Source organism: Janthinobacterium sp. P210005, from assembly GCF_036231865.1.
GTDB classification, from domain to species: Bacteria; Pseudomonadota; Gammaproteobacteria; order Burkholderiales; family Burkholderiaceae_D; genus Janthinobacterium; species Janthinobacterium kumbetense.
Window position 1 is genome coordinate 55,233 of record NZ_JAZARC010000008.1, and the last position, 57,671, is coordinate 112,903.

Annotated in this window: 51 protein-coding genes (2 of these 51 cut by a window edge); 33 read left to right on the forward strand and 18 right to left on the reverse strand. The window is 61.9% G+C overall.

Annotated elements, in window-relative coordinates:
• The 4 genes in view from VPH40_RS25705 to argS are tightly spaced (at most 37 nt apart) and all read right to left on the reverse strand, a layout consistent with a single transcriptional unit that may run on beyond the window.
• Positions 1–503 carry the 5' portion of an SDR family oxidoreductase gene (locus VPH40_RS25705; protein ID WP_328574865.1) on the reverse strand. Its footprint begins 259 nt before the window's first position, so only the first 503 of its 762 coding nucleotides appear in the window; the start codon lies at positions 501–503; its stop codon lies beyond the left edge, outside the window.
• A gap of 37 nt (positions 504–540) precedes the next feature.
• Complete coding sequence (locus VPH40_RS25710; RefSeq protein ID WP_099665537.1) at positions 541–1,212, reverse strand: thiol:disulfide interchange protein DsbA/DsbL; 672 nt, start codon at positions 1,210–1,212, stop codon at positions 541–543.
• Between the two features lie 9 nt (positions 1,213–1,221).
• Entirely contained in the window at positions 1,222–1,938 is a 717-nt protein-coding gene (locus VPH40_RS25715; protein WP_328574866.1) for an SPOR domain-containing protein, read from the reverse strand.
• Between the two features lie 20 nt (positions 1,939–1,958).
• Positions 1,959–3,668, reverse strand: coding sequence for an arginine--tRNA ligase (gene argS, locus VPH40_RS25720; protein ID WP_328574867.1), 1,710 nt, complete (start codon positions 3,666–3,668; stop codon positions 1,959–1,961).
• 376 nt (positions 3,669–4,044) lie between these two features.
• On the opposite strand from argS, the gene rsmB reads away from it, so the two are divergent.
• The 8 genes from rsmB (at position 4,045) to VPH40_RS25760 (ending at position 12,269) form a co-directional block, all read left to right on the forward strand.
• The gene (gene rsmB / locus VPH40_RS25725; protein ID WP_099665534.1) at positions 4,045–5,466 is read left to right on the forward strand and encodes a 16S rRNA (cytosine(967)-C(5))-methyltransferase RsmB; all 1,422 of its coding nucleotides are present in this window, start codon (positions 4,045–4,047) and stop codon (positions 5,464–5,466) included.
• Between the two features lie 97 nt (positions 5,467–5,563).
• Positions 5,564–6,070 carry a DUF4390 domain-containing protein gene (locus VPH40_RS25730; protein ID WP_226938932.1) on the forward strand — a complete coding sequence of 169 codons (507 nt, stop codon included), beginning with the start codon at positions 5,564–5,566 and terminating at the stop codon, positions 6,068–6,070.
• Positions 6,070–8,367 carry a sensor histidine kinase gene (locus tag VPH40_RS25735; RefSeq protein WP_099665532.1) on the forward strand — a complete coding sequence of 766 codons (2,298 nt, stop codon included), beginning with the start codon at positions 6,070–6,072 and terminating at the stop codon, positions 8,365–8,367. Before VPH40_RS25730 ends, VPH40_RS25735 begins: the two co-directional genes overlap by 1 nt.
• Positions 8,368–8,465: 98 nt before the next feature.
• Positions 8,466–9,185 (forward strand): response regulator, encoded by a 720-nt coding sequence (locus VPH40_RS25740; RefSeq protein ID WP_034784724.1) that lies wholly within the window; start codon positions 8,466–8,468, stop codon positions 9,183–9,185.
• On the forward strand, positions 9,182–9,583 hold the full coding sequence (locus tag VPH40_RS25745; RefSeq protein ID WP_328574868.1) for a GTPase: 402 nt from the start codon (positions 9,182–9,184) through the stop codon (positions 9,581–9,583). Before VPH40_RS25740 ends, VPH40_RS25745 begins: the two co-directional genes overlap by 4 nt.
• A 153-nt stretch (positions 9,584–9,736) precedes the next feature.
• A complete protein-coding gene (locus tag VPH40_RS25750; RefSeq protein ID WP_077399469.1) occupies positions 9,737–9,994 on the forward strand; it encodes a BTH_I0359 family protein in 258 nt (85 codons plus the stop codon).
• Between the two features lie 77 nt (positions 9,995–10,071).
• Complete coding sequence (locus VPH40_RS25755; protein ID WP_328574869.1) at positions 10,072–10,851, forward strand: class II glutamine amidotransferase; 780 nt, start codon at positions 10,072–10,074, stop codon at positions 10,849–10,851.
• Between the two features lie 137 nt (positions 10,852–10,988).
• A complete protein-coding gene (locus VPH40_RS25760) occupies positions 10,989–12,269 on the forward strand; it encodes an EAL and HDOD domain-containing protein (protein WP_077399474.1) in 1,281 nt (426 codons plus the stop codon).
• Positions 12,270–12,341: 72 nt separating this feature from the next.
• On the opposite strand, the gene VPH40_RS25765 is transcribed toward VPH40_RS25760, so the two are convergent.
• Both VPH40_RS25765 and metH read right to left on the reverse strand, forming a co-directional pair.
• Entirely contained in the window at positions 12,342–12,713 is a 372-nt protein-coding gene (locus tag VPH40_RS25765) for an SPW repeat protein (protein ID WP_077399477.1), read from the reverse strand.
• Between the two features lie 120 nt (positions 12,714–12,833).
• Positions 12,834–16,628 (reverse strand): methionine synthase, encoded by a 3,795-nt coding sequence (gene metH / locus VPH40_RS25770; RefSeq protein ID WP_328574870.1) that lies wholly within the window; start codon positions 16,626–16,628, stop codon positions 12,834–12,836.
• 641 nt (positions 16,629–17,269) lie between these two features.
• Here metH and VPH40_RS25775 point away from each other — a divergent pair.
• On the forward strand, positions 17,270–19,747 hold the full coding sequence (locus tag VPH40_RS25775) for an IPT/TIG domain-containing protein (protein WP_328574871.1): 2,478 nt from the start codon (positions 17,270–17,272) through the stop codon (positions 19,745–19,747).
• Between the two features lie 87 nt (positions 19,748–19,834).
• On the opposite strand, the gene fmt is transcribed toward VPH40_RS25775, so the two are convergent.
• Together fmt and def are read right to left on the reverse strand one after the other, a co-directional pair.
• Positions 19,835–20,791: a methionyl-tRNA formyltransferase gene (fmt, locus tag VPH40_RS25780; protein WP_328574872.1), complete on the reverse strand. Its 957-nt coding sequence runs from the start codon at positions 20,789–20,791 to the stop codon at positions 19,835–19,837.
• Positions 20,792–20,898: 107 nt separating this feature from the next.
• Entirely contained in the window at positions 20,899–21,441 is a 543-nt protein-coding gene (gene def / locus VPH40_RS25785) for a peptide deformylase (RefSeq protein ID WP_099665527.1), read from the reverse strand.
• Between the two features lie 305 nt (positions 21,442–21,746).
• Here def and dprA point away from each other — a divergent pair, with 305 nt between their 5' ends.
• The 3 genes from dprA (at position 21,747) to VPH40_RS25800 (ending at position 26,369) form a co-directional block, all read left to right on the forward strand.
• The gene (gene dprA, locus VPH40_RS25790) at positions 21,747–22,850 is read left to right on the forward strand and encodes a DNA-processing protein DprA (RefSeq protein ID WP_328574873.1); all 1,104 of its coding nucleotides are present in this window, start codon (positions 21,747–21,749) and stop codon (positions 22,848–22,850) included.
• A gap of 94 nt (positions 22,851–22,944) precedes the next feature.
• Complete coding sequence (locus VPH40_RS25795; RefSeq protein WP_034749287.1) at positions 22,945–23,409, forward strand: DUF494 family protein; 465 nt, start codon at positions 22,945–22,947, stop codon at positions 23,407–23,409.
• Between the two features lie 293 nt (positions 23,410–23,702).
• Positions 23,703–26,369 (forward strand): DNA topoisomerase III, encoded by a 2,667-nt coding sequence (locus VPH40_RS25800; RefSeq protein WP_077399489.1) that lies wholly within the window; start codon positions 23,703–23,705, stop codon positions 26,367–26,369.
• 232 nt (positions 26,370–26,601) lie between these two features.
• On the opposite strand, the gene VPH40_RS25805 is transcribed toward VPH40_RS25800, so the two are convergent.
• The 3 genes from VPH40_RS25805 to VPH40_RS25815 form a co-directional block, all read right to left on the reverse strand.
• Positions 26,602–27,330 (reverse strand): hypothetical protein, encoded by a 729-nt coding sequence (locus VPH40_RS25805; protein WP_251350988.1) that lies wholly within the window; start codon positions 27,328–27,330, stop codon positions 26,602–26,604.
• Positions 27,331–27,404: 74 nt separating this feature from the next.
• A complete protein-coding gene (locus tag VPH40_RS25810; protein WP_251350989.1) occupies positions 27,405–28,829 on the reverse strand; it encodes an alkaline phosphatase in 1,425 nt (474 codons plus the stop codon).
• A gap of 29 nt (positions 28,830–28,858) precedes the next feature.
• Complete coding sequence (locus VPH40_RS25815) at positions 28,859–30,310, reverse strand: alkaline phosphatase (protein WP_369812240.1); 1,452 nt, start codon at positions 30,308–30,310, stop codon at positions 28,859–28,861.
• A gap of 269 nt (positions 30,311–30,579) precedes the next feature.
• Between VPH40_RS25815 and VPH40_RS25820 the strand changes: the two genes are divergently transcribed.
• From VPH40_RS25820 to VPH40_RS25835, 4 genes are all read left to right on the forward strand, one after another.
• A complete protein-coding gene (locus VPH40_RS25820) occupies positions 30,580–31,449 on the forward strand; it encodes an MBL fold metallo-hydrolase (protein WP_328574874.1) in 870 nt (289 codons plus the stop codon).
• Between the two features lie 148 nt (positions 31,450–31,597).
• Positions 31,598–32,254 carry a DsbA family protein gene (locus tag VPH40_RS25825; RefSeq protein WP_328574875.1) on the forward strand — a complete coding sequence of 219 codons (657 nt, stop codon included), beginning with the start codon at positions 31,598–31,600 and terminating at the stop codon, positions 32,252–32,254.
• Positions 32,255–32,347: 93 nt separating this feature from the next.
• A complete protein-coding gene (locus VPH40_RS25830; protein WP_251350991.1) occupies positions 32,348–33,811 on the forward strand; it encodes a catalase in 1,464 nt (487 codons plus the stop codon).
• Positions 33,812–33,981: 170 nt separating this feature from the next.
• On the forward strand, positions 33,982–34,365 hold the full coding sequence (locus VPH40_RS25835; protein WP_251350992.1) for a hypothetical protein: 384 nt from the start codon (positions 33,982–33,984) through the stop codon (positions 34,363–34,365).
• 53 nt (positions 34,366–34,418) lie between these two features.
• Here VPH40_RS25835 and VPH40_RS25840 read toward each other — a convergent pair whose 3' ends face one another.
• From VPH40_RS25840 to VPH40_RS25855, 4 genes are all read right to left on the reverse strand, one after another.
• Entirely contained in the window at positions 34,419–37,997 is a 3,579-nt protein-coding gene (locus VPH40_RS25840) for an ABC transporter permease/M1 family aminopeptidase (RefSeq protein ID WP_328574876.1), read from the reverse strand.
• 10 nt (positions 37,998–38,007) lie between these two features.
• Positions 38,008–38,901, reverse strand: a complete 894-nt coding sequence (locus tag VPH40_RS25845) for an ABC transporter ATP-binding protein (protein ID WP_077399515.1) — start codon at positions 38,899–38,901, stop codon at positions 38,008–38,010.
• Between the two features lie 203 nt (positions 38,902–39,104).
• Positions 39,105–40,301 (reverse strand): ABC transporter permease, encoded by a 1,197-nt coding sequence (locus VPH40_RS25850; RefSeq protein ID WP_328574877.1) that lies wholly within the window; start codon positions 40,299–40,301, stop codon positions 39,105–39,107.
• A gap of 3 nt (positions 40,302–40,304) precedes the next feature.
• On the reverse strand, positions 40,305–41,084 hold the full coding sequence (locus tag VPH40_RS25855) for an ABC transporter ATP-binding protein (RefSeq protein ID WP_251350994.1): 780 nt from the start codon (positions 41,082–41,084) through the stop codon (positions 40,305–40,307).
• A gap of 148 nt (positions 41,085–41,232) precedes the next feature.
• Between VPH40_RS25855 and VPH40_RS25860 the strand changes: the two genes are divergently transcribed.
• Both VPH40_RS25860 and coq7 read left to right on the forward strand, forming a co-directional pair.
• Entirely contained in the window at positions 41,233–41,664 is a 432-nt protein-coding gene (locus VPH40_RS25860) for a hypothetical protein (RefSeq protein ID WP_328574878.1), read from the forward strand.
• A gap of 85 nt (positions 41,665–41,749) precedes the next feature.
• Positions 41,750–42,394, forward strand: a complete 645-nt coding sequence (coq7, locus tag VPH40_RS25865; protein WP_035824568.1) for a 2-polyprenyl-3-methyl-6-methoxy-1,4-benzoquinone monooxygenase — start codon at positions 41,750–41,752, stop codon at positions 42,392–42,394.
• A gap of 160 nt (positions 42,395–42,554) precedes the next feature.
• Here the strand turns inward: coq7 and VPH40_RS25870 are convergent, their stop codons facing one another.
• The gene (locus VPH40_RS25870; protein WP_070278278.1) at positions 42,555–42,983 is read right to left on the reverse strand and encodes an OsmC family protein; all 429 of its coding nucleotides are present in this window, start codon (positions 42,981–42,983) and stop codon (positions 42,555–42,557) included.
• A 225-nt stretch (positions 42,984–43,208) separates the two neighbouring features.
• Between VPH40_RS25870 and rplM the strand changes: the two genes are divergently transcribed.
• From rplM to erpA, 5 genes are all read left to right on the forward strand, one after another.
• Complete coding sequence (gene rplM, locus VPH40_RS25875; RefSeq protein WP_010393282.1) at positions 43,209–43,637, forward strand: 50S ribosomal protein L13; 429 nt, start codon at positions 43,209–43,211, stop codon at positions 43,635–43,637.
• A 9-nt stretch (positions 43,638–43,646) separates the two neighbouring features.
• Positions 43,647–44,039 carry a 30S ribosomal protein S9 gene (rpsI, locus tag VPH40_RS25880; RefSeq protein WP_010393285.1) on the forward strand — a complete coding sequence of 131 codons (393 nt, stop codon included), beginning with the start codon at positions 43,647–43,649 and terminating at the stop codon, positions 44,037–44,039.
• Positions 44,040–44,208: 169 nt separating this feature from the next.
• On the forward strand, positions 44,209–45,246 hold the full coding sequence (gene argC / locus VPH40_RS25885; protein ID WP_328574879.1) for an N-acetyl-gamma-glutamyl-phosphate reductase: 1,038 nt from the start codon (positions 44,209–44,211) through the stop codon (positions 45,244–45,246).
• 90 nt (positions 45,247–45,336) lie between these two features.
• Complete coding sequence (locus VPH40_RS25890; RefSeq protein ID WP_077408960.1) at positions 45,337–45,726, forward strand: bactofilin family protein; 390 nt, start codon at positions 45,337–45,339, stop codon at positions 45,724–45,726.
• Between the two features lie 94 nt (positions 45,727–45,820).
• Positions 45,821–46,183 (forward strand): iron-sulfur cluster insertion protein ErpA, encoded by a 363-nt coding sequence (gene erpA / locus VPH40_RS25895; protein ID WP_029496047.1) that lies wholly within the window; start codon positions 45,821–45,823, stop codon positions 46,181–46,183.
• A gap of 174 nt (positions 46,184–46,357) precedes the next feature.
• Here the strand turns inward: erpA and VPH40_RS25900 are convergent, their stop codons facing one another.
• On the reverse strand, positions 46,358–47,485 hold the full coding sequence (locus VPH40_RS25900) for an anhydro-N-acetylmuramic acid kinase (RefSeq protein ID WP_328574880.1): 1,128 nt from the start codon (positions 47,483–47,485) through the stop codon (positions 46,358–46,360).
• A 121-nt stretch (positions 47,486–47,606) separates the two neighbouring features.
• The gene (locus tag VPH40_RS25905) at positions 47,607–48,974 is read right to left on the reverse strand and encodes a M23 family metallopeptidase (protein ID WP_099403330.1); all 1,368 of its coding nucleotides are present in this window, start codon (positions 48,972–48,974) and stop codon (positions 47,607–47,609) included.
• Positions 48,975–49,128: 154 nt separating this feature from the next.
• Between VPH40_RS25905 and tyrS the strand changes: the two genes are divergently transcribed.
• The 10 genes from tyrS to ruvB all read left to right on the forward strand — a co-directional run.
• On the forward strand, positions 49,129–50,394 hold the full coding sequence (tyrS, locus tag VPH40_RS25910; RefSeq protein ID WP_289919690.1) for a tyrosine--tRNA ligase: 1,266 nt from the start codon (positions 49,129–49,131) through the stop codon (positions 50,392–50,394).
• Positions 50,391–50,840 (forward strand): D-aminoacyl-tRNA deacylase, encoded by a 450-nt coding sequence (gene dtd / locus VPH40_RS25915; RefSeq protein WP_034784767.1) that lies wholly within the window; start codon positions 50,391–50,393, stop codon positions 50,838–50,840. The genes tyrS and dtd overlap by 4 nt, the downstream gene beginning before the upstream one ends.
• A gap of 18 nt (positions 50,841–50,858) precedes the next feature.
• Entirely contained in the window at positions 50,859–51,491 is a 633-nt protein-coding gene (locus VPH40_RS25920) for a YbhB/YbcL family Raf kinase inhibitor-like protein (protein ID WP_328574881.1), read from the forward strand.
• Between the two features lie 3 nt (positions 51,492–51,494).
• Positions 51,495–52,139: a histidine phosphatase family protein gene (locus VPH40_RS25925; protein WP_328574882.1), complete on the forward strand. Its 645-nt coding sequence runs from the start codon at positions 51,495–51,497 to the stop codon at positions 52,137–52,139.
• Positions 52,140–52,244: 105 nt separating this feature from the next.
• Entirely contained in the window at positions 52,245–53,297 is a 1,053-nt protein-coding gene (gene dusB / locus VPH40_RS25930) for a tRNA dihydrouridine synthase DusB (RefSeq protein ID WP_251351002.1), read from the forward strand.
• A gap of 170 nt (positions 53,298–53,467) precedes the next feature.
• The gene (locus tag VPH40_RS25935) at positions 53,468–53,701 is read left to right on the forward strand and encodes a helix-turn-helix domain-containing protein (protein ID WP_008445162.1); all 234 of its coding nucleotides are present in this window, start codon (positions 53,468–53,470) and stop codon (positions 53,699–53,701) included.
• Positions 53,702–53,803: 102 nt separating this feature from the next.
• Positions 53,804–55,390 carry a bifunctional phosphoribosylaminoimidazolecarboxamide formyltransferase/IMP cyclohydrolase gene (purH, locus tag VPH40_RS25940; protein WP_077399554.1) on the forward strand — a complete coding sequence of 529 codons (1,587 nt, stop codon included), beginning with the start codon at positions 53,804–53,806 and terminating at the stop codon, positions 55,388–55,390.
• Positions 55,391–55,489: 99 nt separating this feature from the next.
• Positions 55,490–56,029, forward strand: coding sequence for a crossover junction endodeoxyribonuclease RuvC (gene ruvC, locus VPH40_RS25945; protein ID WP_289919679.1), 540 nt, complete (start codon positions 55,490–55,492; stop codon positions 56,027–56,029).
• Between the two features lie 42 nt (positions 56,030–56,071).
• Positions 56,072–56,650 (forward strand): Holliday junction branch migration protein RuvA, encoded by a 579-nt coding sequence (ruvA, locus tag VPH40_RS25950; protein ID WP_034784779.1) that lies wholly within the window; start codon positions 56,072–56,074, stop codon positions 56,648–56,650.
• 6 nt (positions 56,651–56,656) lie between these two features.
• A protein-coding gene (gene ruvB / locus VPH40_RS25955; protein WP_328574883.1) for a Holliday junction branch migration DNA helicase RuvB crosses the window boundary here: on the forward strand, positions 56,657–57,671 show its 5' portion. Its footprint extends 41 nt past the window's final position; 1,015 of the gene's 1,056 nt are visible here — the first part of the coding sequence; the start codon lies at positions 56,657–56,659; its stop codon lies beyond the right edge, outside the window.

Below are 57,671 nucleotides of genomic sequence, written 5' to 3' on the forward strand. Positions count from 1 at the left end.
AGTTCGAGGCGCAGCGATTCGCAGTAGCTGATCACGGCCGCCTTCGAAGCGCTGTAGGCTTCCGCGCCGGGCAGGCCGCGGATGCCGGCCACGCTGCCGATGCCCACCAGGCGTCCGCTACCCTGGCTTTTCATGGTGGCGATGAAGGGGGCGAAGGTGGCGACGGTGGCCGTGACGTTGATGGCCATCAAACGGGCGAAGGCGTCGAGGTCTTCCGCATGTTCGGTCAAGGTGCCGTACGACACGCCAGCGCTGGCGATGACGACGTCGATGCCGCCGGCATGGGCGATGAAGTCGCCGGCCGCGCTTTTCAGGGCGGCGTGGTCGCACACATCGACGGCGTAGGCGCGGTGGCATTCAGGGTGGGGCAGGGAGGCGATCAGTTGCTGCAGGGTGTCGCCGCGGCGGGCCAGCAAGCCCAGATGGGCACCCTGGCGCGCGTACTGCAGCGCCAGGGCGGCACCCAGTCCGCTCGACGCGCCCGTGATGAAAACGCGATGCATCAGGCGATGCCCGGGCGCGCCAGGGAAGTGGCCATGCTTATTTCTTTTCCGCTTTGGCTTTCGCGACCAGCACGTCCATCACGCTGAGCGCCTGGGCGTTCAGCTGCTCTTCGTTCTTGGCCGACTTGCTGCCCTGGTCGGCCTGCGAAGGGGAGGTGATGTAGCGGCCATCGATGGCGATCATGGGCCAGAACGTCACGTTATAACCCTGCATCATGGCGTCCGCGCGGCGCACGCGGGCCGAGACACCCATCGAACGGTAGGTGTCGATAAACTTCTGGCGGTCCACGCCCTGCTTGGCGACGAAGTCGAAGACGGCGTCGTCGGTGTTCAGGCGGTTGCGTTCCACGTGCATGGCGTGGAAGACGCCGGTGTGCAGCTTGTCGACCAGGCCCATGGCTTGCAGGGTGAAGAACAAGCGCTGCTGCGGCGCCACGCTGTCATCGCGCGACACGTGCACGCGCTTGAAGACGATGTTGTCGCCCTGTTTCTTGACCCAGGCTGCCAGCTGCGGTTCGAGCACATTGCAATGCGGGCAGTAATAGGCGAAGAATTCCGTCACTTCGATTTTCTTGCCCGATTCCGTCGCCTGCGGCGTGGGCAGGGTTTCGTACTCGACGCCGTTCTTCGGCTCGGCCGGCGAGGCCGACGCCCCCATGGCGGCGGTGAACAGGGCGGCGGCGATCAGGATTTTCTTCAGAAAACGCATGCTGGTTCCTTATTTTTGGTTGCGGACGACGGCGACATCGATGCCGTTTTCAGACAGTTTGGTGCGTGCGCGGTTCATCGCCTCGAGCTGGTTGAACGGCCCGACCCGTACGCGGTGCAGCACGCCCGCATCGGTGCTGCGGTCGCTGATGGCCGCTTCGAAGCCGAGCAGCGCCAGTTTTCCGCGCGTGCTTTCGGCGTCCGACATGTCATGGAAGGCGCCGGCCTGCAGATAATAAATCCATTTGTCGCTGGCTGCATCGGCCTTGGCCTCTTTCGCGTCTGCCTTGGCTTGCGGCGCGGGCGCTGCTGGTGCCGCCGTTGGCGTTTTCGGCGCCGGCTTGTCCTTCAATGTACCGATCAATTCCTGCAGCGCGTCCGGCGGCGGCGCCTTCGGCTGCTGCGCGGTGGCGGGCGCGGGCGCCGGTGCGGCAGGCTGCGTCGGCGTGGTGATCTCGCGTGGCTCCTTGGAGAAGTCGCGCGCCGCTTCCTTGGCCGCTTCCTTGTTGCCGTACATCGGCTTGTTCGGGTCGGCGATCTGACCGGCCGTCGGCTCGGCCGATTTGCCGGCCTTGCCCGACTTGTCGGTGAAGGGCGAGGCGCCCTTGGTGATCACCAGGGCGACCACCACGGCGATGCCCAGGCCGATGACCAGGCCGATGATGATGCCGACCAGGGTATTGCCCTGCTGGCGCCGGGACGAAGAGAAGCGGGAAGCGTGATTCATTGACGGTTTGACCTTCGCGATTACATTTTGTTTGGCGCGGACACGCCGATCAGTGCCAGGCCGTTGCGCAGTACCTGGCGCGCGGCGATGACGAGGGCCAGGCGGGCCATCTTGACGGCTTCGTCCTCGACCAGCACTTTTTCGGCGAAGTAGAAGCTGTGCAGGTTGGCGGCCAGGTCGCGCAGGTAGAAGGCGACCTGGTGCGGTCCCAGTTCGGCTTGCGCGCGCGCCAGCATTTCAGGGTAGGCGGCCAGGGTCGCCAGCAGGGTCGCTTCGGTTGGCGCCGTCAGCGGGGAAAGGTCGACGCTGGCGACCGTGCTGGCATCGCCGCCCCAGTTTTCCAGGATGCGGCAGATGCGCGCATGCGCGTATTGCACGTAATAGACCGGGTTTTCATCGGTGGTTTTCAGCGCCACGTCGACGTCGAAGACGAATTCCGTGTCCGCCTTGCGCGAGATCAGGAAGAAGCGCACGGCGTCGCGGCCCTTGGCGATGTCGCCGCCGCCCGACCATTCGATCAGGTCGCGCACGGTCACGTAGGAGCCGGCGCGCTTCGAAATCTTGACTTCTTCGCCATCCTTCATGACGGTGACCATCTTGTGCAGCACGTAGTCGGGGTAGCCTTGCGGGATGCCCATGTCGACCGCCTGCAGGCCAGCGCGCACGCGCGCGATGGTGCCGTGGTGGTCGCTGCCCTGGATATTGATGGCTTGCACGAAGCCGCGCTGCCATTTCACCAGGTGATACGCGACGTCCGGCACAAAATACGTGTAGGTGCCGTCCGTCTTGCGCATGACGCGGTCCTTGTCGTCGCCGAAGTCGGTGGTGCGCAGCCACAGCGCGCCATCCTGCTCATACGTGTGGCCCGCCTGGATCAGGGTTTCCACGGCGCTGTTGACCTTGCCGTCCGCATACAGCGACGATTCCAGGTAGTAATTGTCGAACTTCACGCCAAACGCCTGCAAGTCGATGTCTTGCTCGTTGCGCAGGTAGGTGACGGCGAACGGGCGGATCGAATCGATGTCTTCCACGTTGCCATTGGCCGTGGCAGGCTGGCCATCGCTGGCCGAAACCGTCTTGCCGGCCTTGAAGTCGTTGGCGATATCGGCGATGTAGTCGCCGTTGTAGGCGGACTCAGGCCATTCGGCGTCGCCCGGCTTGAAGCCGCGCGCGCGCGCCTGCACGGAATTGGCCAGGGTCTGGATCTGCACGCCCGCGTCGTTGTAGTAGAACTCGCGCGTCACTTTGTAGCCTTGCGCGTCGAACAGCGAGGACAGGGCGTCGCCCAGGGCTGCCTGGCGGCCATGGCCCACGTGCAGCGGACCGGTCGGGTTGGCCGAGACGAATTCCAGGATGACTTGCTTGCCGGCGCCTGCCGTGCTGCGGCCATAGCTGTCGGCCTCGCTCAAGATGGTTTTCACCACGGCTTGCTTGGCGGCGGCGGAGACGCGCACGTTGATGAAGCCGGGACCGGCGATTTCCACTGCCTCGACCAGGCCCTTGCCGGCCGGATTGGCCAGCACGGCCGTCACGATGGTTTGCGCCAGTTCGCGGGGATTCTGTTTCAGCTGCTTGGCCAGTTGCATGGCGATATTGCAGGCGATGTCGCCATGCGATGCATCGCGTGGTCGCTCGAGCACTACGCTAGGCGCAAGCGAGGTGCCGGCCAGGACGGGAGCGAGGGCGGCCTGGAACAGGGCGATGATTTCTTGTTTCTGTTGGGCGAGCATGAGCAGGATGGCGGTGGAACCGCGTTAAGAATGAATAGAATGAATCAAAAAGCAAAACGGACGGCCAGTACCCAAGCCGCCCAGACTGCGTTAATTATACTGGTTTGCTGCCGGGAACAATACGCCAGCCGGCAGTGTGCCCGTGCCGGCACTTTTCACGATATTATCAGGACAGCATGCCTATGTTGGTGCATGAAAACATCAGCATGGCGCATTCTGCTTGTATATATGCAGTTTTTTGCCGCAATTTACATGTATCGCTGCAATCGCTTGGGCCAGAGGGCGCCACAAACGCTACAATCGACCCTTTATTGATGACGCGCGGCCGCGACTTTGCCACCATGCAGCCCGCCGCGCGCAGCCACACCGGATAACTATGAACAAGCGCCCCACGCTGAAATTGAAAACCAAGCCGGCGCCAGGCCAGGCTCCTGCCGCACCGAAATTGCGTCCCAGCTACCATCCCGACCTGAAACCGGTCTTGCAGCCAGGCTTCCAACCCGATTTGCGCGCCGACTCGCTGGCGTTTTGCCTGCTCGGTGCGGCCAATGCCGTGGCGCAAGTGCGCACGGGCACGGCCCTGCCGCAGGCGCTGGCCAAGGTGTTTACGCAATCGAACGCCAGCCCGCAGGCGCGCGGCGCCATCCAGGATATTTCCTACCGTACCATGCGCCAGCTGGGCCGCAGCGAAACCCTGGTCGGCCTGATGACGTCGAAGGCGCCCGAGCCGCCGATGCTGGCCGCCCTGCTGTGCTGCGCGCTGTCGCTGATGTCGGCCGAGCCGGGCGAGCAGCCGTACGAAGAGTTTACCGTTGTCGACCAGGCTGTCACAGTGGCCACTTCGCACCCTGATCTGGCGCATGCCAAGGGCATGGTGAATGCCGTCTTGCGTCGCTTCTTGCGCGAACGCAAATCCTTGCTGGAAGCGGCCCTGCAGCAACCTCTGGCGCAATGGAATTATCCGCAGTGGTGGATCGACTCGCTGCGCCTGGCTTACCCGCGTGATTGGCAAGCCATTCTGACGGCCGGCAATGCCGTGCCGCCCTTGACCTTGCGCGTGAATCGCCGCAAGAGCACGGTCGAAGCGTATCTGGCCGTGCTGGCGGAGGCGGGCATTGCCGCGCGCCAGGTGGGACCGTTCGCCGTGCGCCTGGACAAACCGATCGGCGTGGCGCTGATCCCCGGCTTCGAGCAGGGTGTCGTTTCCGTGCAAGATGCCGGTGCGCAATTGGCCGCGCCGCTGCTGGACTTGCAAGATGGCATGCGCGTGCTGGACGCCTGCGCGGCGCCGGGCGGCAAGACGTGCCACATCCTGGAACTGGCCGACGTGCAAGTGACGGCCATCGATGCGGACGCCAAGCGCCTGCCGCGCATCGCGGAAAACCTCGAGCGCCTGGGCCTGGACGCCACCCTGAAGGCGCAGGATGCGCAATCGAGCGCGTGGTGGGACGGCCAGCAGTACGACCGCATCCTGGCTGACGTGCCGTGCACGGCCTCGGGCATCGTGCGCCGCCATCCCGACATTCGCTGGTTGCGCCGCAAGGGTGATGCGTTCCAACTTGCAACACTTTCCTCCAAAATTCTGGACAACCTGTGGCAGATGCTGCGCCCCGATGGTAAATTGCTGTTCGTGACATGTTCATTGTGGCCGCAGGAGTCCGAGGCACAGGCGGCGGCATTTGCGGTACGCAATAATGCGACCCGATTGACAGCGCCTGGCCAGCTGTTGCCGACTGGCAGCGCGGAGCAGGACCACGACGGTTTGTTCTATGCGCTATTCCAAAAAAATGCGGCTTGAGCGATTCGTCGAACCTTATCTTACGGACACTACCGGCACACTTGTGACAACACGACTCTTCCGACTCCTGGCCCTGCTGCTGATGCTGACATGTACCATGCCACGCGCGCATGCCGCCGACATGGTCGAGATCACCCGTGCCTATATCGAGTCGAGCGAAGAGGGCTACAAGCTGGCCGCCACGTATTCCTTCGAGCTCAATCACGACCTCGATGATGCGGTACAGCATGGCGTGCCGTTGTATTTCACGACAGAAATCGAACTGACCCGGCCCCGCTGGTACTGGTTCGATGAAAAAGCCATCGTGGCGCGCCAGACCAGCAAGCTGTCCTATAACGTGCTGACGCGCCAGTATCATGTGTCGGGCGGCGGCTTGCAGCAAAGCTTTCCCACCCTCGACGATGCGCTCTTCCTGATCCGCCGTCCCAGCCGCTGGCTGGTGGCGCGGCGCGGCGAGCTGAAAGTGGGGCAGACGTACAACGTCACCTTGCGCATGGGCATGGACCGCGACTACCTGCCCAAGCCGATACAGGTCAATGCCTTCAATAACAGCGACTGGCGCCTGGCTTCGAATAAAAAAACCTTCTTGTATACGGCGGAGTAGTGAGTCAAGCATTGCGCTATTTGCTGGTGGTGGGCGGCGGCATTGTCAGTATCCTGCTGTTCCTGCTGGCGTCGGCTTCCGACAATTCCGGCTTTTTCGACCGCTATTACACCTGGCTGCTGGGCCTGAACGCGGCCGTCGCCGTGTCCCTGCTGGCGCTGGTGGGCATTTCCCTGGCGCGCCTGTACGCGCGCTACAAGAGCGGCAAGTTCGGCTCCAAGCTGATGACGCGCCTGGTGATGCTGTTCGCCGCCGTCGGCATCCTGCCGGGCCTGGTGATTTTCCTTGTCTCCGTGCAATTCGTCTCCCACTCCATCGAATCCTGGTTCAACGTCAAGATCGAAGCGGCGCTGGAATCGGGGATTGAGTTGGGCCGTGCCGGCCTCGATGCGGCCCTGGTCGAGCTTGACCACCGGGGCCACAAGGCCGTCGAAGAACTGGGCGCCGACCCGGTGGCCGGTCCGGCCGTGCTGACCAGCCTGCTGCGCGAAGAGGGCATGCAAAATGTCATGCTCGTCAGCGGCGACGGCGTGCTGCTGGCCAGCGCCGGGCCGCACAGCGCGGCCGACTTGCCGACGCCGCCCATGCTGGTGCAGGCAGCCTTGCCGGCCGGCTATGCCTCCGCCGAGGGCGGACTGGAGTTGCACGACGATGGCACGGAATCGGGCGGCGGCGGTTTCCGCTCGGGCTTGCCAGCGTCGCTGGAAACGGCGGCCAGCCTGCGCCTGCGCGTGCTGGTGGCCGTGCCGGGGCCTTCCGTCTCGCCCCGCTATTTGCAACTGCTGCAATCGGTGCCGCCCAAGCTGGCGACGAATGGCGAAGTGCTGCGCGCCGCCTACAGCGAATACAAGGAACGTTTCGTCGCGCGCGTGGGACTGCGCAAGATGTACATGGAAATCCTCACCCTGACCTTGCTGCTGGCTATTTTCGGCGCCATCGGCAGCGCTTTCCTGATCGCCGGTAATTTGGCCCAGCCCCTGCTGCTGCTGGCCGAAGGCACGCGCGCCGTGGCCGAGGGCGACCTGTCGCCGCGCCCCATCGTCGCCACCAAGGATGAACTGGGCACCCTGACGCAGTCGTTCAACATCATGACGCGCCAGTTGCTCGATGCGCGCACGGCCGTGGAAAGCAACCGCGCCGCCTTGCAAAACGCCAAGGCCCACCTGGAATCGGTGCTGGCGAACATGTCGGCCGGCGTGATGGTGCTCGACGGCGACTTTAAACTGGTGACCTGCAATGAATCGGTCGAGCGCATCCTGCAGCATTCGGGCATGAGCATGGTGGGCCAGCCGCTGGCGAATATTGCTGGAATGGAAGAGTTTGGCGGCGCCATCATCAGCGCCTTCACGGCGCAAAGCGCGCAATCGGCGTCGGGCCGCAACCAGCAGCGCCTGCACTGGCAGCGCCAGATCGAGATTCCGCGCCGCCTGGGCAGCAGTGCCGACGAGCATGACATTACCTTGCTGGCGCGCGGTTCGCGCCTGCCGCTGGAGTCCGGCAGCGGCTACATCGTCGTCTTCGACGATATTTCCGACGTAATTTCCGCGCAGCGCTCGATCGCCTGGGGCGAGGTGGCGCGCCGCCTGGCGCATGAAATCAAGAATCCGCTCACGCCCATCCAGCTGTCGGCCGAGCGCCTGCAGATGAAGCTCGAAGGCAAGTTGGAGCAGCCCGATGCCGACTTGCTCAGCCGCGCCACCACCACCATCGTCAAGCAGGTCGATGCGATGAAGCGCATGGTTGACGACTTCCGCGACTATGCGCGCACGCCGCCGGCCGTGCTCACGCCGCTGCGCCTGAACGAGCTGATCGAAGAGATACTGAACCTGTACCTGCGCGGCGACGATGGCGACATCATCCACCCGCTGCTGGCGCCGAACCTGCCGATGGTGATGGGCGATCCGACCCAGTTGCGCCAGGTGATACACAACTTGCTGCAGAACGCGCAGGACGCCATGGCCGACCTGCCGCCGGACTCGCCGCATCCGCGGATTGACGTAAGGACGGAAGCAATTCATTATCGCAGTGCGGACGGCGGCGTGAATATCGCCGTGCGGCTGGCCATCAGCGACAATGGCCCTGGTTTCGCGCCAAAAATCCTGGCGCGGGCCTTCGAGCCGTATGTGACCTCGAAGGCGCGCGGCACGGGATTGGGCCTGGCGATGGTCAAGAAAATTATCGATGAACACGGCGGACGCATCGATATCGAGAACCGGGTCGACGGCAATGGCGCTTCGGTGGTCATTTTGCTGTTAAAGTTAGCTCCCGACACTCCTGCCCAGGAATTCCTGGCGTGAGGGTCTGGTTTAGTATTTAAAACACTAATAAAATCATAGTTGTCCGCCGTGTGCATCTTGTGCGCGACGGCCGGCGAAATGAGGAAGGCAAGACACGAATGGCAAACATACTCGTAGTGGATGATGAAATGGGTATCCGTGAGTTGCTCTCGGAAATTTTGGGCGACGAAGGACATGCTATCCAGCTGGCCGAAAATGCGCAGCAGGCGCGCGAAGCGCGTGCCGCCGGTGCGCCGGATCTGGTATTGCTGGATATCTGGATGCCCGACACCGATGGCGTCACCCTGCTCAAGGAATGGCAGCGCGACGGCTTGCTGACCATGCCGGTGATCATGATGTCGGGCCACGCCACCATCGATACGGCGGTCGAGGCGACGCGCATCGGCGCCATGAACTTCCTGGAGAAACCGATTGCCCTGCAAAAACTGCTGAAGGCAGTCCAGCAAGGCTTGACGCGGGCACAGGAAACCGTGCGCGCGCCGAGCGTGGCGCCGCGCCCCGTGGCACCCGTGGTGGCCGAGGAAAGCAGCCATCCCGTACCGAGCTTTGGCGGCAGCGCGCCGCAACAGCTGATGGTGCGCCCAGGCATCGCCGTACCGGCGGTGGCCGAAGGCCATGGCTACAACCTGTCGTTCGACTTGCCGCTGCGCGAGGCACGCGACGCGTTCGAGCGCATGTATTTCGAACATCACCTGGGACGCGAAGGCGGCAGCATGACCCGCGTGGCGGAAAAAACGGGCCTCGAGCGCACCCATTTGTACCGCAAGCTGAAACAGCTGGGCGTCGAACCGGGCAAGCTGGCCAAGAAAAGCCTGTGACGGCAACCGTGCGGCGTCCGACGCCGCTGACTCTGGTCAGCGGTGGACGCGCCGCCGGGCGCGAAGCGGCCATCGCGCAAGCCTTGCCGCCTGGCCAGCCGGCCGCTGTGATCCTGGAAGGATTGGCTGACGGCAACGCCATCCTGGCCGACCTGGCCGGGCAAGTTTCTCCTCCTCCATCATTTCCATTGCAACTGTTGCGCATCGCGCCAGGTTGCCTGTGCTGCAGCGGCAATCTCGTATTGCGTGTAACATTGAATCGTCTGCTGCGCCATCCACCCGCACACTTGTTCATCAGCCTGGCCGACGCCACGCACATCGAACAATTGCGCACCTGGCTCACCGCCAGTCCCTACGATGCCCTGCTGGCGCTGCAAGCAGACATGGTGGTTTCCTGACGATTTCTTGATCGCCTTACCGCAGTCGTAGTTTGCATCTCGTTACAACTCTGTAGCCCGCAGGGTGGCATGGCCGCTTGAAATGGCGCCGTGTGAACCCCACCTCTGTTCTGACACCGCAGGAGCTTCTCCTGCTTGAGCGAAGGATGCAAAATGAACCTGATCTATAACAGCGAACAATACAGCGTCGTGGAATTCGGCGTCGACGGCGACCTCGAAGCCCTGCGCTTTGGCGGCTATGAAATCGTCGACAAGGGGGGCAAGCGGGAAACGTTTATCGCCGGCATCCTTGCGCAACACTTCCGCCGCGACGTCACGGAGCTGATCGCCAGCGAACCCAGCATGGAAGAGATCGATGAATTTTTGGGCAGCTATGATTCCCTCATGAGCCAGCCCGTCCTGTTGCACTGACCGGATGGCTATCGCCACCATACCAATCCGTCTGACGGCATGGTATGGTGGTTGTGTTATTCAGCTGCAAACAGACCATGTGCCAACTTCTCGGAATGAATTGCAATGTCCCCACGGACATTGTCTTTAGTTTTACCGGCTTCGCCATGCGCGGCGGCCATACCGATACCCACCATGACGGCTGGGGTATCGCCTTTTTCGAAGGCGCCGGCGTGCGCCATTTCGTCGACCACCAGGCGGCCATCGCCTCGCCCGTGGCCGAACTGATCAAACGCTACCCGATCAAGTCGCGCAATGTCATCGCGCATATCCGCAAGGCGACGCAAGGCCAGGTGGCGCTGGAAAATTGCCACCCGTTCGTGCGCGAACTGTGGGGCCGCTACTGGGTCTTTGCCCACAATGGCGATTTGAAGGATTTCAACCCCGTGCTGACGGGCAGTTACCGCCCCGTCGGCTGCACGGACAGCGAACGGGCTTTCTGCTACCTGCTGCAGGAACTGCACGCGCGCTTTGGCGATGCCCCGCCGGGATTGCCGCAACTGCATGCGGCCCTGGCGGAGTTGCTGCCCAGCATCGCGGCCCACGGCACTTTCAACATGATGCTGTCGAGCGGCGAGGCGCTGTTTGCCCATTGCTCGACCAGCTTGCACTATCTGGTGCGACAACATCCGTTTCCAACTGCTAAACTCTCCGATGAAGACCTGAGCGTGGACTTTTCCCAGGTGACGACACCCCAGGACCGCGTGGCCGTGATTGTTACCCAGCCGCTGACGACAAATGAGCAATGGACGGCGTTTGCGCCGGGCGAATTGAAATTATTTGTCGACGGGATGGTGCAAGACACGCCAGTCGCCTAATTTGTTGACGACAATAAACTGGATTGCTGCCAAAATACCCACAGCGCGGGCGGAATTCAGCTAAAGTATTGTCAATAGTGAACCTTGATGCGGGCGCGGCGCGGCCGGTGTCACTCGACGTGATTGATGAAGAGTTAATGATCGATATTTCCAGCAACGACATCACCCCGAAACCCTTGCGCGTGCGCGAGTTCTATCTGGGGCGACAACCTATCCTTGACCGTAATCAAGCCCTGTTTGGCTATGAGTTGCTATTCCGCAACGCTCCGGTCGGTCCCGCCAACATTACCAGCGATCTGTCCGCCACGGCCTCCGTCATCGCCCACGCTTCCCAGCTGGGCATGGAAAAGGTCATCGGCGACGCGCTCGGTTTCGTCAACGTCGATGCCGACGTGATCATGAGCGACATCTTCGTGTTCCTGCCGCGTGAAAAAGTGGTGCTGGAAATCGTCGAATCGATGCCCGTCACGCCGGAAGTGCGCGCGCGCATCAGCGAACTGGTGGGTCATGGCTTCACCTTCGCGCTGGAAAACGTCGTCTCCGACACGGCGCAAGTGCAGGAACTGTTGCCGCTGGTGCAATACGTCAAGATGGACATGAGCACGGTCGACCCGAAAGTGCTGGCAGCCCTGGCGCCCCGTTTCAAGCAGGAAAACAAGAAACTGGTGGCGGAAAAGGTCGAGACGCGCGAAGAATTCAAGTCGGGCCTGGACCTGGGCTTCGATTACTTCCAGGGTTATTACTTTGCCAAGCCCGCCATCATGACGGGCAAGAAACTGTCGCCGTCGCAACTGGCCGTCATGGAACTGATGACCCTGGTGACGTCGGATGCCGACAACATGGACATCGAGCGCGCCATCAAGCGCGACGTGTCGCTGGCCCTGAACCTGCTGCGCCTGGTCAATACGCCGGCCGTGGGCGCGCGCCAGCGCATCGATTCGCTGAGCCAGGCCGTGACCGTGCTGGGCCGCCGCCAATTGCAGCGCTGGCTGCAAATCATGCTGTATGCGGAACCAAGCAAGCGCGGCCATAGCATGACGCCGCTGCTGATGCTGGCCACCACGCGCGGCCGTTTGCTGGAATTGCTCGCGCATAAACTGCGCCCGAACCACGCCCATTCGGCCGATATCGCCTTTACGGTCGGCATCATGTCGCTGATGGATACCTTGTTCGGCGTGCCGATGTCGGAAATCCTCGGCCAGATCGAAGTGATCGACGAAGTGGCCGAAGCGCTGCTGTCGCGCGAAGGCTTCTACGGCGACCTGCTGCGCCTGGCCGAGTGCATCGAGCGCATCGAAGACATGGAAGGCGAGATCGTGCCAACCTTGCGCGACCTGGCCATGTCGCCGGACGACCTGGTGGAGCTGGAAATGGCCGCCTACGAATGGAGCGATAACGTTGTCAGATACGCCCTGTAATTGGCATAGCTAGCCATATCAAGAACCCCGCCCGGCAGTGCCCGGCGGGGTTTTTTTACGCCGGTAGCTGCACTACGCCGCGGCGCCGGGCCAGTGCTTGTGCAGCTCGGGGTCGGTGCGCAGTTCCCACAGGGCCAGCACGACGACGGCGATACCGACGATGAGCTCGTTCCACAGGACGACGCGCTGTTCGGCCAGCCGCAGTATCCACGGCGAGGCGGCGACCCAGACGCCCACCAGCAGGTTGACGACGACGGCCCAGAAATATGTCTTGTACAGGTCGAAGGCGGCCAGGATGGCGATCACGAGGCCCGAGACAAAGGCGTTGATCATCTGCGGCGAGCCTTCGGGATAGGAAAACGCCCAGGGCGAGACGACGAGCCACAGGCCCAGCAACAGGATCACCTGATCCTGCCAGCGTTTCAGTTTGAAATTGGTTGCCATATATCCTCCTTGCCGGTTGGGAACGGGCCGGAGCGGGCATGCAGCATGCCGGCCGGCATACTGCGTTAGTGCGCTTCGGCGCGCGATAAGTTCCGCGCGCCTTGTGCTTATATTATGGCATTACGACAGGTTCGGCGCCAGCCAGCGTTCCACGTCCTCGATGCTGACGCCACGGCGCTTGGCCATGTCTTCCACCTGGTCCATGCCGATCTTGCCGACGACGAAGTATTTCGACTCCGGGTGGGCAAAATAGAAGCCGGACACGGCCGCGCCGGGGAACATGGCATACGATTCCGTCAGCTGCATGCCGATTTCCTCGGCCTGCATGACCTCGAACATCTCTTTCTTGACGGTATGTTCGGGGCAGGCCGGGTAGCCTGGCGCGGGGCGGATGCCGACATATTTTTCGGCGATCATGTCGTCGTTGCTCAAGTGTTCGTCCGGCACGTAGCCCCACAAATCCTTGCGCACGCGCTCGTGCAGGTATTCGGCGAACGCTTCGGCCAGGCGGTCGGCCAGGGATTTGAGCATGATGGACGAGTAATCGTCGTGCGCATCCTCGAAGCGTTTTTCGTATTTCTCGATGCCGAGGCCGGACGTCACGGCGAACATGCCGATGTAATCCTTCACGCCCGATGCCTTCGGCGCGATGAAGTCGGCCAGGCACTGGTTCGGACGCTGCACGCCGTCGACCACGGGTTTCACGCCCTGCTGGCGCATGCCGTAATACGTGAACGCCACGCTATTGCGCGTATCGTCGGTGTACACCTCGATATCGTCGTCATTGACGCTGTTGGCCGGCAGCAAGGACACGACGCCGTTGGCCGTCAGCCAGCGTCCGTCGATGAGTTTTTTCAGCAAGGCCTGGCCTTCCGCGTAGACCTTGGTGGCCGCGTCGCCCACCACTTCATCCGTCAGGATGGCGGGGAAGGGGCCAGCCAGGTCCCAGGTCTGGAAGAACGGGCCCCAGTCGATGTAGTTGGCCAGGGTGGCCAGGTCGACGTTTTTAAAGACGCGGCGGCCGATGAACTTCGGTTTCACGGGTGTGCAGGCGCCGTCGAACGGCACGACCATCTTGTTGGCGCGCGCCTGCGCCAGCGGCAAAATCGGCAGCGCCTTCTTGTTGGCGTGCTGCTCGCGGATGCGCGCGTAGTCGAGTTCGATGTCTTCCACGTACTTGTCGCGCTGTTCCGGCGTCAGCAAGGATTGCGCCACGGACACGGAACGCGAGGCGTCCGGCACGTAGATCACGGGACCTTCATAGTTGTGGGCGATTTTCACGGCCGTGTGGGCGCGGCTGGTGGTGGCGCCGCCGATCAGCAGGGGAATCTTCAGCATGCGGAAGTGCTCGTCGCGCTGCATTTCCTTGGCGACATAGGCCATTTCTTCCAGCGATGGCGTGATCAGGCCCGACAGGCCGATGATGTCGGCGTTTTCCACCTTGGCGCGGGCGAGGATTTCCGAGCACGGCACCATCACGCCCATGTTGACCACTTCGAAGTTATTGCATTGCAGAACGACGGTGACGATGTTCTTGCCGATGTCATGCACGTCGCCTTTCACGGTCGCCATGATGATCTTGCCCTTCGGCTTGGCGACGATGCCCGTGCGCTTTTCTTCCAGCAGCTTTTCTTCCTCGATAAATGGAATCAGATGGGCCACGGCCTGTTTCATGACGCGCGCGGATTTGACCACTTGCGGCAGGAACATCTTGCCCTGGCCAAACAGGTCGCCGACCACGTCCATGCCGGCCATCAGCGGGCCCTCGATCACGTGGATGGGGCGTCCGCCATTGTGCAGCAGCTCCTGGCGCGCTTCTTCCGTGTCTTCCACGATGAATTGCGTGATGCCGTGCACCAGCGCGTGCGACAGGCGTTCCTGCACCGTGCCTTCGCGCCAGGCCAGGGTTTGCGCCTCGGCCTTGCCGCCCGCCTTCAGGGTGCCGGCAAATTCGATCATGCGCTCGGTCGAGTCGTCGCGGCGGTTCAGCACCACGTCTTCCACGCGCTCGCGCAATTCCGGGTCCAGGTTGTCGTACACGCCCACCATGCCGGCGTTGACGATGCCCATGGTCATGCCGGCCTTGATGGCGTGGTACAGGAATACGGTATGGATGGCTTCGCGGGCTGGATCGTTGCCGCGGAAACTGAATGACACGTTCGACACGCCGCCCGAAATCTTCGCGTACGGCAGGTTTTCCTTGATCCAGCGCGTGGCGTTGATGAAGTCGACGGCGTAATTATTGTGCTCTTCGATGCCGGTGGCGACGGCAAAGATGTTCGGATCGAAAATGATGTCTTCCGGCGGGAAGTCCAGCGCATCGATCAATAAATGGTATGCGCGCGCGCAAATTTCGATCTTGCGCTCGAAGGTGTCGGCCTGGCCCTTCTCATCGAAGGCCATGACGATGACGGCCGCGCCGTAGCGGCGGCACAGCTTTGCCTGGCGCAGGAATTCCTCTTCGCCTTCCTTCATGGAAATCGAGTTGACGATGGCCTTGCCCTGCACGCATTTCAGGCCCGCTTCGATGACCGACCATTTCGACGAGTCGACCATGATGGGCACGCGCGAAATGTCGGGTTCCGAGGCGATCAGGTTCAGGAAGCGCGTCATGGCCGCCAGCGAGTCGAGCATCGCTTCATCCATATTGATATCGATCACTTGCGCGCCGTTTTCCACTTGCTGGCGGGCCACGGATAGCGCCTCGTCATATTGCTCGTTGAGAATCATGCGCGCGAACGCCTTCGAGCCCGTGACGTTGGTGCGCTCGCCCACGTTGACGAACAGCGACTCGTCATTGACGACGAACGGTTCCAGGCCCGCCAGGCGCAAGTCGTGCGATGGGGCCGGCACGGTGCGCGGGGTGTTTTTTGACAGCAACTCGCCGATGGCGGCGATGTGCTCGGGCGTGGTGCCGCAGCAGCCGCCCGCCATGTTCAGGAAGCCCGCGTCGGCAAATTCGCGCAGCAGGGCGGACGTGTCGGCTGGCAACTCGTCGAAACCCGTGTCGCTCATGGGGTTGGGCAAGCCCGCGTTCGGGTAGATGCACACGAAGGTGTCTGCGATCTTGGCCAGCTCTTCCGCGTACGGGCGCATCAGGGCGGCGCCCAGCGCGCAGTTCAGGCCGATGGTCAGCGGTTTCGCGTGGCGCACGGAATTCCAGAAGGCGGGCACGGTCTGGCCCGACAAGATGCGGCCCGACGCGTCCGTGACGGTGCCCGAAATCATCAGCGGCAGGCGCACGACATCCGGGTTTTGCTCGTAGAACAGGTCGATGGCGAACAGGGCCGCCTTGCAGTTCAAGGTATCGAAGATGGTTTCCACCAGCAATACGTCGGCGCCGCCTTCCACCAGACCCTGCGTCTGCTGCAGGTAGGCGGCCACCAGTTGGTCGAAGGTGACGTTGCGCGCGGCCGGGTCGTTCACGTCTGGCGAGATCGACGCCGTCTTCGGCGTGGGCCCGAGGGCGCCGGCGACGAAGCGCGGCTTGTCCGGCGTGGAATATTTATCGCAGGCGGTGCGCGCCAGCTTGGCCGCCTGGACGTTCATTTCATAGGCCAGGTGGGCCATGTGGTAATCGTCTTGCGCGATCGTCGTGGCGCCGAAGGTATTCGTTTCGATCAGGTCGGCGCCGGCCGCCAGGTAGCGCTCGTGGATTTCCTGGATGATGTGCGGCTGCGTCAGGGTCAGCAACTCATTATTGCCCTTGACGAACAGTTCGCGCGCGCCACTGTCGGCCGGCGCGGCGAAATCGATGAAGCGGCCGGCGGGGCCGCCGCGGTACGCTTCTTCGTCGAGCTTGTATTGCTGGATGATCGTGCCCATGGCGCCGTCGAGAATCATGATCCGCTGCGCCAGAATGGCGCGCAAGGTGGCTTCGGTCGGGGACATGGCGGGGATCACGGTATCGTTCATTTCATGCTTTCAATAGGCAAACGGGCGGCGGCGCGGCGACAAGACGTTACGAGGCGGATGCGGGTCAGCAGGATCAGCTGACGGAGAGTTGCCGGCCGGGTAGGGCAGGCAGAAGGTGGCAATCGCCTGATTTCACCGGGTCTAAAATTATACGGCATCAGGCTGCTTTGGTTTTAAGCAAAAGCGGCCGTTCGCCCCACGGCAGGCCTTCTTGCAACACATCGCCTGCCGCCACGCCTGCTTCTGAAAATTACATTCCTGAAAATCTTACTCAAAACGTTAATTCTTCCAGCAAAGTTGGCAGAACAATATGGCGTCTAGGCTGTGGAAAAATTTCCACATTATTTGCGCCGCATCAGCATATTTTTAATGAGTCGAATGGCAATAGCTGCAAAGGAAAGTAATTTTGATTTTAGCCAATACAGAGTGAGGGAAATAATGCTCAGAGTAAAGTTTGCCAAGCAGATATTTTAATTATTATCAAAACCAATTGAATCAAAAGCATTAATAGTTGTCTTTGGGAATCGAACTAAACCATAATATTGGTTCTTCGAAATTAAATTCTCACCAAAAGTCACCAATATGTCACATTTATCTCGTGTCCTCCCCGGCATCGCGCTGCATCAACATGGTTGCCAGCCATGAAAAACCATCTGCTTGTCGCATTGTTTGTCATGCTGGGCCTGTCCGCCTGCGGCGGTGGTGGCGGTGGGGGCGGCGACACGGTGGTGGCGACCACGTCGGGCACGCCCGTGCTGCTGCCTGCCGTGACGGCCGTTTCGGCGGCGAATGTCGCCGTCGGTGGCAGCCTGGTGCTTACAGGCACGAATCTGAGCCGCGTGACGGCTTTCCAGGTTGGCGGCGTGACCGTTGCCACCAGCGCCGCCAGCGATACCAGCATCACCCTGACCATGCCGGGCGTGCCCGTATCGGGCGCCTTGAGCCTCGTCAGCGCCAGCGGCACGGCGTCCACCAGCTATAACGTCAATGTGTACCTGCCATTGAGCGTGGGCAGCGTCGCACCGGCGACGGGCGGCGTCGGTTCCAGCGTGACGATCACGGGCGGCGGCATGGGCGCCGTGACGGCGGTGCAGTTTGGCAATGGCGCGGCGGCAACGCCGCAAAGCCAGACGGCCGGCAGCGTGACGGTGCTGGTGCCTGCGGGCGCAGCGACAGGCGCGCTGACGGTGCGCGGTCCCTACAACGATGTGCTCAGCGGCGACACGTACACGGTGCTGGCCAGCGTGACGGTGACGTCGATCACCTCGGCCGTCAACAACGGACGCTTGTCCGTGACGGTGCAGGGCAGCAATCTCGACCAGGTCACTTCGGCGTCGGTGGGTAATACGCCGGCCGTCATCGTCAGCGCCACTGCCAGCCAGCTGCTGCTGTCCGCGCCGGCCGCGGCAACGGGCAACGTGATGCTGGCGGCTGCGTCGCGCATCGCCGTGAATGCGGGCACGGTGTCGGCCTTTACCCTGGGCAGCATTGATTTCGCGCAAGTACTGAATTTGAATGCCAGCAATACGGCCTTGCGCCTGACGCGCGGCAAGCCGGCCGCCGTGCGCGTGTCCGTGCTGGCCGGGCAGGCGGGCCAGTCCAGCCCGGCGGTCACCTTGAATGCGACCGCCGCCAATGGCAGCAACCTGGGCAGTATCGCGATGACGGGGCCGGCGCTCTTGCCGACGACGAAGAACGATGACAGTTTCAACGGCAATTTCAGTGCCGTCCTGCCTGCAGGCTGGATCTTGCCCGGCGTGCGCGTGCGCGTGACGGCCGTCGGCAATGACGGCGTGCAAGTGAGCCAGGAAGCGGCGCCCGTGGTGGCCAGCCTGGCCAAAATTCGTCTGGTGCTCGTGCCCTTGAGCACCGATGATGGCGTGGCGCAACTGCCTGACGCTGAGGTGATCCGCGCCGCGCTGCTGCGCGTGTATCCGTATGCGACGGAAAATATCAGCATCACGACGCGCGCCGCACTGAGCATGCCGGGCAGCAGCACGGCCGACAGCTGGTGGAGCGATGCCCTGGGCAAGCTGGAAAACCGGCGCGCGCTGGAAGACAGCGGCGCCTACTATTATGGTTTCGTGCCGAAGATGTCCGTCACCAACGCCGCCGGCCTGGCCTACATCAACCAGCGCAGCAGCGGCAACGACTTTACGTCGGCCATCGGCCTCGATGCCCAGTCCAATAGCATCGCGGCGGTCGACCCATTCTCCAATCAATGGCCTCTGTGGCTGACTACGCTCGTGCATGAGCTGGGCCATAATCACTCGCTGCAGCACGTTCCCTGCGGCGGTCCGGCTGGCGCTGCTGTCGACTACCCATATGCGAATGGCAATCTGGGCCCGCAACCGCTGTACAACAGCAACTATGCAGGCAGCATCGGCCAGCTGAGCAAGGCAGTCTATGGCAACACGCCGATGAAGGACGTGATGAGCTATTGCAGCGGCGCCTGGTTCTCCGACTACAGCTATGCGCGGGTGCAGCAATTCCTGGAAAAACGCAGCACGCAGATTACGGGCAGCAATGTGCTGGCCGCCAGCATGGCCGTGGCCGAGAACGGCTACCTGACCATTTCCGGCCGCATTACGCCTGGCGGCGTGGCCCTGCGCCCGGCCGTTGCCTCGTCGGCGCGCATCGGCGCCGCTGCCAGCGGCAGCGGCCATGCTTATACCTTGCGCGTGTTGACGGCGTCCGGACAGACTATCGACTTGCCCTTCGATGGCGTCTCCGTGGCCGACCATGGCGGCAACGCCATGAGCCACTTCCGCGTCAGCTTCGCCAATCCGGGCGAAATCAGCGATGTGCAAGTGTTGGCAAATGGCAAGGCTTTAGCCAAGCTGGAACGCCCGGCGCGCCGCAGCAAGGCTGCCGCCAACGATGCCACGTTTGATGCGACGCAAAGCGGCGGCCAACTGGTGCTGGTCTGGAATGCCGAGGCGGAACCGTATGCCGCCGTCATGCACGTGGCTGCCGATGGCCGCAAGACGGTGGTCGCCAGTGACTTGACGGGTGGCAAAGCCAATGTCGACGTGAGCGCCTTGCCGGCCGGCGGCCGTTTCGAGGTCAGCCTGTCGTCGTCTCTGGGCGCACGCCTGATGAAGGTGCAGCGCCGCTAAGCTCGCGGGGCGGATGCAAAAAAGGCTTGCCGCGGCAAGCCTTTTTTTATGGCCATCGGGATGATGGCGCGGTGCAATCCGGTGAAGTCAGGCGAAGCGCTTGCCTTCGAGGGGGAAGCCCTTGATGAATTCGGCCGCAGGCAGGCGCTTGCCGCCCGGTTTTTGCAGTTCCGTCAGGCGCAGCGAGCCATTGCCGCAGGCCACGACGATGCCGTGCTGGGCGTCGGCCGCCAGCACCTGGCCCGGCGCTTCCTTGCTGTCCGCTTCGAGCACGTCGGCGGCCCAGATCTTGATGGTGGTGCCATCGACCTGGCCGCAGGCGCCGGGAAACGGATTGAAGGCGCGGATTTTCAGGCCCAGTTCCAGCGCCGGCAGGCTGAAATCGAGCGCCGCTTCTTCCTTGGCGATCTTTGCCGCATAGGTGACGCCCGCTTCCGGCTGCGGCACGGCTTCCAGCGCTTGCAGCTGCATCTTGCGCAGGGTCTCGACGATCATCTTGCCGCCCAGGGTGGCCAGCTTGTCGTGCAGGCTGGCGGTGGAATCGCCCGCTTCGATGGGCGTGCGCTCGATGGCCAGCATGGGGCCCGTATCGAGGCCTTCTTCCATCTGCATGATGGTCACGCCCGTTTCATCGTCGCCGGCTTCGATGGCGCGGTGGATGGGCGCGGCGCCGCGCCAGCGCGGCAGCAGGGAACCGTGGATATTGATGCAGGGTTTGATGTCGAGGGTGCTGCGCGGCAAGATCAAGCCGTAGGCCGCCACCACCATCACATCGTAGTCGGTGGTCAGCAGGCGCTCGTGCGCTGCTTTTGCCTCGGCGGCGCGCTGCGGGTCCTTGCTGTCCATGCGCAGCGACAAGGGCTGCAGCACGTCGATGCCGTGCTGCAGTGCATATTGCTTGACGGCCGAGGCATGCAATTGCATGCCGCGTCCGGCAGGGCGGTCGGGCTGGGTCAGCACCAGCGGAATCTCGAATCCCGCTTCGTGCAAGTCTTTCAGGGCCGTGGCGGCAAATTCAGGCGTGCCTGCGAAGATCACTTTCATATGGTTCCTTGACGTGAGGTGCGCAGGCCCGCGCCGGAGGCGCCAGGCTGGCGTGGTGTTACGGTCAGTCTTTGCGGTCAGTCTATCAGCACAGCTGCAAAAGCGGCTTAGAAGCGGCGGTTCTGTGCGCGCAGGCTCGCTTCGCGCTCGAGACCACGGATTTCCTTGATCATCTTGGTCTTGATGCGGTTGCGCTTGAGCGGCGACAGGTATTCGACGAATACCTTGCCCAGCAAGTGATCCATCTCATGCTGGATGCAGACGGCCAGCAAGCCATCGGCTTCCAGTTCGAACTGCTTGCCGTGGCGGTCCAGGGCGCGCACCTTGATGCGGGCCGGGCGCTCGACGCCGTCGTAGACGCCAGGCACGGACAAACAGCCTTCGTCGTAGACCTGCTTTTCCTCGCTGGCCCAGGTGATTTCCGGGTTGATGAACACTTGCAGCTGGTTTTTTTCTTCGGTGATGTCGATCACCATCATCTGGATATGCGCGTCCACTTGCGACGCGGCCAGGCCGACGCCCGGGGCGTCGTACATGGTTTCAGCCATGTCGTCGATCAGGGTTTGCAGGCGCGCGTCAAATTCGGTGACGGGCTTGGCGATCGTGTGCAGGCGAGGATCGGGGTAACGCAGGATATTTAATATGGACATACGGATTCGACTGGTTAAGGTGGGCGCCGGTGCGCCGGATTATTCATGCCTGGGCCATGCGAACGATGGCAGGGCTATTTTCTGTTGGGTACGCCATGCTTGGGCGCGTATGGCACAACGGCGCGGCAGATGCGTTTGCCAGTGCGCTAATCGTTTGCTGCAAAGGGAAATTTTATCACAGACGCCCATGCTCCTGTGGATGGGGGGCCGTTTTGCACGCGCATTGCACGCATCCTTGCGCGCGTCGGTATCGCGTGCGCGCCATGGCGCTAGCATGGGAGGGCACAGTACACAGCGAGGTGGTCATGCATGCACTTGCAACGACGGCAGACACGGCCACGGAACTGGCGGGCTGGCTGCGCCTGCAGCATCTGCCCGGCGTGGGGCCGGTGGCGGCGCGCGCCTTGCTGGCCCGCTTCGGCTTGCCGCCGGAGATCTTCGCCACGTCCTTCGAGGCCTTGCGCGAAGCGGTGCCGGCCAGCGTGGCGCGCGCCATCGTGCAGCCGCCCAAGCCCGTGGCCAACAGCCAGCTGGAACTCACCCTGCAGTGGCTGCAGCGGCCCGGCAACGCCGTGCTGACCCTGGCCGACGCCGCGTATCCGCCCCTGCTGCTGGAAATCGCCGATCCGCCGCTGTTGTTATATGTACGGGGGCGGGCGGAACTGCTATCGCGTCCCGGCGTGGCCATCATCGGCAGCCGCAATGCCAGCGCGCAAGGCATGCAGAATGCGGCCGCTTTCGCGCAAGCGCTGAGCATGGCGGGCCTGACCATCATTTCCGGGCTGGCGCTGGGCATCGATACGCACGCGCACGAGGGCGGCTTGCGCGGCGCGGGTGGCACGGTGGCCGTGATCGGCACGGGCGCCGACCTGGTGTATCCGCGACGTAACCTTGATCTAGCGCAAAGAATTGCCGAACAGGGTTGCATCGTCAGCGAGTACGCGCTGGGCTTGCCCGCCATGCCAGCTAACTTTCCGCGCCGCAACCGCCTGATCAGCGGCCTGGCGCGCGGCGTGCTGGTGATCGAGGCGGCCGCGCAATCGGGTTCATTGATCACGGCGCGCCTGGCCGGCGAGCAGGGGCGCGATGTGTATGCCTTGCCCGGTTCCATCCATGCGACCCTGGCCAAGGGCTGTCATGCATTGATCAAGCAGGGCGCCAAGCTGGTCGAGTCGGCCGATGACGTGCTGCAAGAGTTGCAATGGCTGGGCGGCGTGCCCCAGGTGCCGCCAGCGGTGGAAGACGAAGCGCCGCTGCTGGCCGCGCTGGGTCACGATCCCCTCGATGCGGATACCCTGGCCGAGCGTAGCGGCCTGGCCATGGGCGTGCTGATGGGGGAATTGCTGGCGCTGGAGCTGGCGGGCCGGGTGGAACGCTTGCCGGGAGGACTGTTTCAACGCTGTAAATGACAGCTTGTCACTTGTGTGGCGGCCTTGCCGCACGGGGGCGCTTTGTCGGCGCGCACCCTTGTGTCGCAGCGAACTTAGCTGATAGAGTAGAGCCATGTTCGATATCCTGGTGTACCTCTACGAGACTTACTATCGCCCCGATGCCTGCCCCGAGCCGGCAGTCCTGGCGCGCAAACTGTCGGCCGTCGGTTTCGACGACGTGGAGATTTCCGAAGCGCTCGTCTGGCTGACGGACTTGAACGCCATGGCCGGCGTCGAACAAACCCTGACGGCCAGCTCCACGGGCACGCGCTTCTATGTGCAGCAGGAAAGCGACGTGCTGGGCACGGCCGCCATCGGCTTCATCCAGTTCCTGGAAAGCGCCAAGGTGCTGTCGCCGCTGCAGCGCGAAATCGTCATCGAACGGGCGCTGGCGCTCGACGAGGCGCCCGTTTCGCTGGGCAAGCTGAAAGTCATCGTGCTGATGCTGCTGTGGAGCCAGGGCAAGGAACCGGACGCCCTGATGTTCGACGATCTGTTTGTCGACGACGAAGACCTCCCGCCGCGCTTATTGCACTAATATATAGACGTCGCTGGCGGCCGCTGTCGCTGCCTGCCTGACCCTGGCGCCGCTGCCGCGCCATCCCCATTACCATGTGCTGCACCAGCGCGCCCGCCAGCCTGTTGTGTTTGCGCTTGCGCATTCTTGCTTGCAGATAACTTGCCGAATTCTTCAATAGGCGCTTATCATTGGCCGCTTGACAAGACCACAAGTCACAAGGCCTTGCGCAGACAAAAGCGTCGGCGCCTGGCAATGCACTGTATGATGCGCATGCTGAAACTATCCTAGAGCATTTTTCGAGACTAAAAAATATGACAAAAACCCTCATCATCGCCGAGAAGCCTTCTGTCGCGAACGATATCGCGAAGACGCTTGGCGGCTTTACCAAGCACGATGAGTACTTTGAATCGGATGAATACGTCCTGTCGTCGGCGGTCGGCCACTTGCTGGAGATCGCCGTGCCGGAAGAATTCGACGTGAAGCGCGGCAAATGGAGTTTCGCGCACTTGCCGATGATTCCACCGTATTTCGCGCTGAACCCGATCGCCAAGACGGAAGCGCGCCTCAAAGTATTAAACAAGCTGATCAAACGCAAAGACGTCACCACCCTCATCAACGCATGCGATGCGGGGCGCGAAGGCGAGCTGATTTTCCGCCTGATCGCGCAAAACGCGAAAGCCAAGCAACCGGTCAAGCGCCTGTGGCTGCAGTCGATGACGCCGGGCGCCATCCGCGACGGTTTCTCGCACCTGCGCAGCGACGAAGAAATGCTGCCGCTGGCCGATGCGGCCCGCTGCCGTTCGGAAGCCGATTGGTTGATCGGTATCAATGGCACGCGCGCCATGACGGCGTTTAATTCGAAGGAAGGCGGTTTTTATCTGACCACCGTGGGCCGCGTGCAAACGCCGACCCTGTCCATCGTGGTCGAACGCGAAGACAAGATCAAGAAATTCGTGCCGCGCGACTTCTGGGAAGTGCGCGCCGAATTCGTTTGCGCGGCCGGTATCTATGAAGGCCGCTGGCTCGACACGAAGTTCAAGAAGGACGAGAACGACCCCGAGAAGCGCGCCGAGCGCCTGTGGAGCAAGACGGCTGCCGATTCGATCGCCACCGCCTGCCGCGGCCGCCAAGGCAATGTCACGGAAGAATCGAAACCGACCACCTCGATGGCACCGGGCCTGTTCGACCTGACCAGCCTGCAGCGCGAAGCGAACTCGCGTTTCGGCTTCTCGGCCAAGAACACGCTGGGCCTGGCCCAGGCGCTGTATGAAAAGCACAAGGTGCTGACGTATCCGCGTACCGATTCGCGCCACCTGCCGGAAGACTACATGCCGACCGTGCTGCAGGCGCTGGAAACGGTCAAGGACAACAGCAACTACCACCAGTTCGCCAAGCAGATCATCGACAAGGGCTGGGTCAAGCCGAACAAGCGCATCTTCGACAACACCAAGATCTCGGATCACTTCGCGATCATCCCGACGACGATCGCGCCGAAAAACCTGTCCGAGCCGGAACAGAAGCTGTATGACCTCGTCACGCGCCGCTTCATGGCCGTGTTCTTCCCGCCTGCGGAATTCCAGGTCACCACGCGCTACACGGAAGTGTCCGGCCATCAGTTCAAGACTGAAGGCAAGGTCATGACCAATCCGGGCTGGCTGGCCATCTACGGCAAGGAAGCGTCGACGGACGCCGACAAGGAAAGCAATGGCAACGGCAACCTGGTGCCAGTGGCCAAGGGCGAGAAAGTGCAGACGGAAAGCGTCAACGCCAACGGCCTGGTGACGAAGCCGCCTGCGCGCTTCACGGAGGCGACCTTGCTGTCGGCCATGGAAGGCGCCGGCAAGCTGATCGACGACGACGAGCTGCGCGATGCGATGGCCGGCAAGGGTCTCGGTACCCCGGCGACGCGCGCGGCCACCATCGAGGGCTTGCTGACGGAACGTTACCTGATCCGCGAAGGCCGCGAATTGATTCCGACGGCCAAGGCATCGCAGCTGATGACTTTGCTCAAAGGCCTGGGCGTCAATGAATTGACGGCGCCGGAGCTGACGGGCGAGTGGGAATACAAGCTGTCGCAGATGGAAAAGGGCAAGATTTCGCGCGAAGAATTCATGCGCGAAATCGCGCAGATGACGCAGATCATCGTCAAGCGCGCCAAGGAATACGATAATGACACCATTCCGGGCGACTATGCGACCCTGGAAACGCCATGCCCCAACTGCAGCGGCGTGGTGAAGGAAAACTACCGTCGTTTCGCCTGCACCAAGTGCGAATTCTCGATGAGCAAGACACCGGGTTCGCGCCAGTTCGAAATTGCCGAAGTGGAACAATTGCTGAAGGACCGCACCATCGGCCCGCTGCAAGGCTTCCGCTCGAAGATGGGCCGTCCGTTCGCCGCCATCCTGCGCATCGTGCGCGATGAAGAGATCAAGAATTTCAAGCTGGAATTCGATTTCGGCCAGAACGACGAGAGCGAAGATGGCGAAGGCGTCGATTTCACGGGCCAGACGCCCGTGGGACCGTGCCCCAAGTGCAACGCCGGCGTGTACGAAATGGGCCTGGCCTATGTGTGCGAACACAGCGTGGCCAAGCCGAAGACGTGCGACTTCCGCAGCGGCCGTATCATCTTGCAGCAGGAAATCTTGCCGGAACAAATGGCAAAGCTGCTCAACGATGGCAAGACGGACTTGCTGCCGGGCTTTGTTTCGCAGCGTACCCGCCGTCCGTTCAAGGCATTCCTCGTGCGCGGCAAGGATGGCAAGGTGAGCTTCGAGTTTGAAGAGCGCAAGGCCAAGCCGGGCGCGAAGACGAAGGCGGCAGCGGCCGAGGCCGAAGGCGAAGAAGGCGCGGCGCCAGCAAAGAAAACGGCCGTCAAGAAAGCGGCAGCCGTCAAAAAAGCGCCGGCCAAGAAAGCTGCGGCCGTGAAAAAGCCGGCCGCCAAGAAGGCGCCGGCGAAGAAGGCGGCAGCGGCGGAGTAATCCGGCGCCCGCCAGTCAGGCAAACAAAAGCCAGGGATTTCCCTGGCTTTTTTTACGTCCCGAGGCTGGCTAAGGGCCTGTCCCAGTAGATGAATACATCCCCCGCTGGCGCGCCTCAGAAGCGGGGGACTGCGTTGATCGTCGTCGCGTGGCTCGCCACGCGTCCTCCTCACGCCTTGTCCGCGCTCCTGATGTGCTGCCAGCAGAAGACGCTCCCTACTGGGATAGGCTCTTAGTCCAGGTAGTCCGAATACTCGCGCTGCGCGTAGTTCTGCAAGTTGGCCCACGGCTGCGCCTTGCTGACGGTCGGTTGCAGCTTGACGTCGACCCGGCGATAGAAGGTATTCGCGCGGTCGCCGCTTTCGATGATCAGCGGAATCTGTTTTTGCTCATCCCACAGGATGCGCTGGAACACACCATTCTTTTCCACTTCGCGCCAGCGCGCGCCCGTCACGTTTGACGCCTGTTTCGACAGCGGCATGGCGGCCACCAGTTTCGGGTCCAGCAGATAAAAACTGTTTTCCCAGGAACCGTCGAAATTGACGTTTTCGTACTCGGCCTTGGGGATGGCGACGACGATCTTGTCATGCGCATCGATGTATTCCACGCGCACGGTGTTCTTTTCCAGCATCACGTGGCGCGGTATCAGCACGGGATTGAAGTGCTTGTGCTCATGCTGCGTGGCCGCGGTCGACGTTTTCAATGCCACTTTCTTGTTTTCACCGTGGCTGTGGCCCGCATGCGCATCGGTCGACGGCGCCAGCACGCGCTCGACCCACACGTGGCCGGGGCGGCGCAGCATCTTTTCTTCGTAGCGGCTTTCGCGCGTCACGCCTTCCGGCGTCAGGACGCGGCTGTAATAGGTGATGCCCAGGTCTAGGTCGGCAGGCGTGGCAGGAGCGGCTTGCGCGCTGGCTGCAAAGCCGGCGGCGAGGAGGACGGCGATCAGGGACGATTTCATGGTGTTGCCTTTACGTGCAGAGGGGCGGAGGGCATACGCCATCCGCCCCGGTGGGGTTACCGTGTTGATGTGGATCAGAAGCCGAAGGCCGCCTTCAGCAGGTCAAACACCTTGGTGTTGTCCAGGGTGCCCTTGAAGGCCTTCGCGCCGGCGCCCGTGGCGAGCAGCTTGACGTCGCCGCCGCCGTGGGTTTCGCTGGCCAGGCGCACGCCTGTTTCTTGCAGGTAGTTGTCTTTCAGGGCCGTGGCGCTGTCGACGTTGCTGCGCAGGGCAGGGCGGTTCGGGCCGTTGCCGAACACCAGGGTGGTGTAGGTATTGCCATCGGCATCCTTGCTCGGCTGGTTATCCTTGTAGCCGCGGTTGATGTCGAGGATGTGGTTGCCGCGCTTGCCGTAGCCGTTGAAGGCCAGGGTGTGGTCATGGTCGGCCGTGACGACGATCAGGGTATTTTCCAGCTTCGGATCGGTTTCCTTGATCTTGGCGATGGCCGCCTTGATGGCGTCGTCGAAGGCGATGGTGTCCGTCAGCGCGCGCTTGGCGTTGATGCCGTGCAAGGCGTGGTCGATACGGCCGCCTTCGACCATCAGGAAGTAGCCGTTCGCGTTTTTCGACAGCAAGTCGATGGCTTTCAGCGTCATTTCCGACAGGCTAGGCTGGGTCGCGCCTTCGCCCAGCGGCGGCGTGGCGGTGCGGTCCAGTTCATATTCCAGGTGGCTGCGGGTGCTGTACAGGCCAATGAATTTCTTGCCGCTCTGCGCCGCAGCCATTTCCGCCTTGTTGGCGGCCACGGTGTAGCCCTTGGCGGCAAATTCCGTCAACAGGTTGCGGCCATCGGCGCGGCCATACTTGTTGCTGGCCGACCAAGGCGTAAAGTGGTTGCGGCCGCCACCCATCAGCACGTCGACGCCGTCGCCCAGGGCCGTGTTGTAGCCCGCGCCGCCCGGCACCGTTTGTGCAGCGATCGCGTATTGCGCATTGCGGTTGCAGATGTGCGAGAAAGTCGTCGCCGGCGTGGCGTGCGTCAGTTCCGTGGTGGTGATGGCGCCCACGGCCTTGCCCTTGGCTTTCGCCAGTTCCAGGATGGTCGGCGCGCTCTTGCCGCCGGCCGGGCAGTTATCCACGCCCAGGTTGCCATTGACGTCGCGGCTCGGTTCCTTGGCGATGGTGTCCTGCGCCATCGAGATGACTTCATTGTTCATCTTGACGCCGGTCATGTAGGCGGCCATCGAGGGCGCGCTGTCCGTCGTTTGCGCATCGTTCGAGAACGTCTTGATGCGCGCCGTGCGCTCCAGCGTGTCCATCGTCAGGTTGCCGTCTTCCTGGTACTGGTAGATGCGCGCTGCCGTCACGACGGACGGGCCCATGCCGTCGCCGAGGAAGAAGATGACGTTCTTGGCGTCGGCGGCGTAGGCGCTGGCGACGCTGGCGGCCACGAGCGTGGTCAGCAAGGAGAGTTTCAGGGCCGATTTCAGTGCGGCGGGTGTCGATGCAAGTTTCATGTGCTTGTCCAATTCTTGTCTCTTGGGGATTACAGACCGCCGGCGGTCTTGACCAGGCCGAATACTTTGGTGTTTTCGATGGTGCCAAGGAAGGTTTCCGATCCCTTGCCGATGGCGCCCAGGAAGACGTCGGTGCCGCCGTGGGTTTCATTGCCGACCGCGGTGCGGATCACTGCTTCCTGGTGGTAATTATTGGCGCTGGTGACGGTTTCATCGAGGCTGGCCATGGCGGCGCGGCTCGATTGCGTGCGGTTTTCGCCATTGCCGAAGCCGATGATCGAATACGGTGCGCCATCCAGGTCTTTCTCGACCGCGCCGGTCACGTAGTTCTTCACCACGCCCAGCACGCCAGGGTTGCCGGCAGCCGTCTTGCCCGTGCGCTTGGCATAGCCGTTCAGCACCAGCGTGTGGTCATGGTCGGCCGTGACGACGATCAGGGTATTGGCCAGGGTCGGATCGGTCAGCTTGGCTTTTTCGATGGCGGCCTTGATGGCGTTGTCGAACGCGACGGTGTCTTGCAGCGCTTTCTTGGCAGTCGTTTCGTGCAGCGCATGGTCGATGCGGCCGCCTTCGACCATCAGGAAGTAACCCTTCTTGTTCTTGGCCAGCACGTCCATGGCCTTGGTGGTCATTTCCGCCAGGCTAGGTTCCTTCGCTGCGTCGCGGTCCAGGTCGTAGCTCATGTGGCTGGACGTGAACACGCCGAACAAACGGTCCGTCTTGGCCGCATCGACGGCCTTGAAGTCGGTGGCGTTGTTGGCGACCGTGTAGCTTTTGGCTTTCAATTCGGCGATCAGGTCGCGGCCGTCGGAACGCTTGCCGCCATCCTTGAATTGCGTGAAGAATTGCGCGCCGCCACCGAGGACCACTTCCAGGCCGGTGGTGCCCAGGGCGCTGTTGTAGCCCGTGCCGCCCGGCACCAAGGCCGCGGCGATATCGTTTTCCAGGTCGCGGTGGCAGATGTGCGAGTAGGTTGCGGCCGGCGTGGCGTGCGTCACGCGCGCCGTGCTGACGACGCCGGCGGCGAAGCCCTTGGCCTTGGCCAGTTCCAGCAAGGTGGTGGCGGGCGTGCCGTTGCCGGTGCCGCATTTGTTGACCAGCTTGTTGTTATTCGCATCCGTGCCCGGATCGATGGCGACCGTGTTGGCCGACATGGAAATGACTTCATTGTTCATCTTGACGCCGGTCATGTAGGCGGCCATCGATGGCGCGCTGTCCGTCACTTGCGCGTCGTTCGAGTACGTTTTCACGAAGGCCGTTTCCGGCAGGGTGTCCATGGTCAGCGCACCCTCTTCGCCCACGGAATAGATGCGCGCGGCCGTCATGGTGGTCAGGCCCATGCCATCGCCAAGGAAGAAGATGACGTTTTTCGGCGGCGCTTCAGCCACTGTCTCTTCTTTTTTTGCGTCGCTGCCGCAGGCGGCCAGCATCAGGGTGATGGCGACGCTGCAGCCAGCGACGGAAATTTTTCTGCGTGTCATGTGGTTCATCCGGCTAGGTTTGAAAGAGCTAGCAAGATAACAATCCAATGTGACACCCTCATGACGCTGTGACACATTTTGCGACGGCACTACGCCGCCGCAGTGGCGTGGCTTTGGCGCGCGCCGTCGTTGGAAAAATACGCCGTAGCGTGTTCGTCATCGCATGATTGCATCGATATAAGCAACAAACTATTGCGCTTTACCTAGTTTTTCTACCGCTTTGAGCAACGTAAGATGCAGTCATCCCAATCATCTTGTGAAGGCGCATCATGTTCTCCAAATCCATCAGCAGCGTTCTTGTCTCCACCCTGTTTGCCGCCGGCGCCGCCTCGGCCGCCGCCAGCGCACCCCTGACCCTGGAAGTCTTCAACCCGGGCGAAGCGGCCATCTTTCCCGTCGCTTCCGTGCTGGTCGCGGGCAAGCATGACGCCGTGCTGATCGATGCGCAATTCTCGCGCGCCGAAGCGCAAAAACTGGTGGAAAAGATCCGCGCCAGCGGCAAGAAACTGACGACCGTGTACATCAGCCACAGCGATCCCGATTTTTACTTTGGCCTCGACGTGATCAAGGCTGCGTTCCCGCAGGCGAAAATCGTTGCCACGCCAGAAACCGTCGCGGAAATCCGCCGCAAGGCCGACGCCAAGGTCGCCTACTGGGGCCCGATCCTGAAAGACAACGCGCCGCACGGCATCGTCATCCCCGACGCGCTGATGGACAAGCGCATCAGCCTGGAAGGCCAGTCGCTGGACATCGCCGGCCCGACGCCAGCGCGCACCTATGTGTGGATTCCATCGATCAAGGCCGTCGTCGGCGGCGTGGTGCTGTTTGGCAACTTGCATGTGTGGACGGCCGATACGCAAAGCCTGCAATCGCGCCAGGACTGGCTCAAGACGCTGGACGGCATCGCCGCGCTGAAACCCGTCACCGTCGTGCCGGGCCACTTCAAGGTCGGTTCGCCCCTGACGCCGGACAGCATCGGTTTTACGCGCGACTACCTGGTGACGTTTGAAGCGGAAACGGCCAAGGCCGCCAATTCGGCTGCCCTGATCGAGGCGATGAAACAGCATTATCCGAAGCTGGGCCTCGATGGCGCCCTGGAGACCAGCGCGAAGGTCGCCAAAGGCGAAATGAAATGGTAAAAACCTACTGCGCGACGCGATTTCCGGCCTGCGATGCTCACTGCCTCGGCGGCCCCGTGCCTAGCACAGTTGCGCTTCTCAGCCAGAACTAGCGCCGCTCGCTACGGTTTTTCAAGTCATCTGTTTTAGTTTTATAAAGGATAGGGTCATGCCCACACTGCACTATATTTTCGATCCCCTGTGCGGCTGGTGCTACGGCGCCGCGCCGCTGGTCGAGGCGGCACGCGCCGTGCCCGGACTGACGCTGGCTTTCCACGCCGGCGGCATGATGACGGGCAGCAATCGCCGCCAGATCACGCCCGCCTGGCGCGGCTATGTGCTGCCGCACGACCGGCGCATCGAGCAATTGTCTGGCCAGCCCTTCGGCGACGCCTATATTAACGGCTTGCTGAACGACACCACGGCCATGATGGATTCCGAGCCGCCGATCACGGCCATCCTGGCGGCGGAATCGCTGGCCGGCAAGGGCCTGGACATGCTGCAACGCGTGCAGCGCGCCCATTACGTGGACGGCTTGCGCATCGCCGACCTGCCCGTGCTGGTGGCGCTGGCGCAAGAACTGGGCATGGACGGCGCCGCCTTCGAGGCCGCGTATGCGCGGCAAGCGGGCGCCGCCACGCAACGGCATATCGACGCCAGCCGCGCCTTGCTGGCGCAGGTGGGCGGCCAGGGCTTTCCCACGTTCGTGCTCGACGATGGCAGCGGCAAGCTGTCCGTGATCGATATCGGCGGTTTCCTGGGCCAGCCGGCAAAGCTGCAGGCGCAACTGGGCGGCGTGTGCGACGCCCATGGCTGTGCATTGTAAATATCTATCGATCCGATAAAATCAATTAGCTTTTCCTTTGTTGTTGACCTCGTTACACTAGTTCTATTAGTCAACAACGAAGGAAAAGCAGCCATGAGCCAACAGCCGCCATTCAGTACCGCCTCGGGCATCCCCGTCGCCGATAACCAGAATTCCCTCAGCGCCGGCCCCCGTGGCCCCTTGCTGCTGCAAGACTTCCACCTGATCGAAAAACTCCAGCATTTCAACCGCGAGCGCATTCCCGAGCGCGTGGTGCACGCGAAAGGGTCGGGCGCCTACGGCACCTTTACCGTCACGCACGACATTTCGCGCCATACCAAGGCCAAGCTGTTCAGTGAAGTGGGCAAGCAGACGGCCACCTTCGCGCGCTTTTCCACCGTCGGTGGCGAACGCGGCAGCGCCGACACGGAACGCGACCCGCGCGGTTTTGCCGTGCGCTTCTATACGGAAGAGGGCAACTGGGACCTCGTTGGCAACAACACGCCCATGTTCTTCATCAAGGACCCGATCAAGTTCCCCGACTTTGTCCACACGCAAAAGCGCGATCCGCAAAGCAACTTGAAATCGGCGGAAATGATGTTCGATTTCTGGAGCCATGCGCCGGAAAGCTTGCACCAGGTCACCATGCTGTTCTCGGACCGCGGCACGCCGGACGGCTACCGCCACATGGATGGCTTCGGCAGCCACACGTATAGCCTGATCAATGCCGACGGCCAGCGCGTGTACGTGAAATGGCACTTCAAGACGCGCCAGGGCATCAAGAACCTGCCTGCCGCGGAAGCGGGCCGCCTGGCCGGTGCCGACCCCGACTACGCCCAGCGCGACTTGTTCGGCGCCATCGAACGCGGCGATTTCCCCCAGTGGGAAGTCAAGTTGCAGGTGGCGACGCAGGAGCAGCTCGATGCATGGGAGCAGCGCACGGGCTGGAACCCGTTCGATTTGACGAAAGTGTGGCCGCATGCGGACTTCCCGCTGTTGCCAGTCGGTATTTTCGAGCTGAATCGCAACCCTGACAATTACCACGCGGAAGTCGAGCAAGCGGCATTTTCACCGGCCAATGCCGTGCCCGGCATGGGATATTCACCGGACAAGATGCTGCAAGGCCGCTTGTTCGCCTACCACGACGCCCAGCTGTACCGGGTCGGCACCAACCACCAGCACTTGCCCGTGAATGCGGCCCGCTGCCCCTTCCACAACCAGCAGCGCGATGGCGGCATGGCGATCAACAATGGCGGTGCGGCGCGCAACTATGCGAACGTGGCGGCGGCAGGCACGCAGCCGCAAGGGCTGGGCCACGGCGAGCCGGCGCTGGACCTGGCCGGCGGCGCGGCGCGCTACGATGGCCGCGGCGTGGAAGATGATTACACGCAAGCCGGCAATCTGTTCCGCTTGATGTCGGTGCAGGCGAAGCAAAACCTGTTCGACAACCTGGCCGGTCCTTTGAGCCAGGTGCGGCCGGAAACCCTGCAGCGTCAGCTGGGCCACTTCGACCGTGCCGATGCCGCGTATGGCGCCGGCGTGCGGGCCGCCTTGCAGGCGCGTGGCGTGGTGCTGTAATTATGTGTTGCAGGCGGAACAAGCTTGTTCCGCCTGTTGTTGATACAGCACAAATTAGAGGGAGATACCAAATATTGCCGTATGGACATATTTGCCGCCCATGCGTAGACTTGTCGGTCTGATGATCGCGCGGCCTTCCTGGCAGCGTCCTGACTAGAAAGTCTTGTAATATGAATATGGCGAAGCTGTCGGTGCATGGGGACGACCCCACGCTCAAATCCATCCTCGAAGTCTTGCCCACGGATCCCGAACGGCAATGGCGCAAGGGCGAGGCGAAGGGCGCGGGCCGCGTACATCTCGATTCCGGCTTCGAGGTGCTGATCGCGCAGGCATCCAAATCGCAAGTATTGCCCTCGCGCATACGCAGCTACCTGGCCGAATGCCGCTCGCGCGGCGTCAGCTTCACCATGCCGCGTATCGTTGCCGAGTTGCAACTGGAGCTGAATGGCGACGACACGGTCGACTCTCCGCTGGATCTGACCCTGGCCGACATGCAGCACCTGACGGAAATGGGCATCAGCCTGAGCCTGGTGACGCGTTGCGCCGAGGCTTGAGCAGCGCCTGAGAATAAAAAAAATGGCCACCTTTTCAGGGTGGCCATTTTTTGTCATGGTTCGGCGATGTCGACGGTGACCATATTGTCATCGGGCTTGCGGTCGATCAGCTTGTTGTCCGGATCGATGCCCGCCTTGCCGGGACGGCTGCCCACGATGACGGTATAGCTCGCTTCGCGCGCCGTCATGCGCAGGCGTTCGCGCAGCAGCGGATGGCCATTCGCGTCGTCGACGCCGATCTCGATCCAGTCGTGCAGGGGCGCGTCGTGCTCCTCGCCCTGTTCGCCGGCCGTCAACTTGCTCGCCTGCACTTTCACGGTGACGGCGTACTTGCCGTCGCTGCGTTTCGTGGCCGTGGCCGACAGGGCACGGTTGTCGAACAGCACGATTTTCTCGAACAGGTCGTCGATCAGGTAAGCCTGCTCGGGCGGCGTGACCTGGCGCAAGCCGGCAATCAGTGCCGTCACGCTGGCATACGGCGGGCCTTTCTGGCCATGCGTCTTCAGCAACTCGCGCAGCACGCCGTTGACCTTGTCTTCGCCGATGATGTCTTGCAGCAAATACATGGCCAGGCTGCCCTTGTTGTAGTGGATGTAGGGCTGGTTTTCATTCTCGGCCAGCGGCAATTCCTTCTTGCGCTCTTCGCTGCGTCCCATCAGGTATTGATTCAGGTCATAGCGCAGGAAGCGGCGCATCTTGGCCGGCCCCACGGTTTTCTTCATCACCATCAGGGCCGAATATTCAGCCAGGGTTTCGCTGAGCACGGTGGCGCCCCGTGTATTGCCGCCCACCAATTGATGCGCCCACCACTGGTGCGCCACTTCATGCGCCGTCACGTAGAACGGATAATCGATATCCTTGGGATTCTTGTCATCGACCCTGGCGATGAAGCCCAGCCCTTCCGAGTACGGTATCGTGTTCGGGAACGATTGCGCAAACGTGGCGTAGCGGGGGAATTCGACGATGCGCAGGACCTTGTGCTGGTAGGGGCCGAAGTTCTTCGTGTAGTACTCGAGCGCTTCCTTGCTGCCGCGCACGAAGCGATCGAGGTTGTATTCATGGCCAGGGTGGTAATACACGTCGATGGCCACGTCTTGCCAGCGCTCGTGCTTGACGGCGTAGCGGGCCGACTGGAACGCGTAAAAATTCAGGATCGGCTGTTCCATCGTGTAATGGAAGTAATGGCGGCCCTTGGCGATCCAGTCGTTGTCCAGCATGCCCGGCGCGATGGCCGTCTGGCCGTCGACGGTACTGACGGTGGCGTCGAAGTTGATGCGGTCGGCGTCGTTGCTGATGTAATTGTCGGCCAGCCCCCGTGCATCGTCGCGCGGCAAGGCCCGTTCGCGCGCCGGCAAGCCGTGTTTCTTGCGGTCGCGCGGGTCCGTCAATTCCTGCTGCGGCTGGTAGCCGATGTGGGGCAGCACGGCATTCGTGAAGAAGGTGCCGTTGGCCACCACGGGCGTGTCCTGGCCCAGGCCGAAGATGCCGCGCGGCGCAAAGCGGACGTCGAAATCGAGGCCCAGGGTGGCGCCCGGCGCCAGCGGCGCGGCCAGGCGGTAGCTGTAAAAGCCCAGCTTGCCGTCATCGAGGCCGGGATGCACGCGCGCGTCAAAACGCAGGCGCATGGTGGAGCTCGGATCTTGCTGCACAAAAATATGGCTGATCGGCAGGCTGGTCTTGTTTTGCAGCACATAGCGGCCCGTGACGGCCAGGGTGCGCTGCGCCGGGTAGATGGCCACGTCGAGTTTCACGTCGGTGATTCTCGGCTGCGGCGTGGCGGCAAACTTGCGGTACTGGCGCTCGACTGTGGCGCGGTCCGCATCGCGCGCGAATTCGGACTTGTAATCGTTGGCCACGTGGTAGACGTAGAACAGCACCGCGCCGGCGCCGACGAAGATCAGGGCGCCGCCGGCAAAGCTGGCCAGCACGCCCTGCGTCAGGCCGTGGCGCGCCAGGCGCAGGCGGATGCGCCAGCTGTCCTGCGCGCCGCGGGGCCAGAACAGCAGCGACAGCACCGTCAGCATGACGGCCGCGCCGCTCCAGTACAGCAAGTACCAGCGTTCGCGCAACAGATAGTGGCCGGCGCCGTTCATGGCCGAATACACGAAGTCCGGCGTGTTGCCGTACAGCAGCAGCGGATCGCCCAGGCCCAGCGAGGAAAAGCTGATGCTGGCGATGTGGTACAGGATCATGGCGAAATACGCCAAATACTTGTGATTGATCAATACCTGCAAAAAGATGGCCAGCACGGCGATCAGCGCGTAGGACGGCAGGTGCGACAGGAACAGCGATTCCAGGTACAGGCCGGGGTCGAGGCGGTAATAACCCTTGAAAACCTGGATCGACATGCCGCACAGCATGATTACCAGGCTCAGCAAGGCCTGCAGGCCGATCAGCGCAAACAGCTTCGACAGCAGGGGCAGCCAGTTCGGCACGGGCAGGGCGTCGAGCATCAAGTGCGTGCCCGCCTCGCGTTCGCGCCACACCAGTTCGCCCGCATAGAAAGTGGTAATGATCAGCATGAACAGGGCGAACGAGGCACTGACCATGTCCAGCACCCTTTCCGTCACGGGATAGGTATTCGTGCCATAGATGGAACCCATGTCGAGCGCGCCGCCATACATGGTCAGCACGCCGGCCAGCACAATGACGACAAAATAGATGTTCTTGATGGTTTCGCGCAGATTCAGCCAGCTCATCTTGAGGAGCAGGGCGGCCAGGTTGCGCTGCGCGAAGTCCGGTGTTTCCTGCGTGGACAGTGAAGCGTTCGACAGGCGCAGCGGGACGTCGCCCTCGCTGCGGCGCTTGCCGGCGCCCGCGTCCATCGTGGCGTGGAACTGGAAGCGCCAGTAGCCGAGCAGCAATGCCACCAGGGCGAAGCCGGACCAGATGGCGCGGTTCAGCAAATACACGCCTTCCAGGGTCACCAGGCGCGTGTTGCGCTCCGCGTTCGGCCAGTATTCCGTCAGGCGTATCAGCGCCGTGGTGCCGAAGGGGTCGATCAGGGCGGCCAGGGTCTTGTAGTCGAGGTCGCGCGCCAGGGACGGGGCCACCAGGTAGCCGATCAGCATGACCACCGAGCTGATGTACACGGGCAGCATGCGCCGCGTCAGGGCCGCGATGACGAAGAAGATGGCGCCAAAGATGAACAGGTTCGGCAGCAGGGTAAACACATACGGCATCAGGTAGGCCAGCGCCCGTTGCGGCCCCAGCCGTTCCGGGTCGATGCCGGGCAGCCAGGCGCCCAGCCAGGCACCGATGACGATGCTGGAAAACACGACGGCCAGCACCAGCCAGGCGCCGAGGAAGCGGCCGAACACGTACTGGTATTTCCGGATCGGCGCGCTGAAGAAGAAATGCTGCATGCCGTATTCGAAATCCTGCTGCACCGAGCGGCCCATCATGGCGGCCACCACGACGGCGCCGAAACAGCCCAGCAGGCTGCACGTGAATGCCAGCGAGCGGGGCGCGTTGATCAGGAACTTGCCGCCGAAACTGATGCTCGCTTCCTTGAAGACGCCGCCGGCGGCGGCCATCCACAGCATGGCCAGCGCCAGGAACATGGCGAAATACACCCAGGTGGACAGCAGCTTGAGCCGCTGTCGCGCTTCAAAGCGGGCGATGGCAAACATGGCGCGCCCCTCAGTCGCACTGCGGGGCGACGCGGTGGCGCCCGGCAATGGTGGCGAAATACAGGTCTTCCAGGTCGCCGATGGCTTCCTCGAAGCCGTCGCCCGGGTCGTCGTCGCTGTAGACGTGGATCAAGGTACGGCCCGACAGCAAGCGCGTGGAAATGACGGCGTGGCGCTGCTGGAAGCTGGCCAGCTCTTTCTTCTCGACGAAGCGCGCCCAGATCTTGCAGCTGACTTCGTCGATCAGTTCCTGGGTCTTGCCGCACAGCAGCAAATGGCCCTTGTTGATGATGGCCATGTTGGCGCACAGGTCGGCCACGTCGGACACGATGTGGGTCGACAGGATCACCGTCTTGTCTTCGCCGATGTCGGACAGCAAGTTATGGAAGCGGACTCTTTCCTGCGGGTCGAGGCCGGCCGTCGGCTCGTCGACGATGATCAGTTTCGGGTCGCCCAGCAGGGCTTGCGCGATGCCGAAGCGCTGGCGCATGCCGCCGGAAAAGCTGCCCAGGCGCTGGTGGCGCACGTCGAACAGGTTGGTTTGCTGCAACAGGCCATCGACGACCTCGCGCCGGCGCGCCCGCTGCGACAGGCCTTTCAAGGTGGCGAAGTGGTCGAGCAGCTCATACGCCGTCACTTTCGGGTACAGGCCGAAGTCTTGCGGCAGGTAGCCGAGCATGCGGCGGATCTCGTCCTTGTCGTCGAGCACGTCGTAGTCGCCGAAGAAAACGGAGCCGGAATCGCATTCCTGCAAGGTGGCCAGGGTGCGCATCAGGGTCGACTTGCCGGCGCCATTCGGGCCCAGCAAGCCAAACATCCCGGGCGGTATCGTCAGCGACACGTTATCCAGCGCCACCACGCCATTCGCGTAGGTCTTCGACAATTTGCGAATCTGCAATTCCATACAACTCCTAACTCATGCGTTGCAGCCCGATGGTGCAGGGCTTCTGTATGCTGGCATTGTATTGAATTTAAGACGTACTGGGCAGTTGCATGCGATACACGGCATTTTCGCGTGACCAGAGTGCAATTGGGCGGGGTGGACGGCGCGCCCGTGTGGGGCTTCCGTGGGGGCCTGTTTCGCCCCGCTGGCGCGCCGCGTGACTATCAATTACGGAATAGCACCGATTCACGGTTAAACCACCAGCGGCACAGCATCAGCAGGGCGCCTGCGATCACCGTGGTCGAGGCGAGGATCACGCCGAACATGCGGTAATCCATGGTGCCCTTGACCAATTCCTTCATGGCCAGCGACACGTTGGTCAGCGGCACCATGGCCCACATCCAGTTCAGCTCGACGCCGGGCAGCATGGCCGCTACCGTGGGCAGGATGACGAACAGCATCAATGGCGTGATCATGCCGGCCGCTTCCTTGTAGCTTTTCGCGTAGATCGAGATCGACAGCAGCAGCGAGGCAAAGATGGCGGCCGTGGGCACCAGCATCAGGGTCACCATGGCCAGGTCGGGCAAGCCGATGCTGCGCACCATCACGGCCATGTTGCCTTCCAGCGAACTGCCGAAGATGGCCAGCAGGGCGCCCATGCTGCCCACCATCAGCACGGCCGAGGTCATGCCCACCGTAAACAGCACGAGGAACTTGGCCAGCACGATGGCGCTGCGCGGCACGGGTGCCAGCAGCAGGGTTTCCAGGGTGCCACGCTCCTTTTCGCCGGCGCCCAGGTCGATGGCCGGATACATGGCCGCCGTCAGGCACACCATCAGCAGCAGATAGGGCAGCATGCCGCCGACGATGGCGCCCATCTGCTCGCGCTCGTTGGCCGTCGACTGTTTGTCGAGCACGATGGGGTGCAGGGCAAAGGCCAGCTGGGCCGGACTCAGGTTCAGGGCCGACAGCGCGCTTTCGCGCAGGCTGGCGTTGTACGCCTCGACGATCTCGCGCACCCGCTGCTGGGTCACGTCGACCGTGCTGGCGCTGTTGTAGTGCAGCACTACCTTCGTTTGCTGCTGTTGCTGCAGCAATGCTTCAAAATGCGGCGGAATGACGACGGCGAACTTGATGGTGTCGTCGCCGATGGCGCGGCGGATGTCGCCCTCGCTGGCCAGCGGCACTTCGCGCAGGTTGTGCTGCTGGGCAAAACGCCCGCTCAAGCCGGGCGAATGGTCCTTGCCGAACAGGGCGTAGCGCATTTCCGCCGTTTTCGCGTTCTTGAACATATTGCTTGAAACATAAGCGAAGCCGCCAAAGATCAGCGGCATGGCAAAGATGGGGATGAGGATGGTGAAGATCAGCGTCTTGCGGTCGCGCGTGAGTTCCAGCAACTCTTTCACATAAATGGTCCACATGGCTCAGGCTCCCTGGTTGATGACGCTGACAAAGGCGTCGTACAGATCGGCACTGCCGCCCAGGTGGCGCAGTTCGCTGACCGTGCCATTGAAGGCGGTGGTGCCGCGGTTGATGATGCAGACGCGGTCGCACAGCTTTTCCACCTCGTGCAGGTGGTGCGTGGAAAAGATCAGCGGCACGCGCAGCGCCTTGTAGCTGGCGATGAAGTCGAGCAAGATCTTCGCCGACATCACGTCCAGGCCCGTCGTCGGCTCGTCGAGGATCACCACCTGCGGTTCGTGCACGACGGTGCGGGCGATCGCGCACTTCTGTTTCATGCCCGTCGACAATTGATCGGCCCGCTTACTGCCGTATTCCTCCATTTGCAGCAGGGAAAACAGTTCGTCGCAGCGGCGTTTCAGCTTGTCGGCCGGCATGCCATGCAGGCGGCCGAAATATTCCACGTTCTCGCGCGCCGTCAGGCGGCCATACAAGCCTGTCGAGCCGGACAGGAAGCCGATGCTCTGGCGCGCCACCAGCGGCTGGCGCAGCACGTCGACGCCGTTGACGAGGGCGCTGCCCGCGTCCGCCTGCAAGGCCGTCGACAGCAGGCGCAGGGTGGTGGTCTTGCCGGCGCCATTCGGGCCCAGCAGGCCCAGCACTTCGCCGGGGGCGCAGCTGAAACTGACGTCGCGCACGGCGTGAAACCAGCCCTCGTGTTCGCGCGGATCGCTGACGTGCGCGGCCTTGCCCTTGTGGGGCGGCATGCGGAAACGTTTTGCCAGGTGCTTGACCTCAATCATGTGCTTCATCCATTTAACGGTGAAGAATGAGAGTAGCATGCAAAAAATGTAACTTGCAAGGTGGAAATATCGTTTGGTCTATTGAAAAAAACAGCATCTTCATGCAAGCTGGCCCGGTGGGCGCCGGCGGACGGCGCGGGAGAGCGCAATGCAAACGATCGATCAGGTGATGCAGGACAAGGTACTGGCCGTGGCGCGCGCCGGCATGACCAGTGCCGAAGCCATCGGTTTCTTCCGCGTCAGCCTCGGGCTGTACTACCTGGCGGGCCTGATGACGGAGGAAACCCTCGATTTCAAGCAGATCGACGCGAAGTACAACCGTTTTATCTACCACTCGATCGGTGGCGGGCACAGCATCGCCAGCGTGCTGCAATTCATGAGCGGCGAGAAAGTCTTGCGCGTGCTGCAAGCGGAGCGTTTTCGCGCCGCGTTTGCCGAACATTGCCCGGACATCCCCGTCGACAGCATTTCCTTCCTGATTTCACTGAACCTGGGCGTGGCGAAAAGCCTGTCCGGCCTGGACGCCGTCGGCCCCGTGGTGGACTGGATCGAGCGGGAAAAAGCGCGCACAAGTCAATAAAGCCCCGTTCACCCTGCGCGCGGCGTGGGTACGGCTGGCCCTGATCGTCCTATAATCCATGTTTTCCCTTACATGAATAGCCACGATGACCGCGAACCGCCACTTTGACCCCCTGGATCGTTTGATTGTTGGCGCCGACAAGGCCTTGCGCGTCATGGCGGGCGTGGCCTCGGCCTCGCGCCCCACGCCGGCCGCGCATGCGCCCGATGCGGAACTGAGCCCGGCCGAGCAGCGCCACAGCGCCGGCTTGATGCGCGTCAACCATGTGGGCGAAGTGTGTGCGCAAGCCCTGTACAACTCGCAGGCGCGCTATGCGCACAGCCCGGCCATCCGCGCCCAGTTCGACGAAGCGGGACGCGAAGAGGAAGACCATCTGGCCTGGACGGCGCAGCGCTTGACGGAGCTGGGCTCGCGTCTGAGCCTGCTTAATCCCCTGTGGTATGCGGGTTCGTTTGCGCTGGGCACCATCGCCGCGCGCATGGGCGACGGCCGCAGCCTGGGTTTCGTGGTGGAAACGGAACGCCAGGTGGAAGCGCACCTGGCCAGCCACTTGCAGGAATTGCCGCCGCAGGACGCCAAGTCGCGCGCCATTGTGAAACAGATGGCCATCGACGAAGTGGAACACGGCGCCGCCGCCCAGCGACTGGGCGCCATCGACACCCCGGCGCCCGTGAAGGCGCTGATGGGCATCATGGGAAAAGTGATGACGAAAACCGCGTATTACATTTAAAACAAAGGCGCTCTGAAGAGCGCCTTTTTTATCCATATCTGAGCCGTGAAACGCCTGACAAAACCGTAGCGAGCGGAAGGGAGAGGTGGTCGAGAAGCGCAACCGTGCTGGAGCACGGTGAGCATCGCAGGCCGCCTGTACCGACGCGCAGTAGGTTTGGTCAGGCGCTTTCTTCGATGATCTCGAAGGAATGGGTGATTTCCGCCGTCTTGGCCAGCATGATCGACGCCGAGCAATATTTGTCATGCGACAAGGCTACGGCCCGTTCGACTGCCGTGGGTTTCAGGGCCTTGCCGCGCACGGTGAAGTGGAAGTGGATCTTGGTAAATACTTTCGGATCGGTGTCGGCGCGGTCGGCCTTCAGGGTCACTTCGCAGCCGCTGACGGCTTCGCGGCCCCGTTTCAGGATCAGCACCACGTCATAGGCGGTGCAGCCGCCCGTGCCCAGCAAGACCATTTCCATGGGGCGCGGCGCCAGGTTGTGGCCGCCGCCGTCGGGCGCGCCATCCATGGTCACCAGGTGGCCGGAACCCGTTTCTGCCCGAAAACTCATGCCCGACGGGCCATTCCAGCTGACTTTGCATTCCATCGTACTCTCCGAAAATTGTAAGCGTTTTGTATTGTAATAGAGGAATGCCCATCCATGTGCCGCCCGCCGGGCCGCAGCCGGCCTCGATTGCGGCTTGACGCGGCAAGGCAAAGCCGCTTATACTTGTCGGCTTTCCGTTCGCTCAGGAAAAGTAAATAAGGCAGAGTCCGCATAGCAGCATCGGCGGAACCACCATTTGAGCGTGTAATCTATTAGGAAGTCAACATGAAAACATTTTCCGCTAAAGGACATGAAGTCCAGCGCGATTGGTTCGTGGTTGACGCGACGGACAAAGTCCTCGGACGTGTTGCCAGCGAAGTGGCACTCCGACTGCGCGGCAAACACAAACCAGAATTTACTCCTCACGTCGATACCGGCGACTTCATCGTCGTCATCAACGCAGGCAAACTGCGTGTGACCGGTACCAAAGCTACTGAGAAAATTTACTACCGTCACTCTGGCTATCCAGGCGGCATCTACGAAACCAACTTCCAGAAAATGCAACAGCGTTTTCCAGGTCGCGCGCTTGAGAAAGCGGTCAAAGGCATGCTGCCTAAAGGCCCACTCGGCTACGCAATGATCAAGAAGCTGAAAGTGTACGCGGAAGGTTCCCATCCGCACGCTGCTCAGCAACCTAAAGCACTTGTTCTCTAAGGAACTGACATGATCGGTAATTACAATTATGGAACCGGCCGTCGCAAAAGTGCAGTGGCTCGGGTTTTTATTAAAGTTGGCACAGGCTTGATCGTTGTTAACGGCAAACCAGCAAACGAATACTTTTCGCGCGAAACGGGTCTGATGGTCATCCGTCAACCACTGGAACTGACCGGCAATGTCGAGCGTTTCGACATCAAAGTCAACGTCCATGGCGGCGGTGAGTCGGGCCAGGCTGGTGCAGTTCGTCACGGCATCACCCGCGCTCTGATCGACTACGATGCAGCGTTAAAACCGGAACTGGCGAAAGCCGGCTTCGTGACCCGCGATGCACGTGAAGTCGAGCGTAAAAAAGTTGGTCTGCGCAAAGCACGTCGCGCAAAGCAATTCTCGAAGCGTTAATTTCTACGCTACAGCACCTTCCGGGGTGCTGGTCGAAAAGCCGCTGGACTTCGGTCCCGCGGCTTTTTTGCATTTCAGCGTGACTCGGCGTTGCGCTGTAAAATACGCGGAAAACCCCCATGGGGGCATTTCCCTTCATCTTTATGCACTCTATACACAAGGAAAGAACATGATCAAAGTTGGCATCGTCGGCGGCACTGGATACACGGGCGTGGAATTGCTGCGCTTGCTCGCTACCCATCCAGATGTCGAGTTGACGGCGATTACTTCGCGCAAGGAAGATGGCTTGCCCGTTGCTGACATGTATCCTTCCTTGCGTGGCCACGTGAAACTGGCGTTTTCCTCGCCCGACAAAGCCAATCTGGAGCAGTGCGACGTGGTCTTCTTTGCCACCCCGCACGGTGTTGCGATGGCGCAAGCTCCAGCGTTGCTGGCCGCCGGCGTGAAAGTCATCGACCTGGCCGCCGACTTCCGCCTGAAAGACCAGGCCAAGTTCGAGCAGTGGTACAAGATTCCCCACACGGCGCCTGAACTGATCGAACAGGCCGTGTACGGCTTGCCGGAACTGAACCGCGAAGACATCAAGCAAGCGAAGCTGATCGCCAACCCCGGTTGCTACCCGACCACCATGCAGCTGGGCTTTTACCCGCTGCTCAAGGCAGGCCTGGTCAACGCGGGCGGCTTGATCGCCGACTGCAAGTCGGGCGTGTCCGGCGCCGGCCGCAAGGCGGAAATCGGCATCCTGTTCTCGGAGGCAAGCGACAGCTTCAAGGCCTACGGCGTGGCCGGCCACCGCCACTTGCCGGAAACGACGGCGCAATTGCAGCGTTTCACGGACGAGAAAGTGGCGCTGACCTTCACGCCGCACCTGGTGCCGATGATCCGCGGCATGCATTCGACCCTGTACGCGCAGCTGAACAAGGAAGTCAGCAATGAAGAATTGCAATCCTTGTTCGAAGAGCAATACAAGGATGAGCCTTTCGTCGACGTGATGCCGTTCGGCTCGCACCCGGAAACCCGTTCCACGCGCGGCTCGAACATGTTGCGCCTGGCCTTGCACCGTCCCGAAGGCGGCAATACCGTCGTCGTGCTGGTGGTGCAGGACAACCTGGTCAAGGGTGCAGCGGGCCAGGCCGTGCAATGCATGAACTTGATGTTTGGCCTGAAAGAAACGGCTGGTTTGCAACATATCGCCGTGATGCCTTAAATATAGGCACAGGCGTTTGCGCAGGTCCGGCGCCTTTTTGCCGGACCTGTGATAAATTGGACTGCCACGTACCCCGACAGGATGACGTTCATGTTCGAGCGCAACGCGAAAAACCCCATCGATACCCTGATCGGCGCTTCCACGCGGATCGAGGGCGACTTGCTGTTTTGCGGCGGTCTGCGCATCGACGGCCATGTGCGCGGCAACGTCACGGGCGAGCCGGGCGACCCCACCTATGTGGTGCTGGGCGAGGCGGGCCGCATCGATGGCGAGGTGCGCTGCTCGAGCCTGGTCGTCAGCGGCGAGATCAACGGCCCCGTGTATGTGTCCGAAATGCTTGAAATCCAGCCAAAAGCCCGCATTGTAGGAGAGGTCTATTACAAGGTGCTGGAAATGCACAGCGGCGCGCAAGTCCAGGGCAAGCTCAGCCGCCACGACAGCGCCGACCCCGTGCTGCACCTGGCCGTGTCGGAAATGTGAGCAGGAACAACACCCGCCAGCCGCGCCAGCGGCGGCCGCAGCGTGACTTGCGCCAACAGTCTATAATGAGGCTATGTTTTCTGAGGAGTCTGAAATGAATGCAGTCGCTGAAATGCAAGATGTGATCCCTTCGCCTATCATCTTTACCGATAGCGCCGCCGAAAAAGTCGCGCAGCTGATCGAGGAAGAAGGCAATCCCGACCTGAAATTGCGCGTGTTCGTGCAGGGTGGCGGCTGTTCCGGCTTCCAGTACGGCTTCACCTTCGACGAAATCGTCAACGAAGATGACACCACCATGGTCAAGAACGGCGTCCAGCTGTTGATCGATTCCATGAGCTACCAGTACCTGGTCGGCGCGGAAATCGACTACAAGGATGACCTGGAAGGCGCGCAGTTCGTGATTAAAAACCCTACCGCGACGTCCACCTGCGGTTGCGGTTCGTCTTTCTCGGTATAAGCACACCCGAGAAAACGCCCATGGCGGCGTTGCATTGCCTCGCCGTACTATCCGTACTGTCTTCGGCAATGCGCCTTGCCTTGGACGTTTTTCAGGCGCGCCGGTTTACAGGCGCAGCGTAAAAATAGCGGATCGATGATCCGCTATTTGTGTTTCTGGAACACTTGTTATTGATCAACGCGGGTATAGCGCGCCCAGTACCCGCAATCCCTGCGCGCCCGTCACTGCCGGCAAGTTGCCCGGCTTGCGCTGCGTAAAGCGCCAGGCCAGCCACGCAAAGGCCAGCGCCTCGACCTGGCTGGGCGCCACGCCCAATGCTTGCGTGGACTCCACCGCCATGCCCGGCAATTCGACGGCCAGCGCCGCCATCAGGCTGGCGTTCTGCGCCCCGCCGCCGCACACATACACGGTTTCCGCCTGCGCCCCGTCGCGCAGGATGGCGCGCGCCAGGCTGGCAGCCGTCAGTTGGGTCAGCGTCGCCTGCACGTCGGCGGGCAGGGCGGCCGGGTAATCGGCCAGCTTGGCGCTCAGCCAGTCGGCATGGAACAGATCGCGGCCCGTGCTTTTCGGCGCCGGCAAGTCAAAATAGGGCTCGTCGAGCAAATCCGCCAGCAGGGCGGGGATGACCTGGCCCGTGGCGGCCCAGGCGCCGTTGGCGTCGTAGGGCTGGCCCAGGTGCCGCAAGACCCAGCCATCCATCAGCGCATTGCCGGGACCCGTGTCGTAGCCCGTCACCGTGCCATCCGCATGCAGCACGCTGATATTGCTGATGCCGCCGATATTGGCCAGCACGCGCGTGTGGCCCGGCAGATTGAAGATGGCCTGGTGAAAGGCCGGCACCAGCGGCGCACCCTGGCCGCCGGCCGCCACGTCGCGGCTGCGCAAGTCCGCGATGACGTCGATGCCCGTCAATTCGGCCAGCAGGGCCGGGTTGTTCAATTGGCGCGTAAAGCCCAGTTCCGGGCGGTGGCGGATGGTCTGGCCATGCGCGCCGATGGCGGCGATGGCGTCCGCGACGATGCCCGCGTTGCTTAAAAGCATGGCGACGCACTCGGCGTAGTGGCGCACGAGTTGATTGGCCGCCAGCGCTTCGCGTTCGATTTCATTCTGGCCGGCACTTTGCAAGGCCATCAGGTCGGCGCGCAGGCTGGCGGGGAAGGGAATGTACGCATCGCCCAGGCTGCGCGTGCCCTCGTCGGAAAAGTCGACCAGCGCGCCGTCGACGCCATCGAGGCTGGTGCCCGACATTAAACCGATATACAGCATGGGGTTTTCCTTGAATACGTAAGTGGTGAGGTGCATTGTGCCGCATTTGTGCCGCACGCAAAAGCGCGCAGGAAAAACAAAAGCGCGCGGGAAAAAACAAAGGCACCGGCCATCTGCATGGGCGGTGCCTTTATGTGTTGCCCGAAGGCAGTGTTGCTTAACGCGACGCCAGGGCCGTGTCGTTCGGACGCAGCAAGGTGAAGCGGTGCATCATGTCGGCCGACACCATGCGGAAGCGGCTCAGCTCGGCGGCCGTCAATGGGGCCTGGGCTTGCACATTCAGCTTGCTTGGGTCTTGCGCCACGCCGCCAACGCGGAATTCATAGTGCAAATGGGCGCCCGTGGACCAGCCGGTGGTGCCGACGTAGCCGATCACATCGCCCTGGCTCACTTTTTGACCTTTTTTCAGGCCCGAAGCGAAGCGGCTCATGTGCGCATAGGCGGTCGTGTAGTTGGCCCAATGTTTCAGGACAACAACATTGCCGTAGCCGTTTTGGCTGCCGACGGAATCGACCACGCCGTCGCCCGAAGCACGGATAGGGGTGCCCGTTGCTGCAGCGAAATCGATGCCCTTGTGCGCTTTCCAGTTGCCGGAAATCGGGTGCACGCGCATGGAGAAGCCGGACGAGATGCGGGAGAATTCGAGGGGGGATTTCAGGAAGGCTTTTTTGAGGGACTTGCCGTCGAAACTGTAGTAACCGCCGCCTTGCTTGCTGGCTGGGTCTTCGAACCAAACGGACTGGTAAGTCGTGCCGCGGTTGGTGAATTCACCGGCCAGGATGCGGCCCGCTCGGACAAATTCGCCATCTTGCCAGAATGTTTCGTAGACAACATTGAACGAGTCGCCGCGTTTCAGGTCGGAGCGGAAGTCGATATTGGTGGAGAACATTTCCACGATTTGCGCGGAAATCGAGTCTGGCAGGCGGGTGCCGTCCAGGCTGGAGTCGGTGGCGGCGAACAGGGTGGAGGTAATCTTGCGCGCGTGCATTTCAACGCGGCGTTCCAGCTGGGCTGCCACTTCCGTGGCCACGAACTTGTCGCCCTTGCGGGTGATCAGGATATTCTTGACCGATTTGTCCGTGCCGTCGACGAGGGTGGCGCGCATCCAGTTGAGGTCGCCATTTTCGGACGTTTGCGCTTGCACGCGCTTGCCCGATTTCAGCAACATCACGCCGCGCGCGATCTTGTCGGTTTTGATGAAATTGGCGGCCACCGGATCATCCACGCCGAGACGGGTCAGCAGGGTGGCGAGGGTATCGCCGGCGCGGACTTTTTCTTCGTGGGTGAAATTCTGGTCTACCTGTTCCATCGCGGAAATTTGCGAGGCGAGATCAGGCATTTCCAGGTTTTGGGCGATGGACGTCACCGGCAGATCGGATGCGTCGGGCGCCATGGGCGACACAGCGACCGCGCCGAAGGCGGCCACGGCGAGCAGCACTGCGGAGGCACCGATAATGCGTGCCTTGCGTGTCGTCGTCAGCTGTGTGTACAAGCGTGAGCCTGTGATTTTATGTATAGGGTTCATGCAATCAGTTAAAATTTGCCCTTGAACGATTCGTGAACTAGTGCTCTTTGTTATTGTTATTTTGGTTCGTTTTCATACGGCAAGATTGATGGGATCGAGCATTATAGCAAACTCCGCAAACCTACTACCATTTTGAGATCTACAGTCAAATTTTATGGAAATCAACACCACCGCATCGCCTACAAAGGCTAACGCCGCTCAGACCGCGCTTCCGCTGTCGGACAGAGTACAAGAAGCCCTCGCGATTACCAAGCGTGGCGTCGACGAACTCTTGATCGAAAGCGAATTTGCGCAAAAATTAGCACGCTCCGAGAAAACCGGTGTTCCACTGCGCATCAAACTGGGCCTGGACCCGACCGCACCCGACTTGCATCTGGGTCATACTGTCGTCCTGAACAAGATGCGCCAGCTGCAAAACCTCGGCCATCAAGTCATTTTCCTCATTGGCGACTTCACGTCCATGATCGGCGACCCGTCGGGCCGCAACGTCACGCGTCCGCCCCTGACCAAGGAACAGATCGAGATTAACGCGATGACGTATTTCGCGCAAGCATCTTTAGTGTTGGACGCCAGCAAGACCGAAATCCGCTATAACTCCGAGTGGTGCGATCCGCTGGGCGCGCGCGGCATCATCCAGCTCGCTTCCCACTACACGGTGGCGCGCATGATCGAGCGCGACGACTTCACCAAGCGCTTCCAGGGCGGCATTCCTATTTCCGTACACGAATTCCTGTACCCGCTGATGCAGGGCTACGACTCGGTGGCCCTGAAGTCGGACCTGGAACTGGGCGGCACGGACCAGAAGTTCAACCTGCTGGTGGGCCGCGAACTGCAAAAGCAGTACGGACAGGAGCAGCAGTGTATTTTGACCATGCCTCTGCTGGAAGGTTTGGACGGCGTGGAAAAAATGTCCAAGTCGAAGAATAACTACATCGGCATCACGGAACCGGGCAATACCATGTTCGCCAAGCTGATGAGCATTTCCGACGTCATGATGTGGCGCTACTACGAGCTGCTGTCGTGGCGCTCGATCGCCGAACTGGCGCAGCTGAAGCGCGAAGTCGAGGAAGGCCGCAATCCGCGCGATGCCAAGGTTGCGCTAGCGCAAGAGATCGTCGCCCGCTTCCACTCGCAGCAGGCGGCGGAAGATGCGCTGGCCGACTTCGTCAACCGCTCGAAGGGCGGCATCCCCGACGATATCCCGGAAGTGACCTTGGCCGGCGCGCCGCTGGGCATTCCGCAACTGCTGAAACAGGCGGGCCTGTGTCCGTCCACGTCGGAAGCCATGCGCAAGATCGACCAGGGCGGCGTGCGCATCGACGGCACCGTCATCAGCGACAAGGGCTTGCAAGTGGCAGCCGGTCAGTTCGTGTTGCAAGTTGGCAAGCGCAGCTTTGCGCGCGTCACCTTGACGGCATGATCGCGCTGCTGCAGCGCGTCACGCAGGCAAAGGTCGACGTGGCCGGCGCCACCATCGGCGCCATCGACGCCGGCCTGATGGTGCTCGTGTGCGCGGAGCGGGGCGATACGGAGAAGGAAGCGGACGCCCTGCTGGCCAAGTTGCTCGGCTATCGCGTGTTTGCCGACGAGGCGGGCAAGATGAACCGCAGCGTGACGGACGTGGCCGGCGGCTTGCTGCTGGTGCCGCAGTTCACCCTGGCGGCCGACACCAAGTCCGGCACGCGCCCGTCGTTTACGCCGGCCGCCGCGCCGCAGGACGGCTTGCGCCTGTTCACGCATTTCGTGGACCAGGCGCGCAGCCGCCATGCGACCGTGCAGACGGGGCAGTTTGGCGCCGACATGCAGGTGTCGCTCACCAATGACGGCCCCGTCACGTTCTGGCTGCAAGTGAACGCCAAACAATAACTAAGAGAGGAGCAAGCGATGAAATTGTGGAGCGAGACGTTTCGTGATGGCGGCCTGATGCCGGCCGATCATGCCTTTGCCGAGATCGATCCGGCCAGCCGCGTGCGCCTCGCCGGCAACCGCAATCCCCATCTGGCCTGGGACGAGGTGCCGAACGGCACCGAGTCGCTGGCCCTGTTCTGCATCGACCCCGATGCGCCGCAAGACGCCAGCCTGGTCAATGTTGAAGGCCAGACCCTGCCGCTGACGGCGCCGCGCGGCGACTTTTATCACTGGAGCTTGCTCGACTTGCCGCCTGCCATGCGGGTTATTGCCGCCGGAGAATTTTCCAGCGGCATCACGCCGCGCGGCAAGCCTGCCGGTATTGGGCTGCGCCAGGGCCTGAACGACTACACGGGCTGGTTTGCCGCCGACCCGGACATGGCCGGCGACTATTACGGCTACGATGGCCCGTGCCCGCCGTGGAATGACGAGCGCATCCACCACTACATTTTCCGCCTGTATGCCCTCGACGTGCCGCAGCTGACCTTGCCCGAGCGTTTTACTGGGCAGCAAGCCCACGCCGCCCTGTACGGCCACATCCTCGACGAAGCCCAGCTCGTCGTTGCCTATTCGCTTCACCCCGAGTTGGCACTTACCCTGAAGAAATAACGCATGAGCACCACGATTTTACTGATACGCCATGGCGAAACGGCCTGGAATGCGGGCCGCCGCCTGCAGGGCCATATCGACATCGCCCTGAACGAGGCGGGCCTGGCGCAAGCGGGGGCGCTGGGGCAGGCGCTGGCGGACGAACCGCTGGCCGCCATCATCGCCAGCGACTTGCAACGCGCGCAGCAGACGGCGCAAGCCGTTGCCGACGTGAAAGATTTACCCGTGCAAACGGATTCCTTGCTGCGCGAGCGCTGCTACGGCGCTTTCGAAGGCTTGCTGTATGCGGACATCGCCGCGCGCTATCCGCACGAGTATGCACAATGGCAATCGCGCCAGATCGACGCCGTGATGCCGTCGGGCGAACGCCAGGCCGAAAGCTTCCGCCAGTTCTATGCGCGCGCAAATGGCGCCATCGCCCGCTGGGCCGGGCAATATGACGGCCAGACGATCGCCATCGTGGCCCATGGCGGCGTGCTCGAGTGCGCCTACCGCGAGGCGGTCGGCATGACGCTCGACAGTCCGCGCGACTTCCAGGTCAAAAATGCCAGCGTCAACCGTTTTTCTTACGCCGACGGCAAGCTGCATTTGGTGCACTGGGGAAATATCGAACACTTGAGCGCGCCCGCGATGGACGAGCTGGGCTAAGCGGCCCCTCTTCACTCTGACGCACTGAGCAAAAAAATAGTGCTTATTAATTAGGCAGGGAATCGGTTAAAATAGCAGGTTCCTCCGTCCATTCCAGGTTCTTCAGTGCAAATCGGCCCTCACATTCTGCGCAACAACGTTTTCGTCGCTCCCATGGCGGGCGTGACGGATCGGCCTTTCCGCCAGTTGTGCAAGCAGTTGGGTGCCGGTTACGCCGTGTCGGAGATGGCGGCGTCGAATCCGCGCCTGTGGGCGACGGAAAAAAGCTCGCGCCGCACGGACCATGCAGGCGAAATGGAGCCAAAGGCCGTGCAGATCGCCGGCGCCGATCCGCAAGACCTGGCCGACTGCGCCAAGTTCAACGTGGACCGGGGCGCGCAGATCATCGACATCAACATGGGTTGCCCCGTCAAAAAGGTGTGCAACAGCTGGTGCGGTTCGGCCTTGCTGCAAAACGAAAGCCTGGTCGAAAAGATCTTGCACGCCGTCGTCAACGCCGTCGACGTGCCCGTCACCCTGAAATTTCGCACGGGCTGGAACCGCGAAAACAAGAATGCCCTGAAAATCGCCCGCATCGCCGAGCAAGCCGGCATCCAGATGCTGACCCTGCACGGCCGCACGCGCGCCGATGGCTACAAGGGCGATGCCGAATATGAAACTATTGCCGCCGTGAAAGCATCGGTGGGCATTCCCGTGGTGGCCAACGGCGACATTACCAGTCCTGAGAAGGCCCGCTTTGTGCTGGATCAAACGGGCGCCGATGCCGTCATGATCGGCCGCGCGGCGCAGGGCCGGCCGTGGATTTGCCGCGAGATCGACCACTTCCTGCGCACCGGCACCTTGTTGCCGGCGCCTTACGTGGATGAAGTCCGCACCCTGATGGATGAGCATTTGCGCGCCCATTACGCGTTTTATGGGGAATTTCTCGGCGTGCGCACGGCGCGCAAGCACATCGGCTGGTATGTCAAGGATCTGGAAGGCGGCGAAGCGTTCCGACAGCAAATGAACTTGCTGGAGTCGACGGAAGCGCAGTTGCTGGCCGTCGATCAATTTTTTGAGTCGCAATGGAAATTTGGCGAACGGTTACAATACCGCCTCTCCGAATCCAGTGAAAGTGGCCTGATCGATGTGATCGAACCTGCGGCCACGGCAGCATGAGCAGATAGCAGCAAGCAGCATAAATCAGTGACCAGCAGTACAAGGGCGAGCGCCTATATACAGAGCGTCATGCAATATTAATTACAACACCGAGGCAAGAGGGCAGCACGCGGACCGCATGAGCGACGCGGCACCGGATAGCCAGGTGTTCAGCCGGTTGAAGCATACAAATGAGCAAAGAAAGCATTCAGGAAGTCGTACAGAAAAGTCTAGAAGATTACTTCAATGACCTGGGCGAACAGCAAGCATCGAATATCTATGACATGGTCGTGCTGACCGTGGAAAAGCCCATCCTGGAAGTCGTGATGACACGCGCCGATGGCAACCAGTCGCACGCCGCGCAGATGCTGGGCATCAACCGCAATACCCTGCGCAAGAAATTGCAGGAGCACGGTTTGCTGTAATGCCGGCATGCAAGTGACGCCAAGATTTGAATCCGCCGCCGCCTCAGCCAGACGACTGAGCGGCGCCATTCGCCAAGAACACTTAACCACCTAGCCACAGCCATGATCAAACAAGCTCTCCTCTCCGTTTCCGACAAGACCGGCGTTCTCGAATTCGCCCGCGCCCTGTCCGCCCTCGGCGTCAACCTCCTGTCCACGGGCGGTACCGCAAAATTGCTGGCAGACAACGGTGTTCCCGTCACGGAAGTTGCCGATTACACGGGTTTCCCGGAGATGCTCGATGGCCGTGTGAAGACCCTGCACCCGAAAGTGCACGGCGGTATCCTGGCGCGCCGCGATTTCCCTGAGCACATGTCGAAACTGGTCGAGCACGACATGCCGACCATCGACATGGTGGTGGTCAACCTGTACCCGTTCCAGGGCACGGTCGCCAAGGCCGATTGCACCCTGGAAGACGCGATCGAAAACATCGATATCGGCGGCCCGACCATGCTGCGTTCGGCGGCCAAGAACCACAAGGACGTGGTCGTCATCTGCGACCCGAGCGACTACGACGCCGTGCTGGCGGAAATGCGCTCGGCCGACGGCAAGGCCGGCGACGTCAGCTACGACACCAAATTCATGCTGGCGAAAAAAGTCTTTGCGCACACGGCGCAATACGATGGCGCCATCACCAACTACCTGACCAGCCTGGGCCCGACGAAAGTGCACGCCGAGCGCGGCGCCTATCCGCAAATCCTCAACGTTGCATTTGAGAAAGTGCAAGACATGCGCTACGGTGAAAACCCGCACCAGAGCGCCGCCTTCTACCGCGACCTGGTCACCACCGATGGCGCCTTGGCCAACTACCGCCAGCTGCAAGGCAAGGAATTGTCGTACAACAACATCGCCGATGCGGATGCGGCCTGGGAATGCGTGAAGAGCATGGGCGGCTTCGAGCAAAGCGCCGCCTGTGTCATCGTCAAGCATGCGAACCCATGCGGCGTAGCGCTGGGCAAGAATGCGGCGGAAGCGTATGCGCGCGCCCTGCAGACGGACCCGACCTCGGCATTCGGCGGCATCATCGCCTTCAACACGGAACTGGACGGCGCCACCGCCGGCGAAATCGCCAAGCTGTTCGTCGAAGTGCTGATCGCCCCATCGTTCTCCGCCGAAGCGAAACAGATTCTGTCGAGCAAGCAAAACGTGCGCATGCTGGAAATCCCGCTGGGCGGCGGCGTGCACGCCATGGACTTCAAACGCGTCGGTGGCGGCTTGCTGGTGCAATCGCCGGACGCGAAAAACGTCGGTATCGGCGACTTGCGCGTGGTCAGCAAGCTGCAGCCAACGCCGCAACAACTGGCCGACCTGATGTTCGCCTGGAAAGTGGCGAAATTCGTCAAGTCGAACGCCATCGTCTTCTGCGGCAATAACATGACCCTGGGCGTGGGCGCAGGCCAGATGAGCCGTATCGACTCGGCCCGCATCGCTTCCATCAAGGCGCAAAACGCCGGCCTGTCGCTGACGGGCTCCGTGGTGGCGTCGGACGCCTTCTTCCCGTTCCGTGACGGCCTCGACGTCGTCGTCGACGCGGGCGCGACCTGCGTCATCCACCCGGGCGGCTCCATGCGCGACCAGGAAGTGATCGATGCGGCGGACGAGCGCGGCGTTGTCATGTTGTATACCGGAACCCGTCACTTCCGTCATTGATCTGGAACAGGCCGGGATTCAATACCCCGGCTGGCAGTAACTCAGCGGCAGGCACCGGTTATTCACCGGTGCCTGCCGTATTCATTATAGAATCTGGCGATGATTATTCTTGGCATCGATCCTGGCCTGCGCACGACCGGCTTTGGGGTCATTGAAAAACACGGCAACAAGCTGCGCTATATCGCGTCGGGTACCGTCAAGACAGGTTCCGAAGGGGAATTGCCGCCGCGCCTGAAGGTCATCCTGCAAGGCGTGGGCGAAATCGTCGGCACCTACCAGCCCGATTGCGCGGCCATCGAAAAAGTGTTTGTCAACGTCAATCCCCAATCGACCCTGCTGCTGGGCCAGGCGCGTGGCGCGGCCATCTGCGCGCTCGTCAACGCCGACCTGTCGGTGGCCGAATACACGGCGCTGCAAGTGAAACAGGCCGTCACGGGCCACGGCAAGGCGGCCAAGGAACAGGTGCAGGACATGGTGTCGCGCCTGCTGTCCTTGCCCGGCTTGCCCGGCACGGATGCGGCCGATGCCCTGGGCGTGGCCATTTGCCACGCCAACAGCATCGATGCGCTGGCCATGCTCGGCGCGCTGGCGCCCCAGCTGCAGGGGCTGCGCATGAAGCGCGGCCGTTTAGTGGGATAGCTGCATGGCCCTCATATATATACACAACATTAGGAACACGCGATGATAGGCCGTCTCTCCGGTATTTTGCTTGAAAAGAATCCGCCACAATTGCTGGTCGATTGCCAGGGCGTCGGCTATGAAGTCGACGTGCCGATGAGCACTTTTTATAACTTGCCCCACGTGGGTGAAAAAGTCGTGCTGTTCACGCACCAGGCCATCCGCGAAGATGCGCACCTGCTGTTTGGTTTCGGCAATGCGGCCGAGCGTGCCGTGTTCCGCCAGTTGATCAAGATCACGGGCGTGGGCGCGCGCATGGCCCTGTCGATACTGTCCGGCATGACGATCGCCGACCTGGCGCAGGCGATTACCCTGCAGGATTCCGGCCGCCTCGTGAAAGTACCGGGCATCGGCAAGAAGACGGCCGAACGTTTATTACTGGAATTGAAGGGCAAGATCGGTGCCGATCTTGGCCCGCTGGGCGCGCATGCGGCGCCGGACGCCCAATCGGACATTTTGAACGCACTGGTGGCGCTCGGCTACTCGGACAAGGAAGCGCTGGCGGCCGTGAAAAACGTGCCGGCTGGCAGCGGTGTGTCGGATGGCATCAAACTGGCGCTGAAAGCGCTGTCGAAAGGCTGATAGGGCATGAGCATCCAGACCGACAGCTTCACGGAACAGCGCATCATCGACGCGGCGCCCATTTCGCACAACGAAGAGGCCATCGAACGGGCCTTGCGCCCGAAGCAGCTCGACGAGTATGTGGGGCAGGAAAAGATCCGCGACCAGCTGGAAATTTTCATCACGGCCGCGCGCCAGCGCAAGGAAGCGCTCGACCACACTTTATTGTTCGGCCCGCCGGGCCTGGGCAAGACGACCCTGGCGCACATCATCGCGCGCGAAATGGGCGTCAATCTGCGCCAGACCTCCGGCCCCGTGCTGGAGCGTCCGGGCGACCTGGCGGCGATCCTGACGAACCTGGAAGCGAACGACGTCCTGTTCATCGATGAAATCCACCGCCTGTCGCCTGTCGTGGAAGAGATTTTGTATCCGGCGCTTGAAGATTATCAAATAGACATCATGATCGGCGAAGGCCCGGCCGCCCGTTCCGTGAAACTCGATCTGCAACCGTTTACATTAGTGGGCGCTACCACGCGCGCCGGCATGCTGACCAATCCGCTGCGCGACCGCTTCGGCATCGTCGCGCGGCTGGAGTTCTACAACACGGGCGAATTGACGAAGATCGTCACGCGCAGCGCCGCCTTGCTGAAGGCGCCCATCGACCCGGAAGGCGCACATGAAATCGCCCAGCGCGCCCGCGGCACGCCCCGCATCGCCAACCGCCTGCTGCGCCGCGTGCGCGATTTCGCGGAAGTCAAAAGCAATGGCGAGATCACCAAGGTGGTGGCCGACCGCGCGCTGGCCATGCTCGACGTCGATTCCGCCGGCTTTGACGTGATGGACCGCAAGCTGCTCGAAGCCGTGCTGTTCAAGTTCGGCGGCGGCCCCGTCGGCATCGGCAACCTGGCGGCGGCCATCGGCGAAGCGGCCGATACCATCGAAGACGTGCTGGAACCGTACCTGATACAGCAAGGTTTCCTGCAGCGCACGCCCCGTGGCCGTGTCGCCACGCCGGCCGCCTACCTGCACTTCGGCGTCAGCG

Coding starts and splice junctions, on each gene's coding strand:
- def (WP_099665527.1), bottom strand. CDS start 21,441: ATGTCCATATTAAATATCCTGCGTTACCCCGATCCTCGCCTGCACACG.
- VPH40_RS25820 (WP_328574874.1), top strand. CDS start 30,580: ATGTTCTCCAAATCCATCAGCAGCGTTCTTGTCTCCACCCTGTTTGCC.
- VPH40_RS25900 (WP_328574880.1), bottom strand. CDS start 47,485: ATGCACCTCACCACTTACGTATTCAAGGAAAACCCCATGCTGTATATC.
- VPH40_RS25825 (WP_328574875.1), top strand. CDS start 31,598: ATGCCCACACTGCACTATATTTTCGATCCCCTGTGCGGCTGGTGCTAC.
- VPH40_RS25730 (WP_226938932.1), top strand. CDS start 5,564: ATGCCACGCGCGCATGCCGCCGACATGGTCGAGATCACCCGTGCCTAT.
- VPH40_RS25890 (WP_077408960.1), top strand. CDS start 45,337: ATGTTCGAGCGCAACGCGAAAAACCCCATCGATACCCTGATCGGCGCT.
- VPH40_RS25870 (WP_070278278.1), bottom strand. CDS start 42,983: ATGGAATGCAAAGTCAGCTGGAATGGCCCGTCGGGCATGAGTTTTCGG.
- VPH40_RS25810 (WP_251350989.1), bottom strand. CDS start 28,829: ATGAAACTTGCATCGACACCCGCCGCACTGAAATCGGCCCTGAAACTC.
- dprA (WP_328574873.1), top strand. CDS start 21,747: ATGCATGCACTTGCAACGACGGCAGACACGGCCACGGAACTGGCGGGC.
- rplM (WP_010393282.1), top strand. CDS start 43,209: ATGAAAACATTTTCCGCTAAAGGACATGAAGTCCAGCGCGATTGGTTC.
- rpsI (WP_010393285.1), top strand. CDS start 43,647: ATGATCGGTAATTACAATTATGGAACCGGCCGTCGCAAAAGTGCAGTG.
- coq7 (WP_035824568.1), top strand. CDS start 41,750: ATGACCGCGAACCGCCACTTTGACCCCCTGGATCGTTTGATTGTTGGC.
- VPH40_RS25860 (WP_328574878.1), top strand. CDS start 41,233: ATGCAAACGATCGATCAGGTGATGCAGGACAAGGTACTGGCCGTGGCG.
- VPH40_RS25905 (WP_099403330.1), bottom strand. CDS start 48,974: ATGAACCCTATACATAAAATCACAGGCTCACGCTTGTACACACAGCTG.
- VPH40_RS25740 (WP_034784724.1), top strand. CDS start 8,466: ATGGCAAACATACTCGTAGTGGATGATGAAATGGGTATCCGTGAGTTG.
- VPH40_RS25840 (WP_328574876.1), bottom strand. CDS start 37,997: ATGTTTGCCATCGCCCGCTTTGAAGCGCGACAGCGGCTCAAGCTGCTG.
- VPH40_RS25830 (WP_251350991.1), top strand. CDS start 32,348: ATGAGCCAACAGCCGCCATTCAGTACCGCCTCGGGCATCCCCGTCGCC.
- VPH40_RS25925 (WP_328574882.1), top strand. CDS start 51,495: ATGAGCACCACGATTTTACTGATACGCCATGGCGAAACGGCCTGGAAT.
- VPH40_RS25815 (WP_369812240.1), bottom strand. CDS start 30,310: ATGACACGCAGAAAAATTTCCGTCGCTGGCTGCAGCGTCGCCATCACC.
- metH (WP_328574870.1), bottom strand. CDS start 16,628: ATGAACGATACCGTGATCCCCGCCATGTCCCCGACCGAAGCCACCTTG.
- argC (WP_328574879.1), top strand. CDS start 44,209: ATGATCAAAGTTGGCATCGTCGGCGGCACTGGATACACGGGCGTGGAA.
- purH (WP_077399554.1), top strand. CDS start 53,804: ATGATCAAACAAGCTCTCCTCTCCGTTTCCGACAAGACCGGCGTTCTC.
- erpA (WP_029496047.1), top strand. CDS start 45,821: ATGAATGCAGTCGCTGAAATGCAAGATGTGATCCCTTCGCCTATCATC.
- rsmB (WP_099665534.1), top strand. CDS start 4,045: ATGAACAAGCGCCCCACGCTGAAATTGAAAACCAAGCCGGCGCCAGGC.
- VPH40_RS25795 (WP_034749287.1), top strand. CDS start 22,945: ATGTTCGATATCCTGGTGTACCTCTACGAGACTTACTATCGCCCCGAT.
- VPH40_RS25835 (WP_251350992.1), top strand. CDS start 33,982: ATGAATATGGCGAAGCTGTCGGTGCATGGGGACGACCCCACGCTCAAA.
- VPH40_RS25855 (WP_251350994.1), bottom strand. CDS start 41,084: ATGATTGAGGTCAAGCACCTGGCAAAACGTTTCCGCATGCCGCCCCAC.
- VPH40_RS25750 (WP_077399469.1), top strand. CDS start 9,737: ATGAACCTGATCTATAACAGCGAACAATACAGCGTCGTGGAATTCGGC.
- VPH40_RS25755 (WP_328574869.1), top strand. CDS start 10,072: ATGTGCCAACTTCTCGGAATGAATTGCAATGTCCCCACGGACATTGTC.
- VPH40_RS25850 (WP_328574877.1), bottom strand. CDS start 40,301: ATGTGGACCATTTATGTGAAAGAGTTGCTGGAACTCACGCGCGACCGC.
- ruvC (WP_289919679.1), top strand. CDS start 55,490: ATGATTATTCTTGGCATCGATCCTGGCCTGCGCACGACCGGCTTTGGG.
- VPH40_RS25715 (WP_328574866.1), bottom strand. CDS start 1,938: ATGAATCACGCTTCCCGCTTCTCTTCGTCCCGGCGCCAGCAGGGCAAT.
- VPH40_RS25775 (WP_328574871.1), top strand. CDS start 17,270: ATGAAAAACCATCTGCTTGTCGCATTGTTTGTCATGCTGGGCCTGTCC.
- VPH40_RS25920 (WP_328574881.1), top strand. CDS start 50,859: ATGAAATTGTGGAGCGAGACGTTTCGTGATGGCGGCCTGATGCCGGCC.
- ruvA (WP_034784779.1), top strand. CDS start 56,072: ATGATAGGCCGTCTCTCCGGTATTTTGCTTGAAAAGAATCCGCCACAA.
- VPH40_RS25845 (WP_077399515.1), bottom strand. CDS start 38,901: ATGGAATTGCAGATTCGCAAATTGTCGAAGACCTACGCGAATGGCGTG.
- dtd (WP_034784767.1), top strand. CDS start 50,391: ATGATCGCGCTGCTGCAGCGCGTCACGCAGGCAAAGGTCGACGTGGCC.
- VPH40_RS25805 (WP_251350988.1), bottom strand. CDS start 27,330: ATGAAATCGTCCCTGATCGCCGTCCTCCTCGCCGCCGGCTTTGCAGCC.
- fmt (WP_328574872.1), bottom strand. CDS start 20,791: ATGAAAGTGATCTTCGCAGGCACGCCTGAATTTGCCGCCACGGCCCTG.
- VPH40_RS25760 (WP_077399474.1), top strand. CDS start 10,989: ATGATCGATATTTCCAGCAACGACATCACCCCGAAACCCTTGCGCGTG.
- VPH40_RS25765 (WP_077399477.1), bottom strand. CDS start 12,713: ATGGCAACCAATTTCAAACTGAAACGCTGGCAGGATCAGGTGATCCTG.
- argS (WP_328574867.1), bottom strand. CDS start 3,668: ATGCTCGCCCAACAGAAACAAGAAATCATCGCCCTGTTCCAGGCCGCC.
- tyrS (WP_289919690.1), top strand. CDS start 49,129: ATGGAAATCAACACCACCGCATCGCCTACAAAGGCTAACGCCGCTCAG.
- VPH40_RS25935 (WP_008445162.1), top strand. CDS start 53,468: ATGAGCAAAGAAAGCATTCAGGAAGTCGTACAGAAAAGTCTAGAAGAT.
- VPH40_RS25710 (WP_099665537.1), bottom strand. CDS start 1,212: ATGCGTTTTCTGAAGAAAATCCTGATCGCCGCCGCCCTGTTCACCGCC.
- VPH40_RS25800 (WP_077399489.1), top strand. CDS start 23,703: ATGACAAAAACCCTCATCATCGCCGAGAAGCCTTCTGTCGCGAACGAT.